Source organism: Rhodococcus triatomae, from assembly GCF_014217785.1.
Lineage (GTDB): Bacteria > Actinomycetota > Actinomycetes > Mycobacteriales > Mycobacteriaceae > Rhodococcus_F > Rhodococcus_F triatomae.
This window is the reverse complement of sequence record NZ_CP048814.1, coordinates 1,369,427-1,425,036: the sequence shown is the minus strand read 5'-3', so window position 1 is coordinate 1,425,036 and position 55,610 is coordinate 1,369,427. Positions and strand designations below refer to the sequence as shown.

Here is a 55,610-nt window from a genome sequence, read left to right as displayed (position 1 = left end):
CCGGTGATTCCGCGATCAGTGCGAGATTGACCTCCATCTCGCAGCGACGCCGGTCGTCCAGCGGGAGCATCTCCTCACAGATCGCGAGGGCGCGCGAGCGCGGGTCCGTGATCTCGAGCCGGGTTCGGATCCGCTCGCGGACGCGGTCGTGGACCAGTTGCATCGAATAGGCCACCAGCGCCGACTTGCTCGGAAACACATGCCGCAACGAGCCGCTGGAGAGGCCGGCTTCCGCGGCGACCTCGCGCACCGACACCGCGCTGACGCCGTCCCGCACGATCACGCGCCACACCGCCTCGGCGATGAGCTGCTGCCGTTCGTCGTGGTCGATCAGTTTCGGCACCTGTCGATGTTAACACGATCGTGTTAACATAATTTCTTGTTGGCACGTCTGTGTTGACAAAATATCTGGGGCCGCGGCCCGGAAGGAGTCTCGACGGTGACGACGCCACCTCGCTACGCCGCTCTGGACGTTCTGCGTGGGCTGGCGATCCTCGGCACTCTCGGTACCAACGTCTGGATCTTCACCAACGTGGAAGGCCTGGTCGGCTACATCAACGGCACGGGTCGCGCCACCGGCGGGTGGGCGCCGGTCCAGGACGTACTGCAGCAGATCGCCCAGGGAAAGTTCCTCGGCCTGCTCACCCTGATGTTCGGCATAGGCCTTGCCGTGCAGCACCGTTCGGCGGCACGGCGCGGGCAGCGCTGGCCGGGCGCGTATCCGTGGCGGGCAGGCCTGCTGATGCTCGACGGAGTTCTGCACTACTTCCTGTTCACCGAGTTCGACGTCCTCATGGGGTACGCGCTCACCGGCCTGATCGTGGCATTCGTGCTGTCCACCGGAATCCGTGCGCAGAAGATCTGGATCGGGGTCGCGGCGGCGATCCACGCCGCGATGCTCGCGGTGGTCGTCGCCGCACTCGCTGTGCTGCCACCTGCCGCCGACGAGGCGCACCCGCTGTCGCCGAACCCGTACGCGGAGGGCAGTTTCTGGGATCTGGTGGTGTTCCGCGCCGAGAACCTGTTGGTGTTCCGGCTCGAAATCGTCTTCATTCTGCCGCTGTCGATTGCGCTGTTCCTCGTCGGCGCCCGGCTGTTCTCCTCGGGAATCCTCGATCCCGGACGGGACGCGCTCCGCCGCAAGTTGATGATCGCGGGGTTCGGGGTCGCCCTGCCGCTCGACTTCGTGGTGGGTCTCACCGGCGGCGATGCCGGGTTGATGCTGGGACGCTACGGCACTGCTCCCGTCGTGGCTCTCGCTCTTCTCGCCGCCGTCGCGCACCGCTACGCCGACGGCCGGGCCCCCGGCGTGCTCGGCCGGGCGATGGTCCCGGTCGGTCGGACCGCACTGAGCTGCTATGTGTTGCAGAACGTCCTCTGCTCGATCGTCTGCTACGGCTGGGGTTTCGGTCTCGCGGCCCGGCTCACCGGGGAGACGCTGGTGCCGGCGACGGTGGCGCTGTTCGTCGCGGTGTCGGCGACGTTGATCGTCGGCTCGAGTCTGTGGTTGCGCCGTTTCGAACGCGGCCCGCTCGAGTGGCTCTGGAACGCGAGCTATCGGCGTCTGGCGGGCGAACAGGAGCCCGTGCCCGCTCGGTGATTCCCGCGGTTCGGCAACGCCGTGAGTACGGGTCGCCTACTCGACTGCGGGCCGGTGCTCGACTCCGGCCCCCAATGCATAGGTGAGGTGCCCGCCCAGCGCCCCACCCACGCCGAGCGCTGCCAGTGCCGCGAGCGCCAGTGTCCGGGCCGCCGTGTCCGGGGGCTCCGGCGGCCGTCGACGGAGCCAGGATCCGGCCATCAGCGCCGCGGCGACGCCGTTCGCACCGGCGTGCAGCAGGCCCACCCGGCGTTGCCGGGTGTCGCGCAGCGACCAGTCGACCCAGCCGGTCGGTGCAACGACGCTCAGCGAGGCCAGGCCCGTCGCGATCAGCGTGCGCGCGGCCGCCGGCTCGTCGGCGACGGCGTCGAGGATCACCGCACCGGTCCACGTGCCGATCGGTATCGCCACGACCACGGGGTGCAGTGGGTGCCCCAGCCAGCGCCCGCCGAGGATCGTCTCGGCCGCGCTTCCTTCCAGCCTGCGTCGCAACGCCGTCCGGAGGCGGCCGGCGGGTCGGTCCAGAAAGGACGCCTCCTCGGCGGCGCTCCACGCCTTCTCGAGTGTGCCGGTCACGGTACGAGCCCGATCTTGATCGCGCCGTCGAGCTTCTTCTGGAAGATCTCGTACGCGTGCGGCGCCTGTTCCAGCGGGAGGGTGTGGGTGGCGAACGTGTCGACGCCGAGCGGATCCTCCTCGGTGAGTAGCGGCAGGATCTCCGGAACCCAGCGTTTGACGTTGGCCTGGCCCATCCGGAGCTGAATCTGCTTGTCGAACAGCGTCATCATCGGAATCGGGTCCAGCATCCCGCCGTAGACGCCGGAGAGCGAGATCGTCCCGCCGCGCCGGACGACGTCGATGGCGCTGTACAGGGCGGCGAGTCGATCGACCCCGGCCTTCTCGGTGAGCGGCTTGGCGACCGAGGAGGGCAGGAGCGCCGTGAGCTTCTGAACCGCGCCTGCGGCGACCGAGCCGTGTGCCTCCATGCCGACCGCGTCGATGACGGCGTCGGTACCCCGCCCGTCGGTGAGGTCACGGATGACGTCTCCGACTTCTCCGTCGATGCGAGTGAGGTCCACCGTTTCGACACCGTGTCGCGCGGCGCGCGCCAGCCGTTCGGGCACGAGGTCCACGCCGATCACCCGGAATCCGCGTCTCGAGGCGATCCGGGCGGCCATGTCCCCGATGGGTCCGAGACCGATCACCGTCAGCGACCCGCCGTCCGGCACGGACGCGTACTCGACGGCCTGCCACGCGGTGGGCAACACGTCGGACAGGTAGACGAAGCGCGAATCCGGTGGTCCTTCCGGGACTTTGACGTGGGTGTAGGCGGCGTGAGGTATTCGCAGGTACTCGGCCTGGCCACCGGGCACGCTCCCGTACAGTTCGGAGTAGCCGAAGAGGGCGGCGCCACTGCCCTGCTCCCTGACCTGGGTGACGTCGCACTGCGTCTGCAGGCCCGTCTCGCACATCGGACACGCGCCGCACGAGATCTGGAAGGGGACGACCACCCGGTCACCGACGGTGAGGTCGCCGGTGTCGGCGCCGACCTCTTCCACGACACCCATGGCCTCGTGGCCGAGTATGTCCCCGGGCTTCATGAACGCGCCGAGTACCTCGTACAGGTGCAGGTCCGATCCGCAGATGTTGGTGGTGGTGACGCGGATGACGGCGTCGGTGGGGTTCTCGATCCGCGGATCGGGAACGGTGTCGACCCGCACATCCCGTGTGCCTTGCCAGGTCACAGCTTTCATGGCGTCCTCCTGGGGGCGCGGAAGGTGGTGTCCGTGACTGCCGCCACGGCGGGGCGCCGCAGTGCGGTTCGGGCTGTCACACCGGGGCCGACCGAGGGGTACCCGCTCCGGTGGTGATTGACACCCGGGAAGGCGGGTACCCGGTCGCCGTTCCCCTTTTCTCGACTCTCCTGTTACTCGACTCCCCCGATTCGACGGAGGCGCACGATGAGCACACCCGACCACACGCCACCCGATCCCGATCCCGACGACACCCCGGACCTCGAGGAGGGCGGCGGAGTGTCTCCCGGAGCCACACCACCCGGGTCCGGGCAGACGTCGGGGCTGTCGGAACCCGAGCCTTCTCCGCACCGGAAACTGCCGATGTCACTGTTCGTCGTCGCGCTCATCGCCGTCCTGTTCGTGGTGGTGGCGGTGGGAATCGTGGTGATGTAGGCAGGTGGAGGGTTTGTGCACCCTCGCGACAGGGAAGTCCCTCAGTCGACGGACGGTGTATCCGTCACGCATCGGCCACGGACAACGAGAGGTGGCACCATGCCGGTCTGCGAGACGTGTGGAAACACGTACGACAAGACGTTCACGGTGACCCAGGGCGACCGTTCCGGGGTGTTCGACAGTTTCGAGTGCGCAGCGCAGAGCATGGCGCCACTGTGCGGACACTGTGGCTGTCGCATCCTCGGTCACGGAGTCGAGGCCGACAACGGCATCTACTGTTGCGCGCACTGTGCTCGGCAAGCCGGGCACGACAGTGCGACGGACCGCATCGGCTGAACGGCGCGACGAGCACGGAGGTGGACGTGAACGAACAGACGCCACATCGGATTCCCTATCCCGGAGACACCGAGGACATGGCCGAGAAGCCGCGCGACGAGATGCGTGGCTACGAAGGCCGTGGGCTCCTGTCCGGCAAGCGGGCGCTGGTGACGGGAGGAGATTCCGGTATCGGGCGGGCCGTGGCAGTCGCCTTCGCCAAGGAGGGAGCCGACGTCGCGATCGCGTACCTCAGTGAGGACGAGGACGCGGATCACACTGCGTCGCTGGCCCGTCGGGAGGGAGTTCGCGCGCTGACGATCGCCGGCGACCTCGCCTCTCCCGAGCACTGCCGAGAGGTAGTGGACCGGACGGTTCGCGAACTCGGCGGCGTCGACGTGCTGGTGAACAATGTCGCCTACCAGTCACCGGTGGACGACTTCCTCGAACTCGACGACGAGCAGTGGGACCACACGTTCGCCGTCAACATCGACAGCTTCTTCCACGTCACCAAGACGGCCGTACCGCACATGGCGCCGGGATCGTCCATCGTCAACACGGGCTCGATCAACGGGCTTCGCGGAAACAAGACGCTGATCGACTACTCGGCGACGAAGGGTGCGGTGACCGCTCTCACGTACTCGCTGGCGCAATCGTTGCTGGACAGAGGGATTCGGGTGAACTGTGTTGCCCCCGGCCCGGTGTGGACTCCGCTGATTCCGGCCACCCTCGATGCGGAGAAGGTCGGATCCTTCGGTGAGCAGACCCCGTACGGCAGGGCGGCGCAGCCGGACGAGATCGCACCGTCGTACGTGTTCTTCGCCTCGAACCGCTCGTCCTCCTACTACTCCGGCGAGGTGCTCGCGCCGATCGGCGGCGAGACCCTCCCCGGGTGAAGGTGCCGATGAGTCGGGCGGATCCGATCGAGTGGACCGATGCGCATGTCCACGTCGTGGACTTCCTCCAGCGCCGGGGTGACGTGGGCGACCTCGTGGAGGCGATGCTCGGGAGCGGCGTCACACACGCTGTGGTATTCGGGATTCCGGTGAAGAAGCGTTGGGCGACGTCCGAGCCCCTCGCGCCCGGCTACTATCTCGACGACAATGCCCCGTGCCACTATCACTCGCTGACCGACGTCATCACCTTGGACGTACTGCAGCAATGTGACGGCCGGGTCCGAATGGCGCCCCTGATATGCGGTTTCGATCCCACCGACCTGATGGTGAGAGAACATCTCGACGCGATGTGGGAGCGCTCGCGTGCATGGGCGGGCGTCGGTGAGGTCATGCTCCGCCACGACGACCTCACCAACCTCACCGATGGCGAGACGCCGGTGGCCGACCATCCTGCGATGGACGAGGTCGCGGACTTCTGCCGGGACACGGATGTGCCGGTCACCGTCCATCACGATTCCAGCTCGCCGGGGAGGCCGGACGCGCACGAGTTCGTCCCCGAATTCGAGCGGCTGCTCGGACGTCACCCGCGTACGCGGGTGGTGTGGGCGCACGCCGGGGTCTCCCGTCGAGTGGAATCGACCGAGCAGATCCGGGTGGTGGACGATCTACTGTCTCGCCACACCGAGCTGTACGTCGATCTCTCGTGGACAGTGCTCGATCACATCGTCGATCGGGACGGGCCCGGCGCGGCTGTCGATTCGCGGTGGCTCGAGCTGATCTGCCGTCGTGCCGACAGGTTCGTGGTGGGATCGGACACGGTGGGCCGAGCGGACATGTTCGAGGCGCGGGTCGGGCGCATTCAGTCGCTGCTCCGGACATTGCCCCAGACCGTGGCGAAGGCGGTCGCCGTCGACAACGCCTCCGCACTGTGGTTCCGTCCGGGTTCCTGACCGTCTCGCCGCACCGATGCCCGGCTGTCCCGACTCGACCACTCCGACACGACTACTCCGACACCCCTTCGGTGTCGTCGAAGAAGGACCAGCCGTTGTCGTCGGCGACCTCCATTCGCCAGCCGAGTTCACTGTTGTCGGCGCGAATGTCGACGAACCAGGCGTGCGCGTCTTCCGCACTGTCGATCGTCTTGGTCTCGACGACGGTTCCGGACGGATCGATCACGCGGTACTCGGCCACGGTGCCCTCCTTCTCTTCGATTCGTGCATCCCTGTGAAGTGGCAGTGGACGTACACGACCCGGGTACCCGAATCGGAACCCGCCAAACGATCGGAGCCCGAGAGCAATCGGTCATGCGGCCTCGCCGGCGATCACCGTAGGCCGAAGAAGCTCGTGTGACGCGGTCCTGTGGCCCCGGAGCGGGCGCCGGCGCGTGGCACCGATATGCGGGCGACGAAGGTGAGGGCCACCAGCAGAAGCAGTGCCAGCAGAGGGACATTGATGTTCATCGGGTCTCCTGACCATTCGGTGATTGCCACTGTCTACCCCGCCGAGACCGTGTCCAATCCCACCGGGCCGTCGCCTCCCCACCGCGTCCGCGATCCCGTGTGCCGCCCGGTGTGAGGGGAAGCCCGGGCGGCACACGAGATATCGGACGAGTTGTTCACGTCGACGAGATACCGGTCATGACTGTCGTCCACCACTTCTCGAGTGGGCTGGGGTCGGGCCAGATGACCGGTTCCTCGGCGAATGCGTTCACGGGCGCCTCCTCTGCTGTGTGGTCGTCGTATCCGGTTGTCGGGATCGGTCCACGGGCGGTCGGTCAGGCCGCGGTGATGGCCTGGTGCTCGTTCGAATGGGCGATCTCGATCTTGCGGGACTTGGCCTTTTCCGCGATCGGCACGGTCACTCGCAGAACACCGTTGTGATAGGAGGCCTCGATCTGCTCGGTATCGAGGTTCTCTCCCAGGAAGAGTTGCCTGCTGAAGATGCCCCGGGGTCGTTCGGACGCGACCATTTCCAGATCCGGGTCGGTCTCTCCCCGCTCGGCGTGCACGGTGAGTACGTTCCGTTCGACATCGAGGTCCAGGGACTCGGGCCGGACACCCGGAAGGTCGAACTCGACGACGAAGCGATCGTCGTCTCTCCAGGCGTCCATCGGCATGTGCGCCGGACGTGCGGTCGTGCCCAGAACCTGTTGGGCGACACGGTCGAGTTCACGGAACGGATCGGTACGCATCAACATGATCTCCACCTCCATCTGTGATTGTCTGCGCGCTGACGTTTGGCGCGGCCAGCAGATTACCTATAGAATCTGCTATAGGTTCTATATAGCAAAGAACATAGATCGATGCAAGGGTGACGGCCAGGGATTCGGAGGACGGGTGATGGATCGGAACTCACCTCGGCGGACGCCCGCAGCCCTGTATGGGATCTCGGTGACGGCAGAATTGTCCGGGGTCGGCGTGCAGGCGCTGCGTCACTACGAACGCCTGGGCCTGCTCACGCCCGAACGCACCGACGGCGGGACCCGCCGGTACAGCGACCGGGACCTGGCGCGGCTGGAGCGGATCTCCGAATTGATCGATGCGGGAGTCAACTTGGTGGGCGTGCGGCACATCTTGGCGCTCGAGGCTCGTAACGTCGATCTGGAAACGGACAACGCCCGGTTGCGTGGTGAGTCCGGCGGGGAGGGCGGGGCCGGGGACGACGGGACCGGTCGACGCGTCTGAACTGTGGCGGGCGTGGGCATTCTCGTTGTGGTCGTGCCCGGTGTGTACTAGCGTGATCGTCAGGTTGAGCAGGCAGCCCTCACGCTCGAAGCGCGGGCCCGCACGTACATGTTCTCGAGTGCGCTCCCTTCGTTTGTACTCTCCTCGCCGCGGGCTGCGCGCTTCTCGGCCGATTTTCGACGGAGGCAGGTCATGACGACATCGAATGCTTCTACCACCGAACGAGCACCGACTGCTCCGGGGGCCGGTCCCCGGCCGCCGAGGGGTCGGCCCGTGTTCTGGACCGCCCTGGCGGCGTCACTCGTCGTCTCGATGCTGGCATTGGCGGCCACCGGGTCCGTACCGGTGGCCGCGGTGACGGCTCTCTTGACGGCCGCGTGTATCACGCTTGCCACGGTGATGATCTGACAAACGGGGATGAGACAACGGTGACGAACTGAACTGCGAACACGGGAAGTGAGGAGAAGCCATGCCATCGCGAGGATCGGACGATCAGCCCCAGTTGAAGGACCAGGATCTGTACGAGAAATTGCGTGAGGAAGGCAACTCGAAGGAGAAGGCGGCCCGGATCTCGAACGCCGCGGCGGATCGTGGTCGCTCGGATGTCGGAAAGTCCGGCGGCCGGTCCGGATCGTACGAGGACTGGACGGTGGACGAGCTGCGCGAGCGGGCGAAAGAACTGGACTTGCAGGGATATTCGGACCTGAAGAAGGACGAACTCATCGACAGGCTGAGAAACCATTGACCCGAACGGTACGTGTCGATCACGTCACCGTCGTCGTTCCTGCGCACAACGAGAGAGCCGATCTCCCCGACTGCCTGCACGGGCTTCGTGAGGCGAGCGGCGGGCTGGATGTGCCGGTCCGGATCGTCGTCGTCCTCGACGCCTGCTCGGACGGCAGTGCCGAGGTGGTCGGTCCCGGGATCGAGACCGTGGTGGTGGATCTCCACAATGTCGGTGCAGCTCGTCGTGCCGGGTTCGCGGCCGTCCCGGTTCGCCGACACGAGTGGTTCGCGACCACGGATGCGGACTCGCGGGTGCCACCGAACTGGCTGAGTTCGCAGCTCGCACATGCGAGTGCGGGGGCGGAACTGGTGCCCGGCACGGTCGTCGTGGACGACTGGTCCCAGTGGTCGCCGGCGGTCCGGCGCCGGTATCTGGCGGCGTACGGGTCGAGCAAACGTCATGTCCACGGTGCCTCACTGGGTTTCAGCGCCGAGTTGTACGGGGCGGTAAGCGGATTCGCATCACTCGAGTCCGGTGAGGACGTGGACCTGATACACCGGATGATCGGTCGCGGAGCGCAGGTGGTGTGGAGTACCGACGCGCCGGTACGCACCTCGGCCAGAGCGCGGGGCCGCGCCCCTGCCGGCTTCGCCTCCCACCTGGCGAGCCTGCGGTGAGGATCCCGACGTCGGGGCCGGCGATCGATCCGGCTGTCGTCACGCACCTCGAGCGGGCATTGAGCAGAGGCGAGGGGAAGCTGCCGTTGCCGGGGGCCGGGCACACCGCGGCACGCTGGAGCGCACTCACTCGCGCCTGCCGGACGAACCTGTCCGCCGGACGGTTGCTCGAGGCACACGTCGATGCGGATGCGATCCTCGCCGAGACGGGTCACTCACGCGTCGGTGCGGGCGAGCTGTGGGGTGTGTGGGCGAGTGAGCCCCCGCGCCCACTCCTGGACGCCGAGCGGGAGCGTGACGCGTGGATTCTCCACGGGGAGAAGACGTGGTGTTCGGGTGCCTCGCTCTGCACCCACGCGCTCGTCACGGCCCGAGCCGACGGCACCTCACGATTGTTTGCGGTGGATCTCCGCGTGCCGGGTGCGGAACCGGGACACGGTGGCTGGCGCAATGCGGGAATGGCCGGTACGAACACCGAATCGGTCGCTTTCGACGGCGTACCGGCACGTCCCGTCGGCGCCGCCCGGGACTACCTGGACCGACCCGGCTTCTGGCACGGGGCCTGCGGGGTTGCGGCCTGCTGGTTCGGCGGCGCGCTGTCCGTGGCCGAGCCGCTGTACGAGCGGGCCCGGTCCGGCCGTGCCGACCCCCACCAACTCGCACACCTCGGTGGCGTCGACGCCGCCCTGGCGGCCGGACGGTGGGCGCTGGGGTCCGCCGCGGCGGAGATCGATGCCACGCCGGGTGCGCAGCCCGCGGACCGTCGTCGGGCCCAGAGGTTGCGAGCCGTCATCGAGCGCACCGCGACGGAGGTCGTGGACCGCGTCGGCCGGGCTCTCGGCGCCGCGCCACTGGCAACGGACGGCGCGCACGCTCGGGCCGTGGCGGATCTGCTCGTCTACCTTCGTCAGTCCCACGCCGAGCGGGACCTCCAGGCCCTGGGCGAGATCGCAGGCGCCGAGCCGTTCCCGGACGGTCCGTATGACGGGTAACGGCAACCTGTTTCGGCGATCCCCCTATCGTGGCACGCCGGAGCGCGAGTGGCGCAGGTGGTTGTCCGAGTGGCAGGGACCCGAGCTCTCTCTCGCCGGGTGCACCCACCTGGTGGTGGTTGCTCCGCATCCGGACGACGAGGTCCTCGGCGTCGGCGCACTGGCGGCGACGGCCGTGGCGTCCGGAATCCGCGTGACCGTGCTCGCCGTCACCGACGGTGAAGCCTCGCACCCGGATTCGCCCACGCTCACGCCGCAGGCCCTCGTTGCACGAAGGATCGACGAGTCGGAGCGTGCCGCCGAATGCCTGGGTGTTCCGGTTCCGCGGCGGCTCGGGTTCGCCGACGGGGGAGTGGCAGGACGGGAAGCCGAATTGTCCGCATACGTCGCGCGCATCGCGGGGGAGTCGGACGATGCGGCGGGCTCCTGGGTTCTGGCGACGTGGCGTGGAGACGGTCACCCGGACCACGAGGCGGTCGGCCGGGCCGCGGCACAGGCGTGCGCGGAGGGTGGCCACCGGCTGCTCGAGTATCCGGTGTGGATGTGGCACTGGGCGACACCCGGTGACGCCGCGGTCCCCTGGGAGCGGGCCGCGATCGCTACGCCCGACCGGGAGGTGCTGCGACGTAAGGAGAAGGCGGTGCAGCGCTTCCGGACCCAGATCGCGCCGCTCTCCGACGACCCGCGGGACGCCGCGATCCTGCCTCCGTGGGTGTTGGAGCGGCTCACTCGCGGCACCGAGGTGGTGTTCCTGTGACCGAAATGGACGGGGACTTCTTCGAATCGATGTACGCCGACGCCGAAGACCCGTGGGGTTTCGCCGAACGGTGGTACGAGGAACGCAAGTACGCACTGACTCTCGCGGCGTTGCCGCGCCGGCGCTACCGATGTGCGTTCGAGCCGGGCGGTTCCGTCGGGGTGTTCACCGAGATGCTCGCACGTCGCTGCGACCGAGTGGTGGCCACCGACATCGTCGCTCGTGCGCTCGACACGTCCGCGGCTCGGTTGCGCCGCGCGGGTCTCGCCGATCGGGTGGAACTCCGGCAGAGTTCGCTGCTGGCCACCTGGCCTGTGGAACGGTTCGACCTGATCGTCCTCGGTGAGGTGCTCTACTACCTGGACGCCGAGGGGCTGCGCACCGTCGCGGCCCGCGCCGTCGACGCACTCGAGGACGGCGGCACCCTGATCGCGGTGCACTGGACCCACCGGGTGCCGGACTATCCCTCGACCGGCACCCGGGTACACGACGAACTCGCCCGCACACCCGGCCTCGTGCCGTTCGCGTCGTACGCGGACGGCGACTTCCGTCTGGACGTGCTCACCCGCGGGGCCGTTCCGTCGGTCGCAGCGGAGGAGGGGCTGGTGTCGCGCCCGGATTCCGGCGCGTCCTAGGTAGGCGATCCGCGGACGTTGTCTGCGCCGTGCTCTCGAAGGTTCGGGAGCACGGTGTGCAGAACGTCCGCGGATCGAGGGACGAGCGGGGGTGCCGAACTCCCCGTCACGCGCCATCCCAGTGGGGGCTGATCATCGACTACACCTCGACCACGGACTCGCTCGGGAGGACGCGGAACTCCGTGCCCTCCGGCGCCATGTCGGAGTAGCGCCCGTAGAAGATCCCGGTTGCCTGGTCTGCGACGATGCCCTGATGGATGGGAACCGCGAGCCGCGGGGCGACCGCCCGCAGGTAGTCGATCGCCTCCCAGATCTTCAGCCACGGGGCCGCGGCGGGCAGGGCCAGTACGTCCACGTCGTGGTCGGGGACGAACAGGGAATCGCCCGGATGCAGCAGCCGTGCCGGGCTCTCGGCGTCGCCGAGCAGATACGCGGTGTTGTCGATCACCGGGATCTCGGGGTGAATGGTGGCGTGGACGCCGCCGGTGCCCGTGACCCGGACGTCGCCGATGTCGAACTCGTCGCCCGCGCGTACCGCCGTCCACCGGCCGCCGAGCTGCTGCGCGGTCTGCGGATCCGCATAGAGGGCGGCGCCGGGGTTGGCCTCGACCAGGGCCGGCAGCCGTGCGGGGTCCGCGTGGTCGGGATGCTGATGGGTGACCATGATCGCGTCCAGGCCTTCGATGCCCTCGAATCCGTGCGAGAAGTTCCCCGGGTCGAACAGGATGGTCGAACCGTGCAATTCGACGAGGACGCAACTGTGGCCGAAGTGAGTCAATCGCATGTCTCGAGTATGCGCCGTCACACCTGCGCGGCGCCGGATTCGCACTGGGTGGGAAGCGCCCGGCCGCTGCCGGTAAACTGGGCGAGCGCCCGGTGTCCCACCAGGGCCGAGCACAACTACCGAGGAGCGTCCGCGTGGCCCGTGTCGTCGTCGAAGTCATGCCCAAGGCCGAGATTCTCGACCCGCAGGGGCAGGCCATAGCCGGCGCCCTCCCGCGGCTCGGATTCAACGGAATCACGGACGTTCGTCAGGGCAAGCGTTTCGAGCTCGAGGTCGACGGCAGCGTCGACGACGCCCAGCTCGAGCAGATCGCCGAGGCGCTCCTCGCCAACACGGTGATCGAGAACTGGACCGTCAGGCGCGTCGAGGCATGAGCGCACGCGTCGGAGTCATCACCTTCCCCGGCACCCTCGACGACGTCGATGCCGCACGCGCCGTGCGCCTGGCCGGCGGCGAGGCCGTGAGCCTCTGGCACGGTGACGCGGACCTGAAGAACGTCGATGCCGTCATCGTGCCCGGTGGCTTCTCCTACGGCGACTACCTGCGCGCCGGCGCGATCGCCCGATTCACCCCGGTGATGGGGAAGGTCGTGGAGGCAGCCGGGAAGGGCATGCCGGTCCTGGGCATCTGCAACGGCTTCCAGGTGCTGTGCGAGGCGGGTCTGCTGCCCGGTGCGCTCACCCGCAACGAGGGCCTGCACTTCATCTGTCGGGACCAGTGGCTGAAGGTGGAGGCCACGTCCACGGCCTGGACCGGCCGGTACGAGCCGGGCGCCGAGATCCTGATTCCGCTCAAGTCGGGCGAGGGCCGGTACCAGGCCTCGCAGACGGTGCTCGACGAGCTCGAGGGCGAGGGTCGTGTCGTGTTCCGTTACGCGGGAGACAACCCGAACGGCTCGCAGCGTGCCATCGCGGGGATCTCCTCGGCGAACGGTCGCGTCGTCGGACTCATGCCGCATCCGGAGCACGCCACCGAGGCCCTCACCGGTCCCAGCGACGACGGGCTGGGCATGTTCTACTCCGTGCTCGAGAGCGTCGTCTCGGCCTGACCGGCCCCGTCACCTGACCGGCCCCGTCACTGCCCGGCACACCGAGTCGACGGCCGGGCTACTGCTCGGCGGCCGCGATGAGCGCCCGGAGCGCGGCGAGCTCCGCGGCGAGTGCGCTCCGGCCTGTCGCGGTGATGGATGCCCAGGTGCGCGGTCGGCCGGAACCGCGCCGCTCCGTGGCCACCAGCTCTGCTTCCTGGAGCACCTTCAGGTGACGGTTGAGGTTGCCGTCGGTGAGATGGAGGGCATCGCGCAGTGCGCCGAACTCCATCGAGGCGCCGGAGTCGAGCAGCGCCAGGATTCCGAGGCGAGTGCGTTGGTGTACGACGTCGTCGAGTCCGACCGTCGGGTGCGGATCGTTCATGAGCGGCTGTCCGACTCGGTGCGCAGGACCTCGACGAACACGCCCAGTGCGGCCGCCGTTCCGACGACGAGTACGAGGACGACCTCGCTCTGTGCCGGCTCGGTGATCGTCACGACGGCAGCGGTGACCAGTGCGACCGCGGCGACGGCGCCGGTGGTCACCGACCGCCAGGTCAGAGCGAGGATGCCGAGACCGACACCGACGACGAGCCAGGCGGCGACGTTCGCCCAGCTACCGCGATAGAACAGGACCAACGCGAGCACGCCGAGCAGCATCACTGCGCCGGTGGCGAGGGCCAGGAGGCCGGGTGCCTCGGCAGGCTGGACGCGACGGGTGGCGAAGTACCACCCGGAGGCGATCGCCGTGAGCGGGGCGACGACGACCCAGTAGAGGTAGCTGGACTCGCCGAGCAGGAGCGCGGCCGGAACCCACGCGAACACCGCCGTCGCGACGCACAGGAGGGGGAACCAGACGGGGGCTGCCAGTCTTCGTCCCTGCGACGACCATTTCTCGATGTCGGACACGAGGCCGCGGGCGGCGGCCGCATCCGGGTTACTTTGCGATGCAGAGTTCATGGCTTCTACTTTGCGATGCAGAGTGGAGTCTGTCAAGTGCGGTCGGCCGGCCGCGTGCGAGTGGGGCGTCGCGAGCCGGGGACCCGAACCCCTCCATCGGGCCCCCGGCTCGTCTGCCGTGAGGTCGGCCCGAATCGTCATCCGGGGCCGGTGCCGTGACGTGCCCACCGGGGCCGCTGCCCCGTGTCGTCGTCACGCGAATCACTCTGGTCGACCGAAGGTCGGCGCGCCCGAGTAGAACTACGCAAATCGGATCGGTATTTACTCCCCGGGAGGACTACTGCTCGGGCGAGAGAGCGCGAATCGCGAGGTCGGCGATCGCCTCCGCGTGCGCGGCGCCGAGTGGATGCGCGCCGGTCTGCCAGCGATGCAGCAGGGGCGCCATGAACATCTCGAAAACCACGGAATCCTCGACGTCCGTGCGCAGTTGGCCTGCCTCGCGGGCCGACCGGAAACGGACGCGCGCCGCCGCGAACTGTGGTCCGAGCATGCGCTCGTCGATGATCCGGCGCAGCTCGGGATCCTGCAGGGACTCGATCGTCAGCGCGCGGTACAGGGCGTCGAATTCGGGGGAGGCGAACTCTTCTTCGGTGGCTCGCAGGATCGCGGCCATGTCCGCGCGGAGGTCGCCGGTGTCCGGAAAGGTGAGATCGTCCGGGTTCCGCGCTGCGAGGGCATCCACGACGACGGCGCCCTTCGAGGGCCACCAACGGTAGATGGTCTGCTTGCCGACTCCTGCGCGCGCCGCGATTCCCTCGACGGTGATCCTCGGATAGGGCAACTCGGCGATCAGCTCTCGAGTGGCGGAGAGGACGGCCGAACTGGCACGTGCGGAGCGGCGAGGGTGACTGTCGTCCGTCCTGGTGGAGGCCATGAGGTCACTATACGAGACGTTCCGTCTTGACACATTCTCCGGTGGGTGGCACGGTGAGAGGGCATTCGAGACGATACGTCTCGGTTCGTTAATTCCCTCTCCGAGGAGGCTCCCGTGTCCCGCCGTCACATCGCCATGGTCAGCATTCCCGCACCAGGTCATGTCAATCCGAGCCTGGAGGTGATTCGCGGCCTCGTCGACCGTGGCTACCGGGTCACCTACGCCGATGATCCCGCGATGCGGGAAGTCATCGAGTCCACGGGTGCCGAGTTCCGTCCGTACGTCAGCACCCTGCCGCAGGTGAACACCGCGGCGGGATCCAGTGCGACGGAAGAGGAGCCGTGGGGCGGGGACGCCATCGACGCTCTCGCCCTCTTCCAGGCCGACTACGAATCGATGTTGCCGCAGTTGCGGGAGCTGTACGACGCCGATCGGCCGGATCTCTTCCTCTACGACATCGCCGGGGTTCCGGCTCGAATCCTGGCTCGGCAGTGGGAGATCCCCATCGTCCAGCTGTCGCCCACGTACGTCGCGTGGGAGGGGTACGAGCAGGACATGGCGGAACACATCGCGACGATGCGCGCCGATCCGCGCGGTAGTGCACTGTACGAACGTCAGCGGGAGTTTCTGCGGGACAACGGTATCGACGACGACCCGGACGACTTCCTCGGACGACCGCCGCGTGCGGTGGTGCTCGTCGCGAAGTCCATGCAGCCGAACGCGGAGCGGGTGGACGAGGACGTCTACACCTTCGTCGGCCCGGCGCTGCCGCAGACGCGGGGCGAGGACGGTGCCTGGTGCCGACCCGGCAACGGGGACCGAGTGCTGCTGATTTCGTTGGGAACGGCGTACTCGGGCCGGCCGGACTTCTATAGACGTGCGCTCGCGGCGTACGGCGGGCTGCCGGGCTGGCACGTCGTCCTGCAGGTCGGCCGCCACGTCGATCCCGCCGATCTGGGCGAGATCCCGGCGAATGTCGAGGTGCACCGATGGGTGCCGCAATACGACATCCTCGTGGAGGCCGACGCGTTCGTCACCCATGCCGGTATGGGTGGATCGAGCGAGGGGATCTACACGGCGACGCCGATGATTGCGGTGCCACAGGCGGTCGACCAGTTCGAGAACGCGGATGCCCTGGTGGCGGCGGGGGTCGCGGTGCGGGTGGATGGGGAGACCGTGACGCCGGAGCGGTTGCGAGCCGCACTCGCGGAGGTCACCGCGCCGGACGTCCGGACGCGCTCGCGCGAACTCGCCGCCGAACTGCGTGAAGCCGGGGGAGTGCGCGCTGCGGTGGCCGTCGTCGAATCGGCATTGGGCGGGGCGCGCAATTAGTCCGTACGCTGTACGAGGTACGGGCCGGCCGTACGAGGACTCCACCGGAGGGATGACGAGTGACGAGCACCGTCTCGAACGAGACCCTGACCACGCCCGCCGAGCGGCACAGGATCGCCGACGCCCACGACGTCATCAGAGTGCGTGGTGCCAGGGAGAACAACCTGCGGGACATTTCCGTCGACCTTCCGAAGCGTCGACTCACCGTGTTCACCGGAGTGTCGGGATCGGGCAAGTCCTCGCTCGTGTTCGGCACCGTGGCCGCCGAATCCCGGAGGCTCATCAACGAGACGTACACCGCCTTCGTGCAGTCCTTCATGCCGAGTCTCGGTCGGCCGGAGGTCGATTCACTCCAGAACCTCAGTGCGGCCATCGTGGTCGATCAGGAGCGGATGGCGGCGAATTCCCGGTCCACCGTCGGCACCGTCACCGATGCCTACACGATGTTGCGGATCGTCTTCAGCCGGCTGGGCGATCCGTACGTCGGCACCTCGAGTGCCTTCAGTTTCAACACCCCGGACGGCATGTGTCCCCGCTGCGAGGGTGTCGGCGAGGTGTCCGACATCGATGTCGACCAACTCGTCGACCGTTCCCGCTCCCTGCGGGAGGGTGCGATCACCGTTCCCAACTTCGCCGTCGACTCCTGGTACTGGCAGGTCATGGCCGGATCCGGTCTCTACGACCCGGACAAGAAGCTGGCCGACTTCACCGACCGGGAGTGGGACGACTTCCTCCACAAGCCGTCCACGAAGATCAAGGCGGCCACGCACAACACCACGTACGAGGGCCTCCTCACCAAGATTCAGCGCATGTGGCTGTCGAAGGACCGCGACTCCCTGCAACCGCACCTCCGGGCGTTCGTGGACCGGGCCGTGACGTTCGCCCCGTGTCCCGAGTGCGGTGGTACGAGGCTGACCGCCGCGGCACTGTCGTCCACCATCGACGGCCGCAACATCGCGGACTGTTCCTCGATGCAGATCAGTGATCTGGCCGTGTTCGTCCGGGGCATTGCCGACCCCTCGGTGGCGCCCCTGTGCGACGAGTTGGTGCACCTGCTCGACTCGCTGGTCGAGATCGGGCTGGGCTATCTGAGCCTGGACCGTCGGTCGGGCACGCTGTCGGGCGGAGAGGCCCAGCGCGTGAAGATGGTTCGTCACCTGGGGTCGAGCCTCACCGACGTGACCTACGTGTTCGACGAACCCACCGCCGGGCTCCACCCGCACGACATCGCGAACATGAACGAGTTGCTCCTGAGGCTCCGGGACAAGGGCAACACCGTCCTGGTCGTCGAGCACAAGCCCGAGGTGATCGCGATAGCCGATCACGTGGTGGATCTCGGCCCGGGAGCGGGCACTGCCGGGGGAGAGATCTGCTACTCCGGCGACGTCGCGGGGCTGCGTTCCTCGGGCACCCTCACCGGCAGGCACCTCGACCACCGCGCCGAGCTGCGGAAGACGACCCGGACGCCGACGGGAAGTCTCTCCGTCGAGCATGCGGACCTGCACAATCTGCGGGACGTGAGCGTGGAGTTCCCGCTCGGAGTCCTCACCGTCGTCACCGGCGTGGCGGGGTCGGGCAAGAGCTCGCTCGTGCACGGCTTCCTCTCGGGCCGAGACGGGGTCGTCGTCGCCGACCAATCGCCGATCCGGGGTTCGCGCCGGTCCAATCCGGCTACCTACACCGGGCTGCTGAGCCCGATCCGGGCGGCCTTCGCGAAGGAGAACGGGGTCAAAGCCGCTCTCTTCAGCGCGAATTCGGAAGGGGCGTGCTCGGGGTGCGGCGGCGTCGGTGTGGTCTACACGGACCTGGCGATGATGGCGGGGGTCGCCACGGTGTGCGAGGACTGCGACGGCAAGCGGTTCACCCGCGAGGTTCTCGGCTACACCCTCCGGGGAAAGAACATCAGTGAGGTCCTGGACATGCCTGTCGCCGAGGCGTGTGACTTCTTCCCGTCGGGACGGGCGCACGCGATATTGCGGCGGCTCCGGGACGTGGGGCTCGGCTACCTGCGGCTCGGTCAGCCGCTCGACACCCTGTCCGGTGGCGAGCGGCAGCGGATCAAGCTCGCGATCCACATGGTGGACAAGGCTTCCACCTACATCCTCGACGAGCCGACCACCGGCCTGCACCTCGCCGACGTCGACAATTTGCTCGCGCTGCTGGACCGGCTCGTCGACGAGGGCAGCTCGGTGATCGTCATCGAGCATCACCAGGCCGTGGTGGCGCACGCGGACTGGATCGTCGACCTCGGGCCGCGCGGCGGTCACGACGGTGGGCAGGTGGTGTTCACCGGGACTCCCCGTGACCTGGTCGAGCGCGGATCGACGCTCACCGCCGATCATCTGCGCCGTTACCTCGACCGAGAGTGAACCCCTGCCTCGTCAGACACTCCGGTAACAATATTCACACAAGCGACGCGCGAGGCGGCGGTCGCGTGGTTGGGTGATCCGCGATAACCCGATCGAGAGCCGGATACCGAGATCCGGCCGTGGAAGGGGCACCCCCGTGCGTGCGAGACGATGGTTGTCGGCGGTATCGGCCGCTGCGATGGCGGTGACCCTCGCGGCGGCGACCGGGTCGCCGGCCGCAGCACAGGGCGGCCCGTGCGGGCAATCCTCCGGAAGCAGCGGCAGCGCCGCGCTGGGTAGCTCGAGCGGGTCGCTCCGCGACTTCGGCCTGCCCTGGCTGACCGGGCCGCCGGACGGTGGCGTGCCGCAGCTGGTCGGGCGCACGCAGGCCATCGAGATGGTGACCGGGCCGGGCAGTCCGAACGAGACGATCGAGCGCTTCAACGTCTCGGGAACCGACCTCGGGATCATGTGGGACGCGTACAACGGCGACGTCCTGATGGCGTTCGGTGACACGGTCGGCGACTGCGACGTCCCGGGCGACGACTGGCGCAGCAACGTCCTCTTCCGCAGCAACGACCGCAATCTCGCGGACGGCATGCGTATCGACAGTTCGCCGTTGGACGGCCCGAACCACTCCCGACAGGTCATCCACGGACTGTTCGGCCTGCCGCCGGGGAGTCCGATCGAATACACGGTGATCCCCACCGCCGGCGTCGCCGTCGGGACCGACCAGTACGTGCGGTACATGTCCGTGCGCAGCTGGGACACTCCCGGCAACTGGACCACCAACTACTCGGGCCTGGCTCGCTCGACCGACAACGGGGAAACCTGGACCACCGAACCGTCCACCGCCCGCGTGAACGCGGCGGGCCTCGACATCCCCGGCCTCCCGGCCGTCTCGGCGGGGAACGAGAACTTCCAGCAGAGCGCATTCGTGCCGGGAGCCGACGGTTGGATCTACGAATTCGGCACGCCCTCGGGTCGATTCGGTCCCGCGCGACTCGCCCGGGTACAGGGCGGCCAGATCAACGACCTCGCCGCGTACGAGTACTGGAACGGATCCGGGTGGGTCCCGGACATCTCGGCGGCGGCGGAGGTCATTCCGGGCACGGTGAGCGAGCTCTCGGTGCAGTGGAACGACTACCTGAACAAGTACGTCGCGATGTACACCGACCCGGTCAAGGGGCTGGTGATCCGCCAGGCGGACCGGTTCGAGGGGCCGTGGAGCGGTACCCAGACACTGCTCAACGGTGCGCTGTTGCCCGGCCTGTACGGCGGGTTCATGCATCCCTGGTCCAGCGGGCGCAACCTCCACTTCGTGGCCACGACCTGGAACCGCTACAACGTGATCTACATGCGCACGGATCTCGAGGGACTGCAGATGGCTGCCACCGATTCGGTGGACCGCCCCGATCCCACGACCACGGGGGAGTCGCGGCTGCTGGACATCGAGTACCCGGGCGAGTGACGCCGTCCGGGGCCACACCCGGGCGGGCTGTCGGGCCCGCCGCCTATCGTGCGGGCATGATGCTGGCACTGGAGATGATCACCGTCGACAGCGACGACCCCGGGCCCCTGGCGCGGTGGTGGGCCGAGCAGACCGGGGGTGAGGTCCTGGAGGAGAACGACGGCTGGTTCCATGTCGTGTCGGTTCCGGGGTGGCAGGCACGGCTCACATTCCAGAAGGTGGGTGACCCGACACCGGGAAAGAACCGCATTCACCTCGACCTGTCGACGCCCGACCTCGATGCCGAGGTCGCCCGGCTCCTCGCGGCCGGCGCCTCGGAGCATGAACGACACGAGATGGGTGGGTTCCGCTGGGTCACGCTCGCCGACCCGGGAGGCAACCGATTCTGCGTGTCCGGCCCGCCCCCCGACCAGGAGTCCTGACCTGACAGCTGGGGGCCGGTGGCGGCGAGCCCGCGGGGTGACCATGATGTGCTCATGACTTTGACGACGTGGGCGGGCGCCGAGGGACTGTGCAACTTCATCGACGCGTCGCCGTCACCGTTCCACGTGTGTGCCACGGTGTCGGCAACGCTGTCGGCGAACGGTTTCACCGAACTCGACGAGACACAGTCCTGGCCCGCCGATCCTGGCCGCTACTACGTCGTGCGCGGCGGGTCGCTGATCGCGTGGAGCACGCAGGGCGTGTCCCGGACGGCACCGTTCCGCATCGTCGGCGGACACACCGACAGCCCGAATCTGCGCGTCAAGCAGCATCCGGACCTGTCCGTCGCCGGGTGGCAGGTGGTCGGGCTCGAACCGTACGGCGGCGCCTGGCTCAATTCGTGGCTCGACCGGGACCTCGGCCTCTCCGGCCGGATCAGTGTCCGTGAGGCCAATGCCGTTCGAGATGTTCTCGTCCGGGTGGACGAGCCGATCCTGCGGGTTCCGCAGCTGGCGATCCATCTGTCGGAGGACCGCAAGGGTGTCCATCTCGACCCGCAGCGCCATCTGAACGCGGTCTGGGGTCTCGGGACCGAGCCACGCTCGCTCATCGACTACGTGGCCGCGCAGGCCGGTGTCGCCGCCGACGACGTCCTCGGATGGGAGCTGATGACCCACGATCTCGCCCCGAGCCGCCTGGTGGGTGCCGAGAACGAACTCGTCAGCGCTCCCCGCCTGGACAACCAGGGCACGTGCTACGCGGGCACGCACGCGCTGCTCGCGGCCGTCGAGAATCCCGGCGAGCAGGTCCCCGTCCTCGCGTTGTTCGACCACGAGGAGGTCGGCAGCATGTCCGAGAGGGGTGCGTTCTCCGATCTGCTGAACTCGGTGCTCGAGCGGGTGGTACTGGCCCGGGCCGGAGGAAGGGAAGAGTATCTGCAGGCGAAGGCCGGCTCGCTGTGCGCCTCGGGCGACATGGCGCACGCCACCCACCCCAACTATCCCGAGCGGCACGAACCCGCGCACCGCATCGTCGTGGGTGCCGGACCGGTCCTCAAGGTCAACCAGAACCTGCGCTACGCCTCGGACGCCAACGGGGAGGCCGCCTTCGCGCTCGCGTGCGCCCAGGTCGGGGTACCGCTCCAGCGGTACGTCCACCGCGCGGACCTACCGTGTGGCTCCACGATCGGACCGATCACCGCCTCGCGCACGGGTATCTCGACCGTCGACGTGGGCGCGCCCCAACTCGCCATGCACTCGGCGCGCGAACTGATGGGAGCCGGCGACGTCCGCATGTACGCGGACGCTCTCGCGGCTTTCCTGGCGCCGGACCGGTAGTCGAGTCCGCCGTAGCCGAATCACCACCGTCCGGGTTTCCACCGGAGCACAATCACGGCATGGGGACGCGGGACGATCGCAGTACGGATGCAGTACGCCGCGCGAGCCTGGTGGCTGCCGCCGCAGCGGTGGGCGGATTCCTGTTCGGTGCCGACACCTCGACGATGAACGGGGCGATCAACGGGATACAGCCGGACTTCGGGCTGGCGTCGTCGTCGGTCGGGGCCGTCGTCGCGATCTCCATCCTCGGGTGTGCGCTGGGCGCATTCCTCGCGGGCCGGGTGTCGGCGCGGATCGGGCAGACCGCGACGATGCGGCTCGGGGGCGTGCTCGTCGTTCTCGGCTCGCTGGCGGCCGCGCTCGCCTGGAACGTGGTTCCACTCGGCCTGTGCCGCATCGTGTGCGGCGTGGGTATCGGGCTGCTCAGCGTGATCGTGCCGGGGTACATCGCCGAGATCGCGCCCGAATCCGTGCGTGGTCGACTCGGTTCGTTCTGGCAGCTGGCCATCGTCATCGGCATCTTCACCGGACTTCTCGCGGACTATGTGCTCAACCGGCTGGCCGGCGGTGCGCAGGGTACGGAGCCCTGGGGTGGCTCGGCGTGGCGGTGGATGTTCGTCGCAGTGGCCGTCGCGGGTGCCGTCTACCTCGCGCTGGTGTTCCGGCTGACCGATTCCGGTCACCACGAGAAGCGGCAGGCCGCGGGCGGAGGAATGTCGCTGCTGCGTGGGACGGCGTGGGGGCTGGCCCCGATCGTGTGGGTCGGAATCGGCCTGGCCGCGCTCCAGCAACTCGTCGGAATCAACGTGATCTTCTTCTACTCGACGACACTCTGGCAGTCGGTCGGGTTCTCGGAGGACTCGGCGTTCCTCACCGGATTGTTCACCGCGGCAGTCAACATCGCCGCGACCGTCGGAGCGGTGTTCCTCGTCGACCGGCTCGGTCGGCGGCCGCTGTTGATCGGAGGCAGCGCCGGGATCACGGTGACCCTCGCAACGCTCGCCGTGTGCTTCTCCACCGCGGGAGACGACGGCTCGCTGCCTCCCGGCGTGGGTGTCGTCGCCCTGATCGCGGCAAACCTGTTCGTCGTGTTCTTCGGCCTCAGTTGGGGGCCGCTCATGTGGGTCGTGCTCGGCGAGATCTTCGAGCACCGGATGCGCGCGGTCGCGATGTCGCTGACCGTCATGGTGAACTGGCTGACGAATTGGCTCGTCACCCGGACCTTCCCGTCGCTCGCGGACCTGGGTCTGCCGGTCGCCTACGCGCTCTACGCGGGGTTCGGTGCGTTCGCGGTGTATTTCACCGTGCGCTATGTCCGGGAGACGAAGGGCAAGGTTCTGGATTGAGTCCGGTCCGGTGCACGTCCCGGTCTATCGGCGGTGGGCCAGCCGTCGTACCACGAGGTCGCCACTCGATTGGATGCCCTGGACGAGGACGACGAGGATGACGACGGCCACGAGCAGGACCGGAGTGTTGAAACGCTGGTAGCCGTACTTGATCGCGAAGTCGCCCAGACCACCGGCGCCGACGGCTCCCGCCATCGCGGAGTAGCCGACGAGCATGACGGCCGTGAGGGTCGCTCCGGCGATCAGGCCGGGAACCGCCTCCGGAAGAAGAACTTTGGCGACGAGGTGCCGGTTGGTCGCCCCCATGGACACGGCCGCCTCGACCCGTCCGGAGTCCACCTCACGGAGCGCGTTCTCCACGACACGAGCGAAGAACGGCACCGAACCGATGGTCAGCGGCACGATCGCCGCGGTCGCGCCCAGCGACGTACCGACGACGAGGCGGGTGACGGGGATCAACAGCACCAGCAGGATCACGAAGGGGAGGGAGCGCCCGACGTTCACCACGGTGCCCAGCACCGAATTGACGGTGCGGTTCGGGGCGATTCCGGTGGGTGTCGTCGCGTGCAGCACCACACCGAGAGCGATACCGATCACCACCGTGAGAACGAAGGAGACCCCCACCATGTACAGGGTTTCCAGCAACGCCTCCCACGCCTCGGGGAGCGAGTCCTGCCAGCTGACCTTGTTCACGTGAAGCTCACCTGCACTCCGCGTCCGGTGAGGTACCGCGAGATCCGGGTACGAAGCTCGGTGTCCGTGCCACCCGAGGATTCCGGATCGTCGCCACGCGAATCGAATTCGACGCGGAGACGACCCACCTGGTGCTTTCCGATGTCGTCGACGCCGCCGGACCGGATCGTGACGTCGAGATCGAGGTCACGAGCGACGTCGGTGAGCACGGGCGACGAGGCGAGCGAGTCGACGAAGGTGAGCAGGGCCGGGATGCCGCGGCTGTCCGCCGGCGGCGGCCCGCTCGGCAGGAGGGCCGCTCCGAGAGGCGAATCCGGATCGGCGACGAGATCGGTCAGGGTTCCGACATCCGCGACCCGCCCGTCGGCGAGGAGGGCCGCCCGATGGCAGATACGCCGGACGACGCCGAGATCGTGGGTGATGAGGACGACGGTCACCCCCAGCCTCCGATTCAGATCGGCCAGCAGATCCAATATCTGCGTGGTGGTTTCGGAATCCAGGGCGCTCGTCGCCTCGTCGCACAGCAGGACGTCCGGGCCCGCTGCGAGCGCCCGTGCGATTCCCACCCGTTGCTTCTGCCCACCGGACAACTGCGAGGGATAGGCCCGCCTGCGATGCCCGAGCCCCACCAGTTCGACGAGTTCGTCGATGCGTTCGCGACGCTGGTTCCTGGGATAGCCGGCGACCTCGAGCGGAAACGAGATGTTGGCCTCGACGGTGCGTGAGTGCAGCAGGTTGAAGTGCTGGAACACGACACCGATCCGGCGGCGTGCGGTCCGCAGCTCGGCCGGGGTGAGGCTCGTCAGCTCGATGTCGCCCAACAGGATCCGGCCCGACGTCGGTGTCTCGAGGAGGTTGAGGCACCGCAGCAGAGTGGACTTGCCCGCTCCGCTGCGCCCGATGATCCCGAAGACCTCGCCGTCCTCGATGTCCAGGGACACCGAATCGAGCGCGGTGAGGACGGAGTCGCCGTCGGCGTACTCCTTGGTGACCTGCTGGATGGAGAAGGGCATGCGGGTGGCCGCCTGTTACCCGGTCGCGCCGGCGGGAATGACCGATCCCCGGTAGGTCTGCTCGATGTAGTCCGCGACCTCGTCCGACTCGAGTGCCTCGGTGAGGGCCTGCACGCGTGGATCGTCCACCGAATCCTCACGGACCGTGAGCACGTTGGCGTACGGATTGCCCTCGGCCTTCTCCAGCACCAGCGCGTCCCGGGAGGGATCGAGCCCGCCCTCGATCGCATAGTTGCCGTTGATGATCGAGAGGTCGACGTTGCCGTCGTCGAGCGTGCGCGGCAGCTGCGGCGGATCGATCTGGATGAAGTTCAGGTTCTTCGGGTTCGACACGATGTTCTGTTCGCCGACCTGGGTCAGATCCGTGTCCGGATCCTCGAGTTGGCGGTCGAGCTCGATCAGACCGGCCTGCTGGAGCAGATACAGACCGCGAGCGAAGTTGGTGACGTTGTTGGACAGGGCCACGGTGCCACCGTCCTGTACCTCCGAGACGTCGGTGACCTTGCGTGAATAGACGCCGAGCGGCTCGACGTGGACCGTCGCCACAGCGACCAGGTTGTCGACGCCCTTCTCCTGCGACCAGCTGTCCTGGTAGGGCACGTGCTGGAAGAAGTTGGCGTCGGTGTCGCCCGCCTCGAGCACCTCGTTGGCATCGAGATCGCCGGTGATCTCGCGGATCTCGAGAGTGTGGTCGCCCAGAAGGCCTTCGTCCTCGACGAATCGGAGGATTTCGGAATGCGGAACCGACGACGCGACGATCCGCAGGGGGCCTTCCGTGTCGCCCGAGGACCCGCTACCGCACGCCGCCGTGGCAGCCAGCACAGCGGCCGAGAGGGCCGCTGTCGTGAACGCTCTACGGATACCGAGTCGACGCATGTTGTTGATCCATTCCAGGCAGCACTGCGCGCCGACCTGCTCGGCGCTCCCACGGACGCTACGAATGCCGTCGGCAGATGACACGGGTCCGAATCGTGGTGATCGCAATTCCGCGTCACACCGAGCGTCGTGGGAATGGTCCCCTCGGAGCAGGGGTTGACCGGAGAAGGGTCCGTCGAGAGAGTGCGGAGGCGATATGACGAAAGCCCTGTGGGTACTCGCACACCCCGATCGTTGCTCGCTGAGCGCCCATCTCCGGGACGTCGGCGTGGACACGCTGCGCAGTGAGGGCTGGGAGGTCGAGGAGTCGGATCTCTACGCGATGGAGTGGGATCCGATCCTCGTTCGCGAGGGTGGCGACGACGTGCGGGCGGAGCAGGAGAAGCTCTGTGCAGCGGACCTCGTCGTTCTCCAGTTCCCACTGTGGTGGTATGGGGTTCCCGCGATCATGAAGGGGTGGATCGACCGGGTCTTCGAGCAGGGATTCGCGTACGACGTCCTGAATCCGGCGACGGGACGTTCGCGCAAGTACGGCGACGGTGGGCTGGTCGGGCGGCGGGCGCTGGCCGTCGTCACGGCGGGGGACCGGCCCGGCTCCCTCGGTCACCGAGGAATCAGTGGGCACATCGACGACGTGCTCTGGCCACTGCTGCACGGAACCTTCTGGTACACGGGCATGTCGGCACTCCGCCCACATCTCGTGGCGAACACCCGAGCCGTCGACGACGAATCGATCGGTGTGGTCGACGACGAGTTGAGGCGGCGGATACGGGGGCTGAAGGCCGAGGATCCGATCGACTACCTCCCGATGACCGAGGAGCACTACGACCATGCGATTCGGCTGCACCCGCACCGGTCGGAGTCGTTCGAGGGCAATCTGGCGCACCGCCGTCGCCCCGAACGTCCGGCGTAGCGGAGGGCCCGGCATTCCGAACCGACGTGTCCCGGTAGTGACGTGTCCCGGTACCGAAGTGTCTCGGCTGAGACGGCCCTGCACGACAATGTGCCGGTGGACAGTTCAGTGAGACAGGAACCGTTGGTTCAACCGGGGTACGACGCCCTCGCGAGGCGGTATGCGGAGCTCTTCCCGTCGCCCTACCTCACTCACCTCGAACGGCACGTCGTGCATGCATTCGCTGATCTGGTGACCGATGCGGGTCACCGAGGTGTCGTGGTGGACGTCGGTTCCGGGCTGGGTCAGGTCACTGCGGACTTGGTGGAGCGAGGACTCGACGTGGTGGGTGTCGAACCGAGCGACGCGATGCGGGAGATCGCTGTCCGCAACTACCCCGGGTGCCGCTTCCTGCGCGACGATGCCTACCTGGCAGGACCGGGCGCGACCGTCGAGGTGGCCGCGATTCTCGCCAGGTTCAGCGTGATTCACATCCCGCCGGAAGAGGTTCCCGAAGTGTTCGCGACGTGGGCGCGCCGGCTCGGGACGGGCACGGTCGTGCTGATCGCGTGCCAGACCGCCGACGACGGTGTTCGGGAGTTCGACCATGCCGTGGCTCGGGCCTGGCGGTGGAGTCCCGATCGCCTGGCGGAGACGCTGGACGAAGCCGGGTTCGAGGAGATCTGGAGGACTGTGAGCAGGCCCGATGCGGATCATCGATTCCCCGACGTGCACCTTGTCGCACGTCGTCGCTGAGATCGGCGTTGTTATCTCGCAGGACATCGGTGACCGAGGACCTTGTTTCGAACATTCTTTCGAGGTAATGTTCGTGTATGGGGTATCAGGGGGATCGTTTCGGGAACGGACCAGTCGTGAGTTGTTGTGTGACGCTGTCGCGTTGAGCGCGAAGATCGCGGTGTGGGAGGCGCAGCGGGTCGCTGTGGTCGCCGAGGTGGAACGCCGGTGTACGCGGGAGGATCATGGTTTCGCGTCGACGAAGGGGTGGTTGTCGTCGGTGACGGTGGTGTCGCCGGGTGCGGCGGGGCGGATCGTGGAACTCGGTGCCGGGTTGGCCGAGCATCCCGCGGTGGCGGAGGCGTTCGATGAAGGTCGGATCGCGTTCGAGCATGCGTTGCTGATCGTCCGGTTCTGCACGAAGCCCCCGAAAGGCATGCCCGCCGAGGCTCTACCGGGGTGTGTGGCGGCGTTGCTGGCGGCGGCGGACGGGCCGTTGGCGCGTACCGACGGAGTCCGCACGGCGATTGCGAAGTTGGAGGCGATCTTCGAATCCGATGACCAGCCCGCGTCGGAGGACACCGACCGTAACGAGCTGTATGTGTCCAAGACCCTGAATGGTCGGGTCGCGATTCGTGGTGACGTGGACGCGGTCACCGGGGAGATGCTGCTGACCGCCCTGTCGAAGTACTCGGCACCACAGCCCGCATCTGAGGGAACGCCGGATGCTCGTCCGCCGCGGCAGCGCCGCGCGGACGGACTCGCCCAGTTGTTGTCGATGCTCCTCGCGTTCGGCGAGTTGGGGGTCGAGGGCGGGGAACGTCCGCACCTGTCGGTACACGTGCATGCACGGGACCTGTGCCAGGATCGGCGCGAGGAGTATGCCCGCAGAACACGGCCGGCCGACAACACAGATGCGCACCCCGCTGATCCTGCCGATCTTGCCGAGGTGCGGGGTATCGCGTGGTCGCCGTGGATGGGGCCCCTCACGGTCAACACCGCCCGCCTCCTCGGCTGCGATGCGAACGTCACCGCAATCGTGCTCGACGAGCACGGCGCCCCACTGAGTGTGGGACGCACCCACCGCACCGTCACCAGGGCCCAACGCACAGCGCTCGCTGCCCGCGACGGTGGCTGCGCCTTCCCGGGCTGCGGAGCCACCGCCGCCTGGTGCGAGGGCCACCACATCAGGCATTGGGCAGACGGCGGACCCACCGACCTCGACAACCTCGTGTTGCTCTGCGGCACCCACCACCGGCTACTCCACACCACGGACTGGGAAGTGACGATCGGCAAGACCAGGCACCCGGTGTTCACCCCACCGGCGAGCGTCGACCCGGCACGAGAACCGATCCGAAAACCGATTCCCGGCCGTTCCCGGAGCGAGGGGAGTCCTGCGGCGGCATGAGTGCCGGCTCCGGCTGGTCCACGCGCGGTTGTGATCTGTTTCACGGCAGTGGTGGACGCTCGATCGAGTGCCGGGCCGAAAGTCCCCGGTGAACCCCCACCCCGGTAGACTGTCGGCGGCAGTCTGCGCCCGCCTGCCGCTCTTGATCTCCCACAGGGAAGGGACCCGACGCTCTGTGTCTCCGCAGGTCGATACCGTCACGCACGCATCCGCAACCCCCGAGGTAGTGCAGCCGTACAAAGAGCTCGGTCTGAAAGAGGACGAATACGTCCGCATCAAGGAGATCCTCGGCCGCCGGCCCACGGACGCCGAACTCGCGATGTACTCGGTGATGTGGAGCGAGCACTGCTCGTACAAGTCGTCCAAGGTGCACCTCCGCTACTTCGGTGAAACCACCACCGACGAGATGCGCGCGCACATGCTCGCGGGAATCGGCGAGAACGCCGGCGTCGTCGACATCGGCGACGGCTGGGCGGTTACCTTCAAGGTCGAGAGCCACAACCATCCGTCCTACGTCGAGCCCTACCAGGGTGCAGCCACCGGCGTCGGCGGGATCGTCCGCGACATCATGGCCATGGGAGCCCGACCCATCGCGGTGATGGACCAGCTCCGGTTCGGTGCGGCCGACGCGCCCGACACGCGTCGCGTGGTGGACGGGGTCGTCCGCGGAGTCGGCGGCTACGGAAACTCGCTGGGCCTGCCGAACGTCGGCGGCGAGACCGTCTTCGACGAGTGCTACAACGGCAACCCCCTGGTCAACGCGCTGTGCGCCGGTGCCATGCGGGTCGAGGACCTGCATCTGGCATTCGCCTCCGGTGAGGGCAACAAGATCATCCTGTTCGGCGCCCGCACCGGGCTCGACGGGATCGGCGGTGTCTCCGTGCTCGCCTCCGAGACGTTCGACGACTCTGCCGGTGGCCGACCGAAGAAACTGCCGGCCGTCCAGGTCGGGGACCCGTTCACCGAGAAGGTGCTCATCGAGTGCTGTCTCGACCTCTACCGCGAGAAGCTGGTCGTCGGCATCCAGGACCTCGGTGGTGCCGGCCTGTCCTGTGCCACCTCCGAACTCGCCGCCGCCGGTGACGGTGGAATGCACATCACCCTCGACAAGGTCCCCACCCGCGCCACGGGAATGACGCCCGCCGAAGTCCTGTCGAGCGAGTCGCAGGAGCGGATGTGTGCCGTCGTCACTCCCGAGAACGTCGACGCCTTCATGGCCGTGTGCCACAAGTGGGACGTTCTCGCGACCGTGATCGGCGAGGTCACCGAGGACGATCGGCTGAAGATCTCCTGGCACGGTGAGACCGTCGTCGACGTGCCGCCGCGCACCGTTGCCCACGAGGGTCCCGTCTACGAGCGCCCGCTCCGCCGGCCGGACAGCCAGGACGCGCTCATCGCCGACACCACGGCGGGGCTGGGGCGCCCCACCACTGCCGACGAACTGCACGAAACCCTGCTGAAGATGATCGCCTCGCCCGCCCTGTGCAGCCGCAAGTGGATCACCGAGCAGTACGACCGGTACGTCCGCGGCAACACGGTGCTCGCCGAGAACGCCGACTCCGGTGTGATCCGCATCGACGAGGAGACGGGCCGCGGCATCGCCCTCGCCACCGACGCGTCGGGCCGGTACACGCGTCTCGACCCCTACGCGGGTGCGCAGCTCGCGCTCGCCGAGGCCTACCGCAACGTCGCCGTCACCGGCGCGACGCCCAAGGCCGTGAGCAACTGCCTGAACTTCGGATCGCCCGAGGACCCGGCGGTGATGTGGCAGTTCCAGCAGGCCGTCCGTGGGCTGGCCGACGGGTGCGCGCAACTCGGCATTCCGGTCACCGGAGGCAACGTCAGCTTCTACAACCAGACCGGTTCCACCGCGATCCACCCGACCCCGGTCGTCGCGGTGCTCGGTGTCATCGACGACGTTCGTCGTCGGATCCCCACCGGGCTCGGACTCGAGCCCGGCGAGACGCTGATCCTGCTCGGCGACACCCACGACGAGTTCGACGGCTCGATCTGGGCCCAGGTCGAGCACGGTCACCTCGGTGGCGTCCCCCCGAAGGTCGACCTCGAACGCGAGCGCCTGCTCGCGGACATCCTGCTCGCCTCGTCCAGGGACGGGCTCGTCTCGGCCGCACACGACCTGTCCGAGGGAGGACTCGCGCAAGCCGTCGTCGAGGCAGCGCTCGCGGGCGAAACCGGGTGCCGGATCCTGCTCCCCGAAGACGCCGATCCGTTCGTCACGTTGTTCTCCGAGTCCACCGGCCGCGTGCTCGTCGCCGTCCCGCGCACCGAGGAAACCCGGTTCACCGGGATGTGCACGGCGCGTGGCCTGCCGTGGACACGGATCGGCGTGGTGGACGAAGGGTCCGACTCCGTCGAGGTGCAGGGTCAGTTCTCGGTCACGCTGGCCGAGCTGCGGGAGACCTTCGAGGGAACACTGCCTGCCCTGTTCGGGTGATGCGTGACCGAGTCCAGGACACAGGAGCGGTTACCGGAACAGCCTCGGGAGCACTCCCCGAGGCTGATCGACCCGGCGCGGCTGCACGGTCCTGTTCTCGACCCCGCCTGGGACTTCCTTCGCCTGGACTTCACCGGCCTGGCCTTCGCAGCCCTGTTCTTCAGCTGGTCGCTGACCCCGTCGCTGCTGCCCCGTGACTGGCTCTTCCAGGGGCTGATCGGCGGTATCAACGCCGCCATCGGGTACGCGCTCGGAACGGCGACGGGATGGGCCGTGCGCCGTTGGTTCCTGCGGAAGCGTTCCTGGTGGCCGCTGCCGGAGCCGTGGGCGTCGGCGGTGAAGGTGTTCGTGGCGACGACCTCGATCGTGGTGTCCGTCGTGATGCTCGTGTATTCGGCCGGCTGGCAGCGCGAGATCGCCCGCCTGATGGACGCGGAGGGCACCACCACGTCCGGCTACATCCGAACCGGGGTGTTGAGCCTCCTCGTCGCCGCCACGATCGTCGCCGTGTGGCGGGTGCTGCGCGACATCGTCCGCTGGATCGCCGGGCGGCTGATCCGGATGCTGCGGCTGTCCATCCCGGTCGCGACGACGATCGGGGTGATCGTGGTGACCGTGTTGTCGCTGCTGCTGATCGACGGGGTGCTCCTGCGCGGCAGCTACTCGGCGATCAACAACATGTTCAGCCTCGAGAACACCACGACCCGCGACGGTGCCGAACAGCCCACCGCGCCCGAGCGATCCGGAAGCCCCGATTCCCACGCGCCGTGGGACACCCTGGGATTCCAGGGCCGGGACTTCGTCTCGCGTGGTCTGCACGCCGAGGACCTCGAAGCGTCCAGCGGGCGCCCCGCGAGCGAGCCGATCCGGGTGTACGCCGGGCTCGAGACGGCCGACACCCCGGACGAACGGATGGACGTGGTCATCCGCGAACTCGAGCGCACCGGGGCCTTCTCCCGCAGCGTCCTCGTCGTCATCCCGACGACGGGAACGGGGTGGGTCAATCCGACCGCGGCCGAGGCGATCGAACTCGTCCACAACGGCGACAGTGCCCTGGTCGCCGCACAGTACTCGTACCTGCCGAGCTGGATTTCCTTCCTCGCCGATCGGGACAAGGCGGCGGAGGCCGGGAAGCTGCTCATCGAGCGGGTCCGCGAACGGTGGTTGCAGGAGCCGGCGGAGACCCGTCCCCGCCTGATGGTCTACGGCGAGAGTCTCGGCACTCAGGCGGGGGAGGGGGCGTTCACCGATCTCGGTGACGTGCGCTCCAAGGTGGACGGCGTCCTGTGGGTGGGGCCGCCGAACTCGAACCCCCTGTGGGGTTCGCTCGTCGCCCGCCGCGACCCGGGGAGCACCGAGATCGCCCCCAGATATGCGGACGGGCTGCTCGTCCGGTTCGCGGACGACTCGACGGATCTCGCGGCCGACGGCACCGAGTGGCTGTCGCCGCGGGTGCTGTATCTCCAGCACGCCACGGATCCCGTGGTCTGGTGGTCGCCCGATCTGATGTTCACGCGGCCGGACTGGTTGCACGAACCGCCGGGCCCCGACCGCACTCCGTCCATGAAGTGGTTCCCGTTCGTCACGTTCTGGCAGGTGTCGGCGGATCTGACGAATGCGGCGGGAGTTCCGGACGGGCACGGCCACAACTACGGCACACTGGTACTGGACGGCTGGGTGGCAGTCGCCCAGCCCGAAGGATGGACGGCGGAGGACACCGAACGTGCCCGCACCACGCTGCAGCGATACATCGACACCTCCGGGCCCGAGAAATAGCCGGTGGCCCGAGGTGATTCCGTGAGACAGAGACTCCCCGCCCTCGCGCTCGCCGCGGTGGCGGTCGCGTGGAACAACGCGGTGCTGCCCCGGCTCGGACTGAGCCCCCGCGGTCGCGCCGTCGCGAACGCGGCGGCAGGTGTCGGTGCCGTCGCGGCGGTACGTGCCGCCGGTTTCGGCGCCGAGGAGACCGGGATGTCCCGCCACCAGGCGATGCGGGGACTGACTCGGGGACTCGCCGTCGGCGCGATCCCGCTCGCCGGCTACGGGCTGATGTACTCGGTGCCTGCGCTGCGGCATCGCCTGGTGCGTCACGAGGAGCGCCCCGACACGGTCGAATGGATGTTCCTGCACATCCCGGTCGGGACCGTGGTCGCGGAGGAATTGTTGTTCCGGGGCGCACTGTCGGCATCGACGTCGCGAGGCTGGTCCCCGGCCGCCCGCACGGCTCTGCACGCGACGGCGTTCGGCCTGTGGCACGTGCAGCCGGCCCGCGCCGCGGGAGACCACGTCCTCGGGACCGTCGCGGTGACGGGGGCATCCGTGCTCCTCTTCGACGCGCTGCGCCGACACACGGGGAGCGTGCTCGCGCCTGCCCTCCTGCATCTGACGATCAACGTCGGTGGGGCAGGCGCCGCCGTGGCGGCGGCCCGCACGCACGTGGTGGCCCGCTCCGCCCCTCGGTGATCCGGGCCCGGCGGGCATCGTAGGTTGGGGACATGCCGCCACGCCGCGCCGTCGATCCCGCCGAACTCCGGAACTCGATGCTCGCCGTGATCCCGTGGCTGCGAGGGGACACCGACGCGGCTCCCGCGCGCAGCGAGCTCGCCGCGGCGGTGCGGCTCAGCGCCCGCACCCTGGAACAGATCGCTCCGGGGTCGAGTGTGGAACTGCGGGTGCCGCCGTTCGTGGCCGTCCAGTGCATCGAGGGGCCCCGACACACCCGAGGCACCCCACCGAACGTGGTGGAGACCGATCCCCGGACCTGGTTGCTGCTCGCGACCGGGCTGGCGCACCTCGACGACGCCGTCGCGGCGGGCACGGCGACCGCATCGGGGAGCCGGGCCGGCGAGATCGGCCACTGGCTGCCCGTCGTCCCGGGTGTGTGACCGGTCACGCGATCAGGGGGAGTCGACTGCTCCCGGAATAGCGACCGCCGTCGGGACGTAGACTTGGAGTGCCCCCCGTACATCCCTCCACCCAAGGGAGCCCTCGGTGTCTCGTGCCGATCTGTCGGTCCACAGTCCGAATCTTCTCGCACCCGGACGAATCGACCCGGCCGTGCCCGGGCCGGACGCCGAGGAGAACGAGCCCCGCGAGGAATGTGGTGTCTTCGGCGTGTGGGCGCCGGGTGAGGACGTCGCGAAGCTGAGCTACTACGGGCTCTACGCCCTCCAGCATCGTGGTCAGGAGGCAGCGGGCATCGCCGTCGCGGACGGCTCCCAGGTGCTCGTGTTCAAGGATCTGGGCCTGGTCAGCCAGGTGTTCGACGAGCAGACCCTCGGCGCCATGCCGGGGCATGTCGCCGTCGGCCACTGTCGCTACTCGACCACCGGCTCGACCACCTGGGAAAATGCTCAGCCGATCTTCCGCACCACCGCCGCGGGGAGCGGCATCGCACTCGGACACAACGGCAACCTCGTCAACACCGCCGAGCTCGCCCACCGGGCCCGGGAAGCCGGCCTCGTGGACGATCGGCTCCCCGCAGCCACCTCGGACTCCGACCTCGTCGGTGCGCTGCTCGCCCACGCCGCCGCGGACACCAGCATCGAGCAGGCCGCGATGGCGCTGCTCCCGACGCTGCGCGGCGCGTTCTGCCTGACCTTCATGGACGAGAACACCCTCTACGCCGCTCGCGATCCGCACGGCGTCCGTCCGCTGTGCCTCGGCCGGCTCGACCGCGGCTGGGTGGTCGCGAGCGAGACCGCGGCGCTCGACATCGTCGGTGCCGCATTCGTGCGGGACATCGAGCCCGGCGAACTGCTGGCGATCGACGCCGACGGCGTCCGCTCCTCCCGGTTCGCGAGCCCCGAGCCGAAGGGCTGCGTGTTCGAGTACGTCTACCTCGCGCGGCCGGACAGTGTCATCGCCGGCCGGTCCGTGCACTCCACCCGGGTCGAGATCGGCCGTCGGCTCGCGAAGGAGCACCCGATCGACGGGGACCTGGTGATCCCGGTCCCCGAATCGGGCACTCCCGCCGCGGTCGGGTACGCGCAGGGCTCGGGTATTCCGTACGGACAGGGCCTGATGAAGAACGCCTACGTCGGCCGCACCTTCATCCAGCCGTCGCAGACCATCCGCCAGCTCGGTATCCGGCTCAAGCTCAATCCGCTGCGCGAGGTCATCCGCGGCAAGCGCCTCGTGGTGGTGGACGACTCGATCGTGCGCGGCAACACGCAGCGTGCGCTGATCCGGATGTTGCGGGAGGCCGGTGCGCTGGAGATCCACGTGCGGATCGCCTCGCCGCCGGTCAAGTGGCCGTGCTTCTACGGCATCGACTTCGCGTCGCCCGCCGAGCTCATCGCGAACGGTGCCGGCGGCACCTCGGAGGGGCGCGCGGACTTCGACGAGATGATCGAGGGCGTCCGCCGGTCGATCGGCGCCGACTCGCTCGGCTACATCTCCATCGACGGCATGATCGGCGCGACCGAACAGCCGGCGTCGCGTCTGTGCGCGGCCTGCTTCGACGGCGAGTACCCCATCGCACTGCCCGCCGAGTCCTCGATGGGCAAGAACGTCCTCGAAGGCATGCTCGAGAGCGCCGCCGGGACGGTCACCTCCCACGACAACGACAACGTCGACGCGCTCAGCCGCCCCTGACCCTCCCCTCCGATTTCGCACCCCTTCTTTCGCACTCCTCCCGCCCCTCTCCCCATGGGTGAAGGGACCATTCGACCGGTCTGAGGGCGTCGAGGGTCCGTTCACCCACGGGGAAGGGGCAGCGGTGGTGGGGTTGGCGCTTCCGGTACCGTTAGGGCGCAATCGGTGTGTTCGGTTGCGGAAATGCCCACGGAGCAAGACTGCCCACACGAGCAAGACAAGGCTGGAGTGCAGACCCCATGACCGACGATCCGACAAGTCGCCCCGGCGCCTCCTACGCAGCGGCAGGAGTCGACATCGAAGCCGGAGACCGGGCTGTCGAACTCTTCGCCCCGCTCGCGAAGAAGGCCAGCCGTCCCGAGGTGTACGGCGGAATCGGCGGATTCGCGGGCCTGTTCTCGCTCAAGGGCGACTACAAGGAGCCGGTGCTGGCCGCCTCCACCGACGGCGTGGGCACCAAACTGGCCGTGGCGCAGGCGCTCGACAAGCACGACACCGTCGGACTGGACCTGGTCGCGATGGTCGTCGACGACCTCGTCGTGTGTGGCGCCGAGCCGCTCTTCCTGCAGGACTACATCGCCGTGGGCCGGGTCGTGCCGGAGCGGGTCGCCGAGATCGTCGGCGGTATCGCCGAGGGATGCATCCAGGCAGGCTGCGCCCTGCTCGGCGGTGAGACGGCGGAGCACCCCGGCGTGATGGCCGACGGGGACTACGACCTGTCCGCCACCGGTGTCGGCGTCGTCGAGGCCGAGGCGATCCTCGGCCCGGACCGGGTGCGTCCCGGCGACGTGGTGATCGCGATGGGTTCGTCCGGACTGCACTCGAACGGCTACTCGCTCGCTCGCAAGGTGCTGCTGGAGATCGACCACATGAGCCTGACCGCGCACGTGGACGAGTTCGGCCGCACCCTCGGCGAGGAACTGCTCGAGCCCACCCGGATCTACGCGAAGGACTGCCTGGCGCTGGCCGCGGAAACGGACGTGCGCACCTTCTGTCACGTGACCGGCGGCGGTCTGGCCGCGAACCTCGCCCGGGTCATGCCGGCCGGTCTCGTCGCCGAGATGGACCGCGGAACCTGGAGCCCCGCGCCGATCTTCGGGATGATCGCCCAGCGTGGCCGGGTCGAGCGCGGTGAGATGGAGCAGACCTTCAACATGGGTGTCGGCATGGTGGCGATCGTCGCGCCGGAGGACGTCGACCGTGCCCTCGCGGTTCTCACTGCCCGCCACATCGACTGCTGGACGCTCGGCAGCATCAAGAAGTCCCACGACGCGGCGGCGATTCGTGCCGTCCTGACCGGCGACCACCCGCGCTTCTAGAGGCCCGCTTCTCGACTCCCCGGTTCGGGGGCCGTCCTCGTGACGGTCCCGTGCCGGGGTTCGTCGTCTCCGTAGTACTGCGTGCGGTAGTACTGCGTGCGGCATCGGGAGAGTGCGAGGCGAACGTGGCAGGTGCGGACACGCGAATGAGGGAGAGCCTCCGGGGCTCCCCCTCATTCGCGTGTCCTCGACCGCTACGAACGCACGTGGTGTCCGTACCGACGCGGGATGTCGATCAGCGGCGCCAGTCGTCCTCGTCGTCACGCGAGTCGGAGTAGACGTCGTCCCGATGGGACGATCCGCCGGAGAGCTCACGCTGGAGGCTCTCGAAATCCGTGGTCGGTACGCTGTACTTCAACTCACGTGCAACCTTGGTCTGCTTTGCCTTTGCCCGGCCGCGGCCCATGGCTGACCCCCTCGCGCTTTCGCGGGGCGGCCTGGGGAATTTGGCGGCCCCGTATCAGTGTGTATGTTCCTGCCCCACACTTTAGCGTGGAAAAGTCGCTTCCGCTTCCATCCCCCGGCTACCGCTGTGTCTGGTTGGTCTCATCGCACGGTTGAGCTGGACAGATGCCTCGATACGACGCGCGAACGGGATGCGGAGGGTCGTCAGAACAACCCGGGGACGGCGCGTACGGTCCCGACTCGTGCGCCTCCGCCGAGCACCGGCCTCGACGCGAGGGCTGCCAACTCGGTAGTCGATTCCGCGCCGTGCCGCTCGGTGGCCCATTCCACGCCGAGCCGGTGAACCAGCGCAGCGGCCAGCGGCAGCCGGGCCCGTTCCGAGCCGTCCTCGACCTTGAAGGCGAACGACGTCCCGTCGGGCAGTGCACCGACGAGCACGCCCTCGGCACCGGACTTCGTGAACAGCCCCGGCACGGTGGACATGAGCAGCAGGTCGTCCTTGCCGGTTCCGGACACGAGGTACGGGTGTTCCCGGACGGCATCGGCGACGGCGCGTTCGGGGGTCTCCGGCGCTGCCAGCACCAGCCGCGCGAAGCTCGCCGCCAGCCGGGTCAGCGAGAGCGGGACGATCGGCAGACCGCAGCCGTCGATCCCGTACTCGAGTTCCTCCTCGCCGACCAGATCCCCGAACGTCTCCGTCACCGCGAGCTGCATCGGGTGCGTGGGTTCGAGGTAGCCGTTGGTGGGCCAGCCGTTGACCACGCAGGTGGCGAGCATGGCGGCATGCTTGCCGGAACAGTTCATGTAGACGGGCCGGGGGAGCTCGCCCGCGGCGAGGAGTTCGGCGTGGGCGAGCTCGTTCGCGGGCAGTGCCGGAGGGCAGCGCAGGTCGGATTCGGACAGGCCGTGCCGGGCCAGCAGTTGCAGGACCAGTTCGACGTGGTCGGATTCGCCTTCGTGGGAGGCGGTCGCGAGGACGAGTTCCTCGGGGCTCTCCGGTGCGAAGCCGTGGCGCAGCATGGTGACCGCCTGCCACGGCTTGTTGGCCGAACGCGGGTAGATCGGCGTCTGGACCTCACCGAGCGCGAACAGGGGTTCTCCGGTCGGGTCGAGTACGACGAGTGAACCGCGGTGGACGCACTCGCGGAACCCGGAGCGGACGACCTCGACCAGTTCGACGCTCATCGCGACACCTCGGCTCCCGGGGTGTCGGCGCCGACGCGGCGCAGGTGGTACGCGATCTTCTCGGTGGTGCTCGGAGCGAGGTCGAGACCGGACGATGCGAGTGTGGACAGCAGGTCCGCGTCGTGACCGGTGAAGACGTCGCGAACGGTCACGCCGTGGTCGGGCACGGAGATCCGCTCGATCGAGTCACCGGCCCGCACCGTGCCTTCCCGGAGGACACGGAGGTAGGTGCCGGTGTCGGCCCGCTCGGTGAAGCGCTTCACCCAGCGTGGTTCGCCGGCCCAGTTCGCGAAGGTGGCGCAGGGGGTGCGCGGCGAGGTGACCTCGAGTTCGACGTCGCCGATCCGCCAGCGCTCGCCGATCACCGCGTCCGTCGCGCGTATCCCCGCGACTCGCAGGTTCTCCCCGAACCATCCGGCCGGGAGAGTGCGCCCCAGTTCCTCGGCCCACCGCAGCGCCTCGGCCTCCTCGTAGGCGTAGACCGCCTTGAACGGGCCGCCGTGATGCGCCACGTCGCAGACGTAGTCCGCGCCGACGCCGCCGAACGTCACCGGGACCGACCCGTCGACGGGCCGCTTGTCGATCGCCGTCCGAGGCACCCGGCGAACTCCGCTGTCGCGTTCGGTGTGCAGGAGGCACACCGCGAGCAGCCGCCCGGTCATCGTCCGCGCAACCGGTCGACGGCGGCGCGCCCGGCCTGGACACGGTCGTCGGCGGGGATCGAGTCGGCGTCGATGGACGCCGCCGCGGGGCCCGCCGCCAGTTCGGTGTCGGCGGGGACGGAGCGCTTGACCAGTGCGAGCGCGATCGGGCCGAGCTCGTAGTGGTGCACCACGGTGCCGATCCGGCCGACGGCCCGTCCGCCCGCGGTGACCTGCTCGCCGGTCTCGGGAAGGGTGTCCGCGCTGCCGTCGAGGTGTAGCAGGACGAGATGACGGGGCGGCTTCCCGAGGTTGTGGACGCGGGCGACCGTCTCCTGGCCGCGGTAGCAGCCCTTGTCGAGGTGGACGGCGCCCCGCTCGTCGGGTGCGCCGATCCAGTGCACCTCGTGGGGAATGGTGCGTTCGTCGGTATCGACACCGAGGCGCGGGCGCAGTGCGCCGACCCGCAGCGCCTCGAAGGCCCAGGAACCGGCGGCGCGTGCCCCGGCGGCGGTCAGTGCGTCCCACCACCTGCGCAGGTCGTCGCGGGGTACCAGCAGGTCGAAGGAGTGTGCGGTCGGCCACGGCATCCGCCGAACGAATCCGCCGCCGGGCAGCGGCAGGGCGGAATAGGCGCCGTCCGGGACCGGCGCGTCGACCGCGGCGAGGATCGACGGTGCCTCGGGCCCGAGGACGGAGAGAACGGCCAGGGCGTCGTCGTCCTTCACCTCGACCTTCGCCCAGAACACCATCTTGCGCAGGAAGCCGGCGAGCGCGGCACCGCGGGCGTTCTCGGTGTCGATCCAGGTCGTGCCGTCCAGGTCGGCGAGGACGAAGTGGTCCTCGATCCGCCCGTTCAGATCCAGGCTGAGGTTCTCGGCGCCGGCCCCGTCGGCGAGGTCGGCCACGTGCTGGCTCGAGATCGTGTGCAGCCAGGACAGCCGCTCCGGCCCTTCGAGTGCGAGAACGGTGCGATGGGATCGATCGATCACCACGGCGGCACGTTCGGCGGCGCGTTGTTCGGCGAAGGGATCGCCGTGATGCCAGGCGACGCCCGAGTCGGGGCTGCCTTCCGGCGCGGGGACTGCTCCGGGCACGGACAGGAGCGGTCCGGCGGTGGGGGATCGGTCGGGGATGACGGGCTCGTTGTCGACCACGATTCCATTCTAGAGGTCTCGTCCGGCGGGGCCCGGGTGCCGGACGTGTGTGACCCGGCACCCGAGCAAAGGGGCGGGCCGACGGCCGGGCCCGCGGAGCGGGCGATGCCGGCCCGGCTCGATAAGCTGAGTGCGGTGGGGACAGAGGAGATGACGTGGGCGATCGAGTGCTGGTGACGTTGGACCACGAGGTGCGGGACGCGGACGCGCCTCTGCTGCATGCGGACGATCTCGGTGCGGTGCGTGGGGACGGTGTGTTCGAGACACTGCTGGTGCGTGGCGGCAACGTTCTCCAGCTCGAGGCCCACCTCGCTCGGCTGACGATGTCGGCGCGGGCACTCGGGCTGCCCGCACAGGATCTCGACGACTGGCGGCTGGCCGTGGAGCTCGCCGCGGAGCAGTGGTCGGGAGACGGCGAGGGAGCCATGCGGCTCGTGCTCACCCGGGGCCGCGAGATCGGCGGTGAGCCGACCGCCTACGTCACCGTCGCGCCGCTGCCGGATCGGGTGGCGCGGGTGCGGGACGAGGGCGTGTCCGTGATGACGCTCGAGCGCGGCTACTCGGTGGACCTCGGGACCAGTGCCCCGTGGCTGCTCCTGGGTGCCAAGACGCTCTCCTACGCCACCAACATGGCGGCACTGCGTTACGCCGGGGTGCACGGCGCGGACGACGTCATCTTCGTCAGCAGTGAGGGCCGGGTGCTCGAGGGCCCGCGATCGACCGTGGTGATCGCTCGCGACAAGACTCTGATCACGCCGCCGCTCGAGCAGGGGATTCTGCCGGGAACGACACAGAAGGCGCTGTTCGAGGTCGCCGGATCGAAGGGCTTCCGGTGCGAGTACACGCCGCTGCGTCCCGCGGATCTCATTACCGCCGACGGCGTTTGGCTGATCTCGAGTATCACGCTCGCGGCCCGGGTTCGCAGGCTGGACGGGCTGACACTCGCGGAGCCGGCCTGGGCGGACGATTTCCGGGCTCTGGTGGATCTCGCGGTGGAGCGCGATCCGGCTCGGTGACCAGGTGGTACGCATCACCTGGCCCGAGGGGCGGCTTTTCTACTACGTTGCGTAGTATCAAAGTCCTGCGATAGCAGTTCGATCGCAGTACGTTGATCAGCAGGGACGATGCGCACCCGCCCGCGCGTCGGCCCGAAAGCTGTCCTATGGGCCCAGTTTCGGAGTAGCCATGGATGTCTTGGATGTCTCCCGGTGGCAGTTCGGCATCACCACCGTCTATCACTTCATCTTCGTGCCGCTGACCATCGGACTCGCGCCGATGATCGCGATCATGCAGACGATGTGGGTGATCACGAAGAAGGATCACTGGTACCGGCTCACCAAGTTCTTCGGCAAGTTCTTCCTCATCAACTTCGCGCTCGGCGTCGCGACCGGAATCGTCCAGGAGTTCCAGTTCGGGATGAACTGGAGCGAGTACTCCCGATTCGTCGGTGACGTCTTCGGTGCACCACTCGCACTCGAGGGACTCGTCGCCTTCTTCCTCGAATCGACCTTCATCGGGCTGTGGATCTTCGGCTGGGGAAGGCTACCCAAACTCGTTCACCTGGCGACGATCTGGCTCGTCGCGATCGGCGTCAACGCGTCCGCGTACTTCATCATCGCGGCCAACTCGTTCATGCAGCATCCGGTGGGCGCGGTGTACAACCCGGAAACCGGCCGTGCCGAACTCTCGAGTATCTGGGAGATGATGACCAACGTCACGGCTCTCGCCGCGTTCCCGCACACCGTGGCGGGCTCCTTCCTGACCGCCGGGACTTTCGTCGCCGGTATCGCCGGCTGGTGGATGGTCCGCAACATGCGCGCGGCGAAGACGGCACCGGAGCCCCAGGCGAGTGAACTCGTCGAGGACGCCCGGGTCATGCATCGTCCGGCAGCTCGCCTGGGCATGTTGGTGATGATCCTGTCCGGCGTCGCTCTGATCGTCACCGGAGACATCCAGGCCAAACTCATGTTCCAGCAGCAGCCGATGAAGATGGCCTCCGCCGAATCCCTGTGTCACACCGAGACGGATCCGAAGTTCTCGATCCTCACCGTGGGTACCCACAACAACTGCGACAGCGTCACGCACCTGATCGAGCTGCCGTACATTCTCCCGTACCTCGCCGAGGGGCGGTTCAGCGACGTCGAACTCCAGGGCGTCGAGGATCTCCAGGTGCAGTACGAGGAGCGGTTCGGTCCCGGCAACTACCGGCCCAATCTCTTCGTCACCTACTGGTCGTTCCGCGCGATGATCGGCCTCGGGGTCGGTTCGGCTGCACTGGCTCTCGCCGGGCTCTGGGTCACCAGGCGCGGCCGGGTACCGGACCAGAAGTGGTTCTCGGTCCTGTCGATCGCGGCGATTCCCACCCCGTTCCTGGCCAACAGCGCGGGCTGGATCTTCACCGAGATGGGCCGTCAGCCCTGGGTGGTGCATCCCAATCCCACCGGCGTGGACATGATCCGGCTGACCGTCGACATGGGCGTGTCCAACCATTCGGTGGGGACGGTGTGGGTATCGCTGATCACGCTGACGCTCGTCTACGGCGCGTTGTTCGTCATCTGGTTCGGACTCATCCGCAGGTACGCGATCGCCGGACCGTCCGACCACGACCGACATCCACCAGGAGATGAGCCGGACGAGCCGGACGATTCCGGTGAGCCCGAGAAACTCTCGTTCGCGTACTAGGAAGGCCCGGTCATGGGACTGCAGGAAGTCTGGTTCATCCTCATCGCCGTGCTCTTCACGGGATACTTCGTACTCGAGGGCTTCGATTTCGGTGTCGGCATGCTCATGCCGGTGCTGGGCCGCCGGAAGGACCCACGTGGCGACAACCGCAGGCGCGCCGTCCTCAACACGATCGGGCCGGTGTGGGACGGGAACGAGGTGTGGCTGATCACCGCGGGCGGTGCTCTCTTCGCGGCGTTCCCGGAGTGGTACGCCACCTTGTTCTCCGGCTTCTACCTACCACTGCTGATCATCCTCGTCGCTTTGATCCTGCGGATCTGTGCCATCGAATGGCGCGGCAAGGTCGACGACGACACCTGGCGTCGGCGAGCGGACTGGGGCATCATCTTCGGGTCCTGGGTGCCCGCGGTGCTGTGGGGTGTGGCGTTCGCGAACATTGTTCGCGGCGTGGACATCAACGCAGACAAGGAAGTCACCTCGAGCTTCTTCGACCTGCTCAATCCCTACGCCCTCCTGGGCGGTCTCACGACGGCGCTCGTCTTCGCGCTGCACGGGGCGGTGTTCCTCGCGCTCAAGACGAAGGGCGACGTCCGCACCGATTCGGTGAGACTGGCCCGCTGGCTGGCGATTCCGGCCGTACCCGTTGCGGGCGGATTCGTCTTGTGGACCCAACTCGCCTACGGCACCGGATGGACGTGGGCGATGGTGGGCATCGGCGCGGTCGCCCTGGTGGGTGTCGTGATCTTCACCCAGCTCGACCGCGAAGGCTGGGCGTTCCTGCTGACCACTTTCGCGATCGTCGCGACCATCGTGCTGCTGTTCGGCTCGCTGTTCCCGGATGTCATGCCCTCCACGCTGGACCCGGCATGGAGCCTGACCATCGAGAACGCCTCGTCGAGCCCTTACACGTTGAAGATCATGACCTGGGCGGCGGCCTTCATGACACCGGTGGTCCTGATCTACCAGGGATGGACGTACTGGGTGTTCCGCAAGCGGATCTCTGCCGACCAGATTCCGCCGTCGATCGGTCTGCCGGCCAAGTCTCGATGAGCATCGAGGTCGGGGACGCTCCGCGCAGCTCCCGCGCGGAGCGTCCCAGAGGCCCGGTCGACCCGAGGCTATGGAAGTACTCGGCGTCGGCACGCGGCTACCTGGTACTCACCGTGGTGCTCGCGGTCATCGACGTCGCGATGGTCGTCGTCGCCGCGCTGACGATCGGCCGGGTACTGGCCGGCATCATCACCACCCGGACCGTCGCCCCTGCGGAATGGGCGACCGAACTGACGATCCTCGCCGGGGCCGTTGCGATCCGAGCCGTCGTCGCCTGGTCGCAGACGCGGTTCGCGGACCGCGCGGCCGACCGTGTGGTCGCCGAACTCCGCGCCGAGGTCCTCGACGTGGCGACCGAACTGCCGGGCCGCGAGCTCGATCCCCGGCGGGACGAGATCGCCACCGTGCTCACGCGCGGAATCGCCGGGCTCAGGCCATATCTCACCGGCTACCTGCCCGCGCTCGTCCTGGTCGCCACGCTCACTCCGGCGACCTGGATCGTCATCGCCTGGCAGGATCTGACGTCGGCGCTGATCATTCTGGTGACCCTCCCCATCATTCCCACGTTCATGATTCTGATCGGGCTGTTGACCAAGGGGAAGGCCAGGCGCACCCTGGCCGCGATGACCGCGTTGTCCTCGCAGCTGCTCGATCTGCTCGCGGGGTTGCCTACGCTGCGGGCGCTCGGTCGGGAGAAGGGGCCGGAGACCCGGGTACGGGAACTCGGCGAGGAACATCGCCGAACCACCATGTCGGCGTTGCGCGTGGCCTTCCTGTCGTCGATGGTGCTGGAACTGTTCGCCACCCTGTGTGTCGCGCTCGTCGCGGTCAGCATCGGATTGCGGCTGGTGTACGGGGGTATGCCGCTCGAACCCGGCATCGTCGCGCTCATCCTCGCCCCCGAGGTCTATCTGCCGCTCCGGAAGGTCGGCGCGCAGTTCCACGCGGCGGAAGACGGGATGGCAGCCGCGAGCAGGGCGTTCGAGGTGATCGACCGCCGGGAGAGTCGACCTGCGCGTGGCGATGCGCCTGCTCCGACGGAACGGATCCGGATCGAACTCGACCGGTTGAGCGTGGCCGGGCGCAGCGGAGAGGCCCCGCACGAACTGTCCGCGGCGGTCGAACCCGGGCAGATCACGGTGCTCACCGGTGCCAACGGCTCGGGAAAGTCGACGGCGCTCCTGACGATTCTCGGCGTGGCCGACCCCGATCACGGCTCGGTACGGGTGAACGGCCGTCCGGTGCAGCAGATCGAGCCGCAGCGATGGTGGTCGAACATCGGGTGGCTCCCACAGCGCCCGGTGCTCACGCCGGGCACCGTCCGCGAGAACATCGAGCTGTCCGGACCGGTCGAGGATATCGACGCATACTGCGCGGCAACGGGGTTCGACGAGGTTCTCGCGGAGCTGCCGGACGGGTGGGACACGGTGATCGGGGTCGACGGCACCGGATTGTCGCTGGGGCAGCGGCAACGACTGGCGCTCACGCGAGTCCTCGCGTCGGGGCGGCCCGTACTGCTGCTCGACGAGCCGACAGCACACCTCGACGAGACCACCGAGGCGACCATACTGCGCGCGCTGCGGACACTGGCCGACGAGGGACGGACGGTCGTCGTCGTCGGCCACCGCCCGTCGGTGCTGGCGGCGGCGGACCGGGTCGTCCCCGTCGAGTCCCGAGAGGAATTGCTCCCCGAACCTCCGGCGTTCCGGCAGAACGGAGGGGCTCTGCATGGCTGACTGGCGTACGGACCCGCTGGTCCGCGGTATCGCACTCCTCGACCTCCGACCGCGGCGAGTGCTCGCCGCGGTCGCCGCCGGGGCCGCCACACTCGGCAGCGCCCTGGCGCTCGCCGCGCTGTCCGCATGGTTGATCACCCGTGCCTGGCAGATGCCGCCCGTCCTCGACCTCAGCGTCGCGGTCGTCGCGGTGCGGGCACTGGGCATCTCCCGGGGCGTATTCCGGTACATCGAACGGCTCACCACGCACGATACCGCGCTCCACGGGACGACGGCGGCGCGAGCGAACATCTACCGCAGACTCGCCGACGGCAATCCCGCGGCGACGATGGGCCTGCGCCGCGGAGATCTTCTGGCCCGCACCGGATCCGATGTCGACACTCTGGGCGACGTCGTGGTCCGGGCGATCGTGCCGATCGCCGTCGCGATACTGATGGCGATCGCCGCCGTCGGGATCCTCGTGCTGATCTCGCCCGCGGCGGCTGTGGTTCTCGCGGCGGCTCTCGCCGTCTCGGGAATCGTGGCGCCCGTCCTCGCGGCGCGCGCTGCGCGGGAGGCCGAGCAGCGTGCGGCCGCGGCGCGGGCCCGCTACAGCGAGGCCGCGGTCACCGCCCTCGATCATGCCACCGAGCTGCTCGTCGCCGGCCGGCTCGGTGACGCGCGCGACCGGGCCGCGACGGCCGAGGACGAGGCGGTCCGGTCTGCGGACCGCGCCGCGATTCCGAACGGTTTCGCCTCCGCGGCGACACCACTGGCCATCGGTGCCAGCGTGCTCGGATCCCTGCTGATCGGCATGGAGCTGTACGGGTCGGGAACCATGAGTCCGATGGCCCTGGGCATTCTCGTCCTGCTTCCGCTGTCCGCATTCGAGGCGACCTCGGCGCTGCCCGATGCCGCGATCGCCCTCGGCCGCGGCAGGATCGCCGCCCGGCGCATCCTCGCGATCCTCGACGAGGCCGCCGATGTGGGGCCCGGTGGTGACTGCGACTGGGCAGGAGGCGGATCGCTGACGGCGCGGGAATTGCGATGCGGCCGGCCCGGTGGCCGCGCCACGGCGCCGGTCGACCTGGATCTCGCACCGGGTACCCGGATCGCGGTGGTGGGGGCCAGCGGAGCGGGAAAGACCACGCTCCTCATGACGTTGGCGGGCATCCTCGAACCGGTGGCGGGCTCGGTACGCGCCGACGGCCTCGAGCTGAGCCGCATCCGCGCCGACGACCTGCGCCGGCACATCGGGTTCTTCGCCGAGGACGCCCACCTGTTCGACACGTCGGTGCTCGAGAACCTGAGGGTGGCTCGGGGAGATGTGGACGAGAGGCAGGCCCGAGCCGCGCTCGTCGCCGTCGGGCTGGGGGAGTGGCTGGCGGGACTGCCGGACGGACTCGACACCTCACTCGATGGTGGGGCCCGGGCGCTGTCCGGCGGGCAACGTCGTCGATTGCTCCTGGCGCGTGCCCTGCTGTCACCCGCGAATGTCCTGTTGCTCGACGAACCGACCGAGCACCTCGATGCCGGAGCCGGGGCGAACCTGCTCCGGCGGCTGCTGTCCCGTGACGGGCTCTCCGGCGACACCCCACTGGTCGGTGCCGACCGGACGGTCGTCGTCGTCACCCATCAGTTGCCGGAGGATATCGGCGTCGACCAGGTGATTCACGTCCACGGAGCGGCTGTGGAAAATCCATTGCCGAACTCCGCGGCCGCGAGTAGTTTCTCGGATACACGAGGAAGGAGGTGGTCTGAAGTTGAAGGACATACGGACACGTGAGGTGGCTGCCCGCTAGCCGCTGACGCTTCCGGAATTCACCGACCGCGTCGGCGGCCGGCGAATACCGGGCAGTTACCCGGCCCCCGAGCTTTCCGGTCTCGTCCAGACCGGAGTCGCGCATCCCGCGCGAAGGCTCGGGGGCTGTCCGCGTTCTCGGGAGTCTCGATCAGAGTCGGATGTGCCGTACGCCGACGGCGGCGCGGCGCAGTTGGTATCGGATCGGGGACAGACGCGCCCCTCTCGGCGAGAGGCCCGCTCGGTCGGCGATGTCCTCCACGACCTCGTGCACCGTCCGGCTGTCGGTGTCCACGTGTTCGGCGAACCGCTCCGCCGACAGGGCACCGACACAGCGATCGATCTGTTGCATCGCCCACGTCTCGTCGCGGCCGGAGAGCCGGCCCAGCCAGTACCCCGACCGGGTGCGCAGGCGTCTGCGCAGCGTGTCCGGCGATGCGACCAGCGTGTAGTGCCGTACGTCGACACCGCGTCCGGTCAGGCCCGTCATGATCTCGTCGAAATAACGCGTGTCGACCAAGGTCATCGGCACGACGACCGGGCCCTCGTGCGCGGCGGCCGCGTCGGCGAGCGTGTCCACCACCGCGGCTCGCCACTGCGGCCGATCCTGGAAATCGCCGCGCGCCGACTCCGGCAGCATCTTGTGGATCGCGAACCCGACGAGTTCGGGGTCCGCGACGTGCGAGCAGGGGAGGCGGCGAGCGAGTTCGAACGACGTCTGGGTCTTTCCCGCACCGAAGGCGCCGTTGATCCAGATCAGCATCCTGGCGCCCCGTGCAGGTGGAGGTACCGGCTCAGCCGATGTAGCGGGCGAGCCGCGCGGACAGCCGTGGGGTGAGTTCGCCGTCGGCGCCGACGCGCTCCTCGACGTACGCGAGATCGCCTCCCTCGACGATGCCGTAGAGGCGTTTGGCGCCACCCACCAGCGCCCCGGAGGTCGACCGGATCACGACGTCGGTGGCCAGCTCCCACGAGGACTGCGTGAGGGCCTCGCCGTAGAAGAGTTCGACGACGCCCGAGCTGTGGGTGAGAAGGAATTCCAGGGTCTCCGACGTGGACCCGTCCTCCGAGGTGCCGGTGTCCACCCGCCAGAAGCCGCTCTCGCGAAGATCGGGGCGGACGTAGTTGCCGTCGGCGTCGAGAACCCAGCTCTGCGACTCCCAGGCGAGGAACTCCCCGCCGTTGTGGGAGACCGCGATCTGCTGGCCGAACCGGTAGTCGCCGGAGGCGGGGTCGTTGCCCTCGCCCTCGCCGCGCCAGACACCGACGAGCGGCAGCACGGCGAGCAGTGCGGGGTTCAGGTCCGGCCCCAGACGCAGGTTGGCCGTGTCCTCGGGGAGCGGGAGATCCGGCAGCGTCGGGATGTTCCGGACGGCCGTGACCTTCGCGCGCTCGGCGGCAGCCGTCACCGCGGCGTCGCCGCTACCGCGCACGGTGCCGGGGGCACCTGAGCCGGTGGCGTCGCCGTCGGGCGGGGTCTCGCCGGTTCCCGGATCGGAACTCACGACTCGTCGGTCACCAGTCGGTACACGACGTACAGCGAGAACCACGTGATCAGCAGGGCGCAGAGGACGAGGAGTACCTCGAAGAAGATAACCACGGTCCTCATCTTAGACGTCCTCCTCGAGGGAACCCCACTCACGTCGGGAGGTTCACAGAGTTGTGGCCCGGCGGGTGTGTCCGGGCGCGGGGCGGGGAACGAACGGGCAAGCTCGCGACTCGTGTCGTTTCCGGTGCGTCGTGCCACTACCAGGAGGTTCTTCCACGTGCTTTTCAGCAGAACGTCGACGAGGGCGGTCTCGCACGCCGCGACGGTTGTCACCCTGCGGGTCGCGGCAGTCGCCGTGGCAGGGGCGCTCTGTGCGGGTCTCGTCCCGGCGGTCGCGAGTGCGGCCCCGGATCGAATCCACCCGTACAACCGCGCCGCCGAGTGCCCGGACGTCCTCGTCGTCGCCGCCTCCGGAGCCACGGATTCGACGTCTCACCGGCACCCTCTCGACGAGGACGAGCGCCGGCTGTGGTCGAACTGGGTCGGCAACGTCACGGTTCCCACCGGGGAACGGTTCGCGCACGGCCCCGAAACCGTGGGCTGGGCGTACGTGCCGTATCCGGCCACCTTCGGTCTCGGTGTGACCGAGACGCCGACCTATCAGGCATCCGTGTCGGCCGCGCTGGCCGAGACCCACCGGATCCTCGAGGATGCGAAGGCCGCCTGCGGCGACCGGACGAAGTTCGTCCTGGTCGGATACAGCGTCGGAGCGGAGATCATGCATCGCGTCACCGCCGGGATAGGGCAGCGGAGCAGCGGAGGTCGTGCACCGGGGACGACAGACAGTGGGACGACACCGGGAGAGGTGACACCGGACGACGTTCTCGGTGTCGTCCCTGGTGGGTGGCCCGTACCGACCGGCAGGGGCGCCCTCGTGGGGTGAGTCCGGTCCTCCCGGCGGCGGATTCATGGCCTCGGGCCCGGCCGACCACGGCGCGCTCGCCGACAAGGTGGTCCACGTGTGCCGGCGCTACGACATCGCCTGTGATGCACCCCGGCGCATCGCCGTTCTCGATCTCGCCCTGCAGGTACTCGGCCAGATGCACTTCACGCTGGTCGATCCCGGACGCACGGTGGACGATTTCGTGGCGGCCGTCCGCGGCCTCGTGGCGAGCGTCGTGCTGGACACCGTGCGGAATCCGGAGTGGTTCGATTCGGACGAGTCGTATCTCGACCTGCTCCGCCGCGCCGCGGATCGCACGGACGCGCCGGGACGGAACGAACTGTCCGTGGCCGAGTTCGCGGATGCCGCGCGGTGGGCGACCCGCGAAGGCGCCCCGCTGGTGCGGGAGAAGCTGGCGCTCGAGGGCCCACGATTCGTCGAGGACAACCGCGATCTCGCGGACCTGGTGCTCCAGCCCTACATCTTCCTGGGCTTCGTCCAGCACATGCTGTATTGGAACAACAACCCGCACGACCCGTGGTACTGGGAGAGCGAGCGGATCGTCGACTGGATCGCCGATCTGGTGGCCGAGCAGAACCGCCGGTAGCGAGCGTCGACAGGGCCCTGACACGCGTCCGGCCCGATGTCGTCTCGGGCGAGACGGCATCGGGCCGGAAGGCAGGGTGTGTGGCTACTTCTTCTCGTCGGCGGTCACGTCGACGTTGTGGACTCCGGCGCCGGTCGGGGAGACCTGCGCGGTGCCGTTGCCCGAGGAGGACAGGGCGCGGATGGTCCACTCGCCCGGTGCGGCGAAGAAACGGAAATCGCCGGTGCCCGAGGCGACGACCTCGGCGGTGAACTCACCGGTGCCGTCGAGCAGGCGCACGAAGGCGCCGCCGATGGGCTGGCCGTCGGTGTCGAGGACACGGCCGGTGATGACCGTCTCCTTCTCGACGTCCACGCCCGCGGGCAGGGTCTGGGTCTGAACGGGTGCTCCACACATGGTTAGCGGACCTCCAACTCGATGGGTGCGCCGACGAGCGAGCCGTACTCGACCCAGCTGCCGTCGTAGTTCTTGACATCGGACTTGCCGAGGATCTCCTTGAGCACGAACCAGGTGTGGCTCGACCGCTCGCCGATGCGGCAGTACGCGATGGTCGGCTTGCCCTCGTCGTAGCCCTTCTCCTTGTAGAGCTGCTCGAGCTCGTCGTCGGACTTGAAGGTGCCGTCCTCGTTGGCCGTGGTGCTCCACGGGATGTTGATGGCGCCGGGGACGTGGCCGCGCTGCTGCGCCTGCTCCTGCGGGAGGTGGGCCGGGGCCAGGATCTTGCCGGCGAACTCGTCGGGCGAACGAACGTCGACGAGGTTCTTGTTGCCGATGGCGTCGATGACCTCGTCGCGGAACGCGCGGATCGACAGGTCCGGCGCCTCGGCCTGGTAGGTGGTCTTCTCGCGGCTGACCGCATCCTTCGACAGCGGACGGCCGTCGAGCTCCCACTTCTTGCGGCCGCCGTCGATGAGCTTGACGTCCTTGTGGCCGTACAGCTTGAAGTACCAGTAGGCGTACGCCGCGAACCAGTTGTTGTTGCCACCGTAGAGAACGACGGTGTCGTCGTTGGCGACACCGCGGGCCGACAGCAGATCGGAGAACTGCTGCTGGTTCAGGAAGTCGCGGCGGACTCCGTCCTGCAGGTCCTTGCGCCAGTCGAGGCGGATGGCGCCCTCGATGTGGCCGCCCTCGTAGGCGCTGGTGTCCTCGTCGACCTCGATGAAGACGGTCTTGGGGGCGTTCAGGTTCTGCTCTGCCCAGTCGGCGGAGACTAGGACGTCGGAGCGAGCCATGGTGTTCCTTTCGGTGGTGTTTCTCGTGAGTATCGAGTGCGGTGGTGGGTCGGGGGCGGCGGGATCACGCGGCGCGCAGGCGCGCGACGAGCGGGTAGATCTGGCAGCCCAGGCAGAATCCGAAGGCGGCGTTGAGGAAGGCCGCGAACAGGGCGAACCCGGCGGCCACGACGCCCACGATGCCGGCGCCGAGCAGGAAGGCGACGGTGCCGACAGCGGCGAAGACGAAGCCGACGAGCTGGGCGAACCGCAGCGGCGCCACGGGCTCGCGCTCGGTCACCTCACCCGACCGGGGCGCGACGAATCGGGCGAAGAGTCGTCCGTACGGGCTGTTGCGCGGGCCGACCGCGGCGCCGATCGCGAAGACGACGGCCTGGGCGGCGAGCAGGATGCCCGCTGCCGGAGTGGAGACGGCGGCGACGAGAAGAACGGCGACCAGTACTGCGGTGGTGACCCAGGCCGCGAAGCGTGGTCCGCGGACATCGACCTGTTCCGGGGTGACTGTGGTGGTCATACGTGCTCCTGCGCGAGTGCGGAAATAGCCGGGAGGGCGAACCCATGGGGGGTCGAATCGGGGGTTCGCGGAGAGATCACGTGAGCGACGGCGCTCGGCGTCGACGATGCGACGCCCGGTCGTGATCTAGCGACAGGTACAGCAACAAGCCCCGAGGCGGCACAGGTCTACTGCGCGGCGTCGGGTGAGCATGAGCTCGTTGCGGGTTTGCACGGCAAAAAGTCTACCTGTTCGGTCAAGCCCCTGGCTGGTCGGCCTCGGAGAGGGGTGCCAGGGCTGCGCGCAGGTCGTCCGCTGTCGGGACGCCGGACACACGGAAGCGTTCGGTGAGATCCCGATCGAGTATGAAAGTGGTCGGCAACGACAGTACTCCCAATTCCTTTGCCAGTGCCGCGTATTCGTCGATGTCGAGCTCGACCTCCACCGGCGGGTGGGGTGTGGTGGCCAGGTCTTCGAGCACGTGCTGCACGACCCGGCGCACGGCGGCACACGGTCCGCACCAGTCGGCCGAGAAGTGCAGGACGACGGCGCCCGCGACGGGATCGGAGGCGGCGGGGTCGACGCCGGCCTCGACGAGTGCCCGGCGTCGGTCGTCGGCGACGGGCACCGCATCGGTCCGGGTCCGGACCCGGCCCTGGCGGCTGCGGATCACCAGCCCCACCAGCACGGCAGCACCCAGGAATACCGCGAGGAGAACCAGTTCGGTCATCGCGTCGGCGTCTCGCCTCGGGTCTGCAGCTCACGCAGATCGATCTGCACGTGGTCGCCGACCCCCTCGATCACGATGTTCGAGCCCTCCGCGTACACCTCGGTCGGGCGGACCCCGAAGGGCAGTTCGCTCGGTTCGATCGTCCTGGTGAACAGGCCGAGGATGGCCGGAGCGAGCGGCTCGGGGATGGTGAAGTCCGCGTGACCTTCCGGACCGAAGTAGAAGTCGCTGGCCACGATCTGGACCTGGTCCCCGGCCAGGATCAGATCGGCCTGCACGCTGACGGCCGTCGACACCGGACCCACCGGGACGGTGCCGGTGAGGACGACGCCACCCGCGGTGGGTGCGCCGGAGCCCCCGGAGCCGCCGGTCCCGTCCGACTTGCTGGCGGGAGGAGCGGACACCTGCAGGTCGGGGATGCCGAGAACCTGCCCCAGGTCGGTGGCGTCGATGATCATCCGGCCCTCGAGATGTTCGACGGGCAGGGTGTCGATCGACGAGTCGACCAGGGTCGACAGTGGTGCGCTCACCCCGCGCAGGTTCGCCTCGACCGTGACCTCGCCGACGGTCTCGCTGCGGACACCCTGCGCGCGCACGGAAATGTCCTCGTAGCGGCCGTTCCACACCTGGGTGAGGAACGGGAACCCGTGCATCATCACCTCGGGGTCGGCGGACAGGGATGCCCCGTCCCGCAGTTCGCGGGAGACCCGGAACTCCGCGTAGGAGGCGACGGCGAAGTCGGCGACGACCCCCAGCCCGAGGACGAGGACGATTCCGATGACGAGTTTGCGCACCGCACCATTGTGACGGACGAGCAGGAGGGACGGCCGAGCCCCCATCGGGTCGAGGGCTGGTCGGACCGCGTCCTGCGCGGCATTCGTCCGGAACAGCGCGCTAGTCTGTCACCCATGCGGTGACGACCCGTTCGTCCCGCGAACACCGAGGCTATCGAGATAGGAGGCTGTGTGGAGCTGCTCCTTCTGACCTCCGACCCCAACCCGGAGGCGGTGCTCCCCGCGCTCGCACTTCTGGCGCACAGTGTGCGCCCTGCGCCCACCGAGGTGTCCTCCCTGCTCGAGGCCGGCACGGCCGACGTGGCCCTCGTGGACGCACGTACCGACCTGGCGGCCGCTCGCGGGCTGTGTCGGCTGCTGGGCAGTACCGGCTCCGCGGTGCCGGTCGTGGCCGTGCTCACCGAGGGCGGTCTGGTGGCGGTCAATTCCGACTGGGGCCTCGACGACATTCTCCTACCCGGCACCGGACCGGCCGAGGTGGACGCGCGTCTGCGCCTGCTCGTCGGCAGGAGCGGCGGAACCGCGAGTCCGGAGACCAGCGGAAAGATCACTCTGGGCGAGCTCGTGATCGACGAGGGGACGTACACCGCACGACTGCGGGGTCGTCCCCTCGATCTGACTTACAAGGAATTCGAGCTCCTCAAGTACCTGGCCCAGCACGCCGGCCGGGTGTTCACCCGGGCACAGTTGCTCCAGGAGGTGTGGGGCTACGACTTCTTCGGCGGCACCCGCACCGTGGACGTGCACGTGCGACGTCTGCGAGCCAAGCTCGGCAGCGAGTACGAGTCGCTCATCGGCACGGTCCGCAATGTCGGATACAAGGCGGTGCGGCCCACCTCGCGTAGCAAGGCCGGTTCTCCGCTCGGCGACGACGAGACCGAACTCGAATTTCCCGACGTCGACGACTCGGTCGTGTAGATGGGTGCGGTGGCATAGATGGCGGGCAGTGGTCCTCCCGGGTCCGGCGCACTGACGACCCGCCTGGAGCCGGCCGTCGCGGACCGGGTTCTGGCGTTGATCGGCCGCGCGGCCGAGACGGACGGCACCGACCCGGTGTCGGAGCAGGGCGTCCACGCCGTCCGGTCCGACGGCGACGTCCGGCACCTGGCGTGGATCGCCGGTGGCGAGGTGGTCGGCTATGCCCAGGTGCAGCCGGGGCACGATCCGCACCCGGCGATGGTCGAGGCCGTGGTCGATCCGGCGCACCGCGGACGGGGCATCGGTACCGACGTGGTGCGCGAGGCGCTGGGAGCAGCGGGCCCCGGGGCCCGGGTGTGGGCTCACGGCGACCTCCCGGCAGCGCGTGCGGTGGCGCAGCGGCT

The 55,610-nt window shown here is 68.5% G+C and carries 62 protein-coding genes (2 of these 62 running past the window's edge); 38 read left to right on the top strand and 24 right to left on the bottom strand.

Going from position 1 to position 55,610, the window contains the following annotated elements:
• On the bottom strand, window positions 1-343 hold the 5' portion of the coding sequence (locus G4H71_RS06730; RefSeq protein ID WP_072736176.1) for a TetR/AcrR family transcriptional regulator. Its footprint begins 302 nt before the window's first position; 343 of the gene's 645 nt are visible here — the first part of the coding sequence; the start codon lies at window positions 341-343; the stop codon falls past the left edge of the window.
• Between the two features lie 96 nt (window positions 344-439).
• On the opposite strand from G4H71_RS06730, the gene G4H71_RS06725 reads away from it, so the two are divergent.
• A complete protein-coding gene (locus tag G4H71_RS06725; protein ID WP_246442497.1) occupies window positions 440-1,600 on the top strand; it encodes a DUF418 domain-containing protein in 1,161 nt (386 codons plus the stop codon).
• A gap of 36 nt (window positions 1,601-1,636) precedes the next feature.
• Here G4H71_RS06725 and G4H71_RS06720 read toward each other — a convergent pair whose 3' ends face one another.
• A complete protein-coding gene (locus G4H71_RS06720; protein WP_072736174.1) occupies window positions 1,637-2,176 on the bottom strand; it encodes a DUF2231 domain-containing protein in 540 nt (179 codons plus the stop codon).
• Window positions 2,173-3,354, bottom strand: a complete 1,182-nt coding sequence (locus G4H71_RS06715; RefSeq protein WP_072736173.1) for a zinc-dependent alcohol dehydrogenase — start codon at window positions 3,352-3,354, stop codon at window positions 2,173-2,175. The genes G4H71_RS06720 and G4H71_RS06715 overlap by 4 nt, the downstream gene beginning before the upstream one ends.
• Before the next feature lie 207 nt (window positions 3,355-3,561).
• On the opposite strand from G4H71_RS06715, the gene G4H71_RS06710 reads away from it, so the two are divergent.
• The 4 genes from G4H71_RS06710 (at window position 3,562) to G4H71_RS06700 (ending at window position 5,950) form a co-directional block, all read left to right on the top strand.
• Complete coding sequence (locus G4H71_RS06710) at window positions 3,562-3,789, top strand: DUF6480 family protein (protein WP_072736172.1); 228 nt, start codon at window positions 3,562-3,564, stop codon at window positions 3,787-3,789.
• A gap of 99 nt (window positions 3,790-3,888) precedes the next feature.
• Complete coding sequence (locus tag G4H71_RS22380) at window positions 3,889-4,125, top strand: metallothionein (RefSeq protein ID WP_072736171.1); 237 nt, start codon at window positions 3,889-3,891, stop codon at window positions 4,123-4,125.
• A 26-nt stretch (window positions 4,126-4,151) separates the two neighbouring features.
• Window positions 4,152-5,000 (top strand): SDR family oxidoreductase, encoded by an 849-nt coding sequence (locus tag G4H71_RS06705; RefSeq protein ID WP_371842124.1) that lies wholly within the window; start codon window positions 4,152-4,154, stop codon window positions 4,998-5,000.
• A gap of 8 nt (window positions 5,001-5,008) precedes the next feature.
• Complete coding sequence (locus G4H71_RS06700; RefSeq protein ID WP_072736352.1) at window positions 5,009-5,950, top strand: amidohydrolase family protein; 942 nt, start codon at window positions 5,009-5,011, stop codon at window positions 5,948-5,950.
• 52 nt (window positions 5,951-6,002) lie between these two features.
• Here G4H71_RS06700 and G4H71_RS06695 read toward each other — a convergent pair whose 3' ends face one another.
• From G4H71_RS06695 to G4H71_RS06685, 3 genes are all read right to left on the bottom strand, one after another.
• Window positions 6,003-6,191, bottom strand: a complete 189-nt coding sequence (locus G4H71_RS06695; protein ID WP_072736170.1) for a hypothetical protein — start codon at window positions 6,189-6,191, stop codon at window positions 6,003-6,005.
• A 131-nt stretch (window positions 6,192-6,322) separates the two neighbouring features.
• Window positions 6,323-6,460, bottom strand: a complete 138-nt coding sequence (locus G4H71_RS06690) for a hypothetical protein (protein ID WP_169847107.1) — start codon at window positions 6,458-6,460, stop codon at window positions 6,323-6,325.
• 314 nt (window positions 6,461-6,774) lie between these two features.
• Window positions 6,775-7,197 (bottom strand): Hsp20/alpha crystallin family protein, encoded by a 423-nt coding sequence (locus G4H71_RS06685; protein WP_072736351.1) that lies wholly within the window; start codon window positions 7,195-7,197, stop codon window positions 6,775-6,777.
• A 142-nt stretch (window positions 7,198-7,339) separates the two neighbouring features.
• Between G4H71_RS06685 and G4H71_RS06680 the strand changes: the two genes are divergently transcribed.
• The 7 genes from G4H71_RS06680 (at window position 7,340) to G4H71_RS06655 (ending at window position 11,472) form a co-directional block, all read left to right on the top strand.
• Window positions 7,340-7,684, top strand: a complete 345-nt coding sequence (locus tag G4H71_RS06680) for a MerR family transcriptional regulator (protein ID WP_072736169.1) — start codon at window positions 7,340-7,342, stop codon at window positions 7,682-7,684.
• 273 nt (window positions 7,685-7,957) lie between these two features.
• Complete coding sequence (locus G4H71_RS22560) at window positions 7,958-8,092, top strand: hypothetical protein (protein WP_255314902.1); 135 nt, start codon at window positions 7,958-7,960, stop codon at window positions 8,090-8,092.
• 61 nt (window positions 8,093-8,153) lie between these two features.
• Window positions 8,154-8,429 carry a DUF7218 family protein gene (locus tag G4H71_RS06675; RefSeq protein ID WP_072736168.1) on the top strand — a complete coding sequence of 92 codons (276 nt, stop codon included), beginning with the start codon at window positions 8,154-8,156 and terminating at the stop codon, window positions 8,427-8,429.
• Window positions 8,426-9,088: a glycosyltransferase family 2 protein gene (locus tag G4H71_RS06670; protein ID WP_072736167.1), complete on the top strand. Its 663-nt coding sequence runs from the start codon at window positions 8,426-8,428 to the stop codon at window positions 9,086-9,088. Before G4H71_RS06675 ends, G4H71_RS06670 begins: the two co-directional genes overlap by 4 nt.
• Before the next feature lie 23 nt (window positions 9,089-9,111).
• A complete protein-coding gene (locus tag G4H71_RS06665) occupies window positions 9,112-10,080 on the top strand; it encodes an acyl-CoA dehydrogenase family protein (protein ID WP_072736350.1) in 969 nt (322 codons plus the stop codon).
• Complete coding sequence (locus tag G4H71_RS06660; protein WP_072736166.1) at window positions 10,070-10,837, top strand: PIG-L deacetylase family protein; 768 nt, start codon at window positions 10,070-10,072, stop codon at window positions 10,835-10,837. Before G4H71_RS06665 ends, G4H71_RS06660 begins: the two co-directional genes overlap by 11 nt.
• A gap of 5 nt (window positions 10,838-10,842) precedes the next feature.
• A complete protein-coding gene (locus G4H71_RS06655) occupies window positions 10,843-11,472 on the top strand; it encodes an SAM-dependent methyltransferase (RefSeq protein WP_072736349.1) in 630 nt (209 codons plus the stop codon).
• A gap of 139 nt (window positions 11,473-11,611) precedes the next feature.
• Here the strand turns inward: G4H71_RS06655 and G4H71_RS06650 are convergent, their stop codons facing one another.
• Window positions 11,612-12,256 (bottom strand): MBL fold metallo-hydrolase, encoded by a 645-nt coding sequence (locus tag G4H71_RS06650; protein WP_072736165.1) that lies wholly within the window; start codon window positions 12,254-12,256, stop codon window positions 11,612-11,614.
• Between the two features lie 134 nt (window positions 12,257-12,390).
• On the opposite strand from G4H71_RS06650, the gene purS reads away from it, so the two are divergent.
• Together purS and purQ are read left to right on the top strand one after the other, a co-directional pair.
• Window positions 12,391-12,630 carry a phosphoribosylformylglycinamidine synthase subunit PurS gene (gene purS / locus G4H71_RS06645; protein WP_072736164.1) on the top strand — a complete coding sequence of 80 codons (240 nt, stop codon included), beginning with the start codon at window positions 12,391-12,393 and terminating at the stop codon, window positions 12,628-12,630.
• Window positions 12,627-13,304, top strand: a complete 678-nt coding sequence (purQ, locus tag G4H71_RS06640) for a phosphoribosylformylglycinamidine synthase subunit PurQ (RefSeq protein ID WP_072736163.1) — start codon at window positions 12,627-12,629, stop codon at window positions 13,302-13,304. The genes purS and purQ overlap by 4 nt, the downstream gene beginning before the upstream one ends.
• A gap of 58 nt (window positions 13,305-13,362) precedes the next feature.
• Here purQ and G4H71_RS06635 read toward each other — a convergent pair whose 3' ends face one another.
• From G4H71_RS06635 to G4H71_RS06625, 3 genes are all read right to left on the bottom strand, one after another.
• Window positions 13,363-13,668, bottom strand: coding sequence for a transcriptional regulator (locus tag G4H71_RS06635; RefSeq protein WP_072736162.1), 306 nt, complete (start codon window positions 13,666-13,668; stop codon window positions 13,363-13,365).
• Window positions 13,665-14,243, bottom strand: a complete 579-nt coding sequence (locus G4H71_RS06630) for a hypothetical protein (protein WP_139183127.1) — start codon at window positions 14,241-14,243, stop codon at window positions 13,665-13,667. Before G4H71_RS06630 ends, G4H71_RS06635 begins: the two co-directional genes overlap by 4 nt.
• Before the next feature lie 277 nt (window positions 14,244-14,520).
• A complete protein-coding gene (locus G4H71_RS06625) occupies window positions 14,521-15,117 on the bottom strand; it encodes a TetR/AcrR family transcriptional regulator (protein ID WP_072736160.1) in 597 nt (198 codons plus the stop codon).
• A 114-nt stretch (window positions 15,118-15,231) separates the two neighbouring features.
• Between G4H71_RS06625 and G4H71_RS06620 the strand changes: the two genes are divergently transcribed.
• The 6 genes from G4H71_RS06620 (at window position 15,232) to G4H71_RS06595 (ending at window position 23,374) form a co-directional block, all read left to right on the top strand.
• Window positions 15,232-16,449 carry a macrolide family glycosyltransferase gene (locus tag G4H71_RS06620; RefSeq protein WP_246442502.1) on the top strand — a complete coding sequence of 406 codons (1,218 nt, stop codon included), beginning with the start codon at window positions 15,232-15,234 and terminating at the stop codon, window positions 16,447-16,449.
• A gap of 59 nt (window positions 16,450-16,508) precedes the next feature.
• Window positions 16,509-18,818: an ATP-binding cassette domain-containing protein gene (locus G4H71_RS06615; RefSeq protein WP_246442512.1), complete on the top strand. Its 2,310-nt coding sequence runs from the start codon at window positions 16,509-16,511 to the stop codon at window positions 18,816-18,818.
• A gap of 178 nt (window positions 18,819-18,996) precedes the next feature.
• Window positions 18,997-20,268, top strand: coding sequence for a glycoside hydrolase family 183 protein (locus G4H71_RS06610; RefSeq protein ID WP_072736159.1), 1,272 nt, complete (start codon window positions 18,997-18,999; stop codon window positions 20,266-20,268).
• A gap of 56 nt (window positions 20,269-20,324) precedes the next feature.
• The gene (locus G4H71_RS06605) at window positions 20,325-20,690 is read left to right on the top strand and encodes a VOC family protein (protein ID WP_072736346.1); all 366 of its coding nucleotides are present in this window, start codon (window positions 20,325-20,327) and stop codon (window positions 20,688-20,690) included.
• A gap of 54 nt (window positions 20,691-20,744) precedes the next feature.
• Entirely contained in the window at window positions 20,745-22,028 is a 1,284-nt protein-coding gene (locus G4H71_RS06600) for a M18 family aminopeptidase (RefSeq protein ID WP_072736158.1), read from the top strand.
• 59 nt (window positions 22,029-22,087) lie between these two features.
• Window positions 22,088-23,374: an MFS transporter gene (locus G4H71_RS06595; protein ID WP_072736157.1), complete on the top strand. Its 1,287-nt coding sequence runs from the start codon at window positions 22,088-22,090 to the stop codon at window positions 23,372-23,374.
• Between the two features lie 24 nt (window positions 23,375-23,398).
• Here G4H71_RS06595 and G4H71_RS06590 read toward each other — a convergent pair whose 3' ends face one another.
• Genes G4H71_RS06590 through G4H71_RS06580 form a run of 3 tightly spaced genes read right to left on the bottom strand, consistent with a single transcriptional unit; the run spans window position 23,399 to window position 26,040 of the window.
• Window positions 23,399-24,067 (bottom strand): methionine ABC transporter permease, encoded by a 669-nt coding sequence (locus G4H71_RS06590; RefSeq protein WP_072736156.1) that lies wholly within the window; start codon window positions 24,065-24,067, stop codon window positions 23,399-23,401.
• Window positions 24,064-25,080, bottom strand: coding sequence for a methionine ABC transporter ATP-binding protein (locus tag G4H71_RS06585; RefSeq protein WP_072736155.1), 1,017 nt, complete (start codon window positions 25,078-25,080; stop codon window positions 24,064-24,066). The genes G4H71_RS06590 and G4H71_RS06585 overlap by 4 nt, the downstream gene beginning before the upstream one ends.
• A gap of 15 nt (window positions 25,081-25,095) precedes the next feature.
• The gene (locus tag G4H71_RS06580; protein ID WP_246442514.1) at window positions 25,096-26,040 is read right to left on the bottom strand and encodes a MetQ/NlpA family ABC transporter substrate-binding protein; all 945 of its coding nucleotides are present in this window, start codon (window positions 26,038-26,040) and stop codon (window positions 25,096-25,098) included.
• 112 nt (window positions 26,041-26,152) lie between these two features.
• On the opposite strand from G4H71_RS06580, the gene G4H71_RS06575 reads away from it, so the two are divergent.
• The 9 genes from G4H71_RS06575 to purM all read left to right on the top strand — a co-directional run bounded on the left by G4H71_RS06575 (window position 26,153) and on the right by purM (window position 37,361).
• Window positions 26,153-26,869, top strand: coding sequence for an NAD(P)H-dependent oxidoreductase (locus tag G4H71_RS06575; protein WP_072736154.1), 717 nt, complete (start codon window positions 26,153-26,155; stop codon window positions 26,867-26,869).
• 96 nt (window positions 26,870-26,965) lie between these two features.
• Complete coding sequence (locus G4H71_RS06570; protein ID WP_246442516.1) at window positions 26,966-27,604, top strand: class I SAM-dependent methyltransferase; 639 nt, start codon at window positions 26,966-26,968, stop codon at window positions 27,602-27,604.
• Between the two features lie 142 nt (window positions 27,605-27,746).
• The gene (locus G4H71_RS06565) at window positions 27,747-28,991 is read left to right on the top strand and encodes an HNH endonuclease signature motif containing protein (protein WP_169847106.1); all 1,245 of its coding nucleotides are present in this window, start codon (window positions 27,747-27,749) and stop codon (window positions 28,989-28,991) included.
• Window positions 28,992-29,166: 175 nt separating this feature from the next.
• Window positions 29,167-31,446 (top strand): phosphoribosylformylglycinamidine synthase subunit PurL, encoded by a 2,280-nt coding sequence (purL, locus tag G4H71_RS06560; protein ID WP_072736152.1) that lies wholly within the window; start codon window positions 29,167-29,169, stop codon window positions 31,444-31,446.
• A gap of 3 nt (window positions 31,447-31,449) precedes the next feature.
• Window positions 31,450-33,222: an alpha/beta hydrolase gene (locus G4H71_RS06555; protein ID WP_072736151.1), complete on the top strand. Its 1,773-nt coding sequence runs from the start codon at window positions 31,450-31,452 to the stop codon at window positions 33,220-33,222.
• Between the two features lie 21 nt (window positions 33,223-33,243).
• A complete protein-coding gene (locus tag G4H71_RS06550) occupies window positions 33,244-33,909 on the top strand; it encodes a CPBP family intramembrane glutamic endopeptidase (protein WP_139183125.1) in 666 nt (221 codons plus the stop codon).
• A 32-nt stretch (window positions 33,910-33,941) separates the two neighbouring features.
• On the top strand, window positions 33,942-34,331 hold the full coding sequence (locus tag G4H71_RS06545; protein ID WP_072736149.1) for a sterol carrier family protein: 390 nt from the start codon (window positions 33,942-33,944) through the stop codon (window positions 34,329-34,331).
• 106 nt (window positions 34,332-34,437) lie between these two features.
• Window positions 34,438-36,042: an amidophosphoribosyltransferase gene (gene purF, locus G4H71_RS06540; RefSeq protein ID WP_072736148.1), complete on the top strand. Its 1,605-nt coding sequence runs from the start codon at window positions 34,438-34,440 to the stop codon at window positions 36,040-36,042.
• Window positions 36,043-36,281: 239 nt separating this feature from the next.
• Window positions 36,282-37,361: a phosphoribosylformylglycinamidine cyclo-ligase gene (purM, locus tag G4H71_RS06535; protein WP_072736147.1), complete on the top strand. Its 1,080-nt coding sequence runs from the start codon at window positions 36,282-36,284 to the stop codon at window positions 37,359-37,361.
• Window positions 37,362-37,596: 235 nt separating this feature from the next.
• Here the strand turns inward: purM and G4H71_RS06530 are convergent, their stop codons facing one another.
• The 4 genes from G4H71_RS06530 to ygfZ all read right to left on the bottom strand — a co-directional run bounded on the left by G4H71_RS06530 (window position 37,597) and on the right by ygfZ (window position 40,749).
• Entirely contained in the window at window positions 37,597-37,767 is a 171-nt protein-coding gene (locus G4H71_RS06530; protein ID WP_072736146.1) for a DUF3073 domain-containing protein, read from the bottom strand.
• Between the two features lie 203 nt (window positions 37,768-37,970).
• Entirely contained in the window at window positions 37,971-38,951 is a 981-nt protein-coding gene (locus G4H71_RS06525; protein WP_072736145.1) for an asparaginase, read from the bottom strand.
• Window positions 38,948-39,613: an MOSC domain-containing protein gene (locus G4H71_RS06520; RefSeq protein WP_072736144.1), complete on the bottom strand. Its 666-nt coding sequence runs from the start codon at window positions 39,611-39,613 to the stop codon at window positions 38,948-38,950. The genes G4H71_RS06525 and G4H71_RS06520 overlap by 4 nt, the downstream gene beginning before the upstream one ends.
• Entirely contained in the window at window positions 39,610-40,749 is a 1,140-nt protein-coding gene (ygfZ, locus tag G4H71_RS06515) for a CAF17-like 4Fe-4S cluster assembly/insertion protein YgfZ (protein ID WP_072736143.1), read from the bottom strand. Before ygfZ ends, G4H71_RS06520 begins: the two co-directional genes overlap by 4 nt.
• Before the next feature lie 155 nt (window positions 40,750-40,904).
• On the opposite strand from ygfZ, the gene G4H71_RS06510 reads away from it, so the two are divergent.
• From G4H71_RS06510 to cydC, 5 genes are all read left to right on the top strand, one after another.
• Window positions 40,905-41,765, top strand: a complete 861-nt coding sequence (locus G4H71_RS06510; protein ID WP_072736142.1) for an aminodeoxychorismate lyase — start codon at window positions 40,905-40,907, stop codon at window positions 41,763-41,765.
• Between the two features lie 169 nt (window positions 41,766-41,934).
• Window positions 41,935-43,431 (top strand): cytochrome ubiquinol oxidase subunit I, encoded by a 1,497-nt coding sequence (locus tag G4H71_RS06505; protein WP_072736141.1) that lies wholly within the window; start codon window positions 41,935-41,937, stop codon window positions 43,429-43,431.
• A 12-nt stretch (window positions 43,432-43,443) separates the two neighbouring features.
• Complete coding sequence (gene cydB / locus G4H71_RS06500) at window positions 43,444-44,481, top strand: cytochrome d ubiquinol oxidase subunit II (protein WP_072736140.1); 1,038 nt, start codon at window positions 43,444-43,446, stop codon at window positions 44,479-44,481.
• Window positions 44,478-46,217: a thiol reductant ABC exporter subunit CydD gene (cydD, locus tag G4H71_RS06495; protein ID WP_072736139.1), complete on the top strand. Its 1,740-nt coding sequence runs from the start codon at window positions 44,478-44,480 to the stop codon at window positions 46,215-46,217. The genes cydB and cydD overlap by 4 nt, the downstream gene beginning before the upstream one ends.
• Complete coding sequence (gene cydC, locus G4H71_RS06490) at window positions 46,210-47,982, top strand: thiol reductant ABC exporter subunit CydC (protein ID WP_083342811.1); 1,773 nt, start codon at window positions 46,210-46,212, stop codon at window positions 47,980-47,982. The genes cydD and cydC overlap by 8 nt, the downstream gene beginning before the upstream one ends.
• 166 nt (window positions 47,983-48,148) lie before the next feature.
• Here the strand turns inward: cydC and G4H71_RS06485 are convergent, their stop codons facing one another.
• A complete protein-coding gene (locus G4H71_RS06485) occupies window positions 48,149-48,760 on the bottom strand; it encodes an AAA family ATPase (RefSeq protein WP_072736138.1) in 612 nt (203 codons plus the stop codon).
• Between the two features lie 31 nt (window positions 48,761-48,791).
• On the bottom strand, window positions 48,792-49,502 hold the full coding sequence (locus tag G4H71_RS06480; protein WP_083342810.1) for a heme-binding beta-barrel domain-containing protein: 711 nt from the start codon (window positions 49,500-49,502) through the stop codon (window positions 48,792-48,794).
• Between the two features lie 261 nt (window positions 49,503-49,763).
• Between G4H71_RS06480 and G4H71_RS22555 the strand changes: the two genes are divergently transcribed.
• A complete protein-coding gene (locus G4H71_RS22555; RefSeq protein ID WP_072736137.1) occupies window positions 49,764-50,429 on the top strand; it encodes a cutinase family protein in 666 nt (221 codons plus the stop codon).
• Between the two features lie 25 nt (window positions 50,430-50,454).
• Window positions 50,455-51,036 (top strand): hypothetical protein, encoded by a 582-nt coding sequence (locus tag G4H71_RS22550; RefSeq protein ID WP_072736136.1) that lies wholly within the window; start codon window positions 50,455-50,457, stop codon window positions 51,034-51,036.
• A gap of 84 nt (window positions 51,037-51,120) precedes the next feature.
• Here G4H71_RS22550 and G4H71_RS06470 read toward each other — a convergent pair whose 3' ends face one another.
• The 5 genes from G4H71_RS06470 to G4H71_RS06450 all read right to left on the bottom strand — a co-directional run bounded on the left by G4H71_RS06470 (window position 51,121) and on the right by G4H71_RS06450 (window position 54,288).
• On the bottom strand, window positions 51,121-51,432 hold the full coding sequence (locus G4H71_RS06470; protein ID WP_072736135.1) for a DUF1416 domain-containing protein: 312 nt from the start codon (window positions 51,430-51,432) through the stop codon (window positions 51,121-51,123).
• A 2-nt stretch (window positions 51,433-51,434) separates the two neighbouring features.
• Entirely contained in the window at window positions 51,435-52,271 is an 837-nt protein-coding gene (locus tag G4H71_RS06465; RefSeq protein ID WP_072736134.1) for a sulfurtransferase, read from the bottom strand.
• Window positions 52,272-52,335: 64 nt separating this feature from the next.
• Window positions 52,336-52,785: a DUF4395 domain-containing protein gene (locus G4H71_RS06460; protein WP_072736133.1), complete on the bottom strand. Its 450-nt coding sequence runs from the start codon at window positions 52,783-52,785 to the stop codon at window positions 52,336-52,338.
• A 235-nt stretch (window positions 52,786-53,020) separates the two neighbouring features.
• Window positions 53,021-53,494: a thioredoxin family protein gene (locus G4H71_RS06455; RefSeq protein ID WP_072736132.1), complete on the bottom strand. Its 474-nt coding sequence runs from the start codon at window positions 53,492-53,494 to the stop codon at window positions 53,021-53,023.
• On the bottom strand, window positions 53,491-54,288 hold the full coding sequence (locus tag G4H71_RS06450) for an LmeA family phospholipid-binding protein (RefSeq protein WP_072736342.1): 798 nt from the start codon (window positions 54,286-54,288) through the stop codon (window positions 53,491-53,493). Before G4H71_RS06450 ends, G4H71_RS06455 begins: the two co-directional genes overlap by 4 nt.
• 171 nt (window positions 54,289-54,459) lie before the next feature.
• On the opposite strand from G4H71_RS06450, the gene G4H71_RS06445 reads away from it, so the two are divergent.
• Together G4H71_RS06445 and mshD are read left to right on the top strand one after the other, a co-directional pair.
• On the top strand, window positions 54,460-55,206 hold the full coding sequence (locus G4H71_RS06445) for a winged helix-turn-helix transcriptional regulator (protein WP_072736131.1): 747 nt from the start codon (window positions 54,460-54,462) through the stop codon (window positions 55,204-55,206).
• 18 nt (window positions 55,207-55,224) lie between these two features.
• Window positions 55,225-55,610: the beginning of a mycothiol synthase gene (mshD, locus tag G4H71_RS06440; protein WP_072736130.1), read on the top strand. Its footprint extends 547 nt past the window's final position; only the first 386 of its 933 coding nucleotides appear in the window; its start codon is at window positions 55,225-55,227; the stop codon falls past the right edge of the window.

Coding starts and splice junctions, on each gene's coding strand:
- G4H71_RS06610 (WP_072736159.1), top strand. CDS start 18,997: ATGGCGGTGACCCTCGCGGCGGCGACCGGGTCGCCGGCCGCAGCACAG.
- G4H71_RS06485 (WP_072736138.1), bottom strand. CDS start 48,760: ATGCTGATCTGGATCAACGGCGCCTTCGGTGCGGGAAAGACCCAGACG.
- cydB (WP_072736140.1), top strand. CDS start 43,444: ATGGGACTGCAGGAAGTCTGGTTCATCCTCATCGCCGTGCTCTTCACG.
- G4H71_RS06545 (WP_072736149.1), top strand. CDS start 33,942: ATGCCGCCACGCCGCGCCGTCGATCCCGCCGAACTCCGGAACTCGATG.
- G4H71_RS06520 (WP_072736144.1), bottom strand. CDS start 39,613: ATGACCGGGCGGCTGCTCGCGGTGTGCCTCCTGCACACCGAACGCGAC.
- G4H71_RS22550 (WP_072736136.1), top strand. CDS start 50,455: ATGGCCTCGGGCCCGGCCGACCACGGCGCGCTCGCCGACAAGGTGGTC.
- G4H71_RS06455 (WP_072736132.1), bottom strand. CDS start 53,494: ATGACCGAACTGGTTCTCCTCGCGGTATTCCTGGGTGCTGCCGTGCTG.
- G4H71_RS06595 (WP_072736157.1), top strand. CDS start 22,088: ATGGGGACGCGGGACGATCGCAGTACGGATGCAGTACGCCGCGCGAGC.
- G4H71_RS06465 (WP_072736134.1), bottom strand. CDS start 52,271: ATGGCTCGCTCCGACGTCCTAGTCTCCGCCGACTGGGCAGAGCAGAAC.
- G4H71_RS06630 (WP_139183127.1), bottom strand. CDS start 14,243: ATGAACTCTGCATCGCAAAGTAACCCGGATGCGGCCGCCGCCCGCGGC.
- cydD (WP_072736139.1), top strand. CDS start 44,478: ATGAGCATCGAGGTCGGGGACGCTCCGCGCAGCTCCCGCGCGGAGCGT.
- G4H71_RS06625 (WP_072736160.1), bottom strand. CDS start 15,117: ATGGCCTCCACCAGGACGGACGACAGTCACCCTCGCCGCTCCGCACGT.
- purM (WP_072736147.1), top strand. CDS start 36,282: ATGACCGACGATCCGACAAGTCGCCCCGGCGCCTCCTACGCAGCGGCA.
- G4H71_RS06685 (WP_072736351.1), bottom strand. CDS start 7,197: ATGTTGATGCGTACCGATCCGTTCCGTGAACTCGACCGTGTCGCCCAA.
- G4H71_RS06600 (WP_072736158.1), top strand. CDS start 20,745: ATGACTTTGACGACGTGGGCGGGCGCCGAGGGACTGTGCAACTTCATC.
- G4H71_RS06675 (WP_072736168.1), top strand. CDS start 8,154: ATGCCATCGCGAGGATCGGACGATCAGCCCCAGTTGAAGGACCAGGAT.
- G4H71_RS06460 (WP_072736133.1), bottom strand. CDS start 52,785: ATGACCACCACAGTCACCCCGGAACAGGTCGATGTCCGCGGACCACGC.
- G4H71_RS22380 (WP_072736171.1), top strand. CDS start 3,889: ATGCCGGTCTGCGAGACGTGTGGAAACACGTACGACAAGACGTTCACG.
- purQ (WP_072736163.1), top strand. CDS start 12,627: ATGAGCGCACGCGTCGGAGTCATCACCTTCCCCGGCACCCTCGACGAC.
- G4H71_RS06585 (WP_072736155.1), bottom strand. CDS start 25,080: ATGCCCTTCTCCATCCAGCAGGTCACCAAGGAGTACGCCGACGGCGAC.
- G4H71_RS06680 (WP_072736169.1), top strand. CDS start 7,340: ATGGATCGGAACTCACCTCGGCGGACGCCCGCAGCCCTGTATGGGATC.
- G4H71_RS06605 (WP_072736346.1), top strand. CDS start 20,325: ATGATGCTGGCACTGGAGATGATCACCGTCGACAGCGACGACCCCGGG.
- G4H71_RS06715 (WP_072736173.1), bottom strand. CDS start 3,354: ATGAAAGCTGTGACCTGGCAAGGCACACGGGATGTGCGGGTCGACACC.
- G4H71_RS06650 (WP_072736165.1), bottom strand. CDS start 12,256: ATGCGATTGACTCACTTCGGCCACAGTTGCGTCCTCGTCGAATTGCAC.
- G4H71_RS06660 (WP_072736166.1), top strand. CDS start 10,070: ATGACGGGTAACGGCAACCTGTTTCGGCGATCCCCCTATCGTGGCACG.
- G4H71_RS06530 (WP_072736146.1), bottom strand. CDS start 37,767: ATGGGCCGCGGCCGGGCAAAGGCAAAGCAGACCAAGGTTGCACGTGAG.
- cydC (WP_083342811.1), top strand. CDS start 46,210: ATGGCTGACTGGCGTACGGACCCGCTGGTCCGCGGTATCGCACTCCTC.
- G4H71_RS06505 (WP_072736141.1), top strand. CDS start 41,935: ATGGATGTCTTGGATGTCTCCCGGTGGCAGTTCGGCATCACCACCGTC.
- G4H71_RS06470 (WP_072736135.1), bottom strand. CDS start 51,432: ATGTGTGGAGCACCCGTTCAGACCCAGACCCTGCCCGCGGGCGTGGAC.
- G4H71_RS06655 (WP_072736349.1), top strand. CDS start 10,843: ATGGACGGGGACTTCTTCGAATCGATGTACGCCGACGCCGAAGACCCG.
- G4H71_RS06690 (WP_169847107.1), bottom strand. CDS start 6,460: ATGAACATCAATGTCCCTCTGCTGGCACTGCTTCTGCTGGTGGCCCTC.
- G4H71_RS06635 (WP_072736162.1), bottom strand. CDS start 13,668: ATGAACGATCCGCACCCGACGGTCGGACTCGACGACGTCGTACACCAA.
- G4H71_RS06575 (WP_072736154.1), top strand. CDS start 26,153: ATGACGAAAGCCCTGTGGGTACTCGCACACCCCGATCGTTGCTCGCTG.
- G4H71_RS06525 (WP_072736145.1), bottom strand. CDS start 38,951: ATGAGCGTCGAACTGGTCGAGGTCGTCCGCTCCGGGTTCCGCGAGTGC.
- G4H71_RS06710 (WP_072736172.1), top strand. CDS start 3,562: ATGAGCACACCCGACCACACGCCACCCGATCCCGATCCCGACGACACC.
- G4H71_RS06700 (WP_072736352.1), top strand. CDS start 5,009: ATGAGTCGGGCGGATCCGATCGAGTGGACCGATGCGCATGTCCACGTC.